Source organism: Roseovarius sp. A46, assembly GCF_004126395.1.
Taxonomy (GTDB): Bacteria; Pseudomonadota; Alphaproteobacteria; order Rhodobacterales; family Rhodobacteraceae; genus Roseovarius; species Roseovarius nitratireducens.
The window spans coordinates 223940-277178 of the sequence record NZ_PVWS01000001.1 but is presented as its reverse complement, the minus strand read 5'-3'; the positions used below and the strand labels follow the sequence as shown (position 1 = coordinate 277178).

Here is a 53239-nt window from a genome sequence, read left to right as displayed (position 1 = left end):
GATCACAAGGACCCTACCGGCGTTGATATACAGACGTCCGTCCGTCGAAACAGACCAAACCGCCCACATATCTCTTCAGATATCAATCATGTCAAAGAGCACGAGACAAAACCAACCAGAGTGCGCCATTTTCTTGGCCCAACCCGCCGATCCTACCTCGGTGTTTTTGCCTCGCTTTCTTCGGAAGCGGCTGCTTCGTCAGTCCGGTCGGCCCACCGACATGCGCCTCAGCGCCGCCGGTGAGGGGCTGTTTACGGATAGCGCCCGAGACCCGCAACCCCCTTTTTCGCCTTTCGTCATTTTTTCTTCATCCGCCCCTATTTCGCGCGAAATGAGTGGGTTACGGGTCTCTTGCGTCGCTTTTGAGTGCTCTTGCGCAACTTTGTTTCTGACGCTCTCGCTTCCCCGAGCCCGGCTCGACGGTTATCCACAGGGTTACCCCCAGAAAGGCCCGCGTTCGGCCGACTCAGACGCGCTGCGGCCCCCGCGAGCGCCGGAGCCGTAGCGCCAGCAGGCCGAGAATCGCCCCGAGATAGATCAGCGGCTCGAACTGAAAACCCTTGGAGAGCCAGATGAAATGCACCGCCCCGAGGATAACCACCGCATAGGTCAACCGATGCAGCCTCCGCCAGCGCGGGCCGAGGCGGCGCAGCGACAGGTCATTCGACGTCAGCGCCAGCGGAATCATCAACAGGAAAGCGGTAAAGCCCACGGTCACGAACGGGCGCTTGACGATATCGGCCCAGATGCGGGCGGCATCCTGCACGTCGAGCAGGAGCCAGACCGCGAGATGCAGGCTCACATAAGTAAACGCCAGAAGCCCGAGCGCCCGGCGAAAGCGTATGAGATTGATGCCGAGGTGCCGCCGCAGCGGCGTAATCGCGAGTGTGGCCACCAGCAACTGAAGCGCCACCAGGCCCAGTTCACGCTCCAGCGCCTTGATCGGCTCGGCACCGAGCCCGCCGGTCAGCCCGAGGTAGAAGAACCAAACCGCCGGCGCGAGACCGATGACCCACAGCGCCCAGACCGGAACGCGGCGCGCCGGGCCGTTGATCCGGTCAGCCCACATCAGAAGTGCTTCTTGAGGTCCATGCCCTTGTAAAGGCTAGCCACCTCGTCGCCATAGCCGTTGAACATGAGCGTCGGGGTGCGCGACGAGAACAGCCCGCCGCCGATTCGCCGCTCTGTGGCCTGGCTCCAGCGTGGGTGGTCCACCTCCGGGTTGACGTTGGAGTAGAAGCCGTATTCGCGCGGGTTGGCCTTGTTCCAGCTTGTCGGCGGCTCACTGTCGGTCAGCGTGATGCGCACCACCGACTTGATCGACTTGAAGCCGTATTTCCATGGCACGACAAGACGCAGCGGCGCGCCGTTCTGCTTTGGGATGTCGCGGCCATATATGCCCGTCGCCATGATGGTGAGCGGATGCATCGCCTCATCGAGCCGCAGCCCCTCGACATAGGGCCAGTCGAGCACCGGGTAGGCCACGCCGGGCATCTCGTCCTCGCGCAGCACCGTCTCGAAGGCCACGTATTTCGCGCCTGACTGCACGCCCGCCATCGCCAGCAGGTCGGCGAGCTCGAACCCGTTCCACGGCACCACCATCGACCATGCCTCGACGCAGCGGAAACGGTAGAGGCGCTCCTCCACCGTCATCTTCGCCATGATGTCCTCGAAGGCATAGTCGCCGGGGCGGTCCACCAACCCGTCGATACGCACGTTCCACGGCTCGATGGTCAGCCGGTGCGCATGGCGCGCCGGGTCGCCCTTGTCGGTGCCGAACTCATAGTAATTGTTGTAGGAGGTGATGTCCTCCCAGTCGTTGGGCTCGAGCGTCTCGGCCCGCGCGGCATCGCTGGCTCCGAGAAGACCGAGCCCCGCCGCCCCGGCGATCACGGCCCGTCGGTCGAGCCACACCTGCTCCGGCGTCACGTCACACTCGCGCAGGTCATTCTTCCAGCGATAGGCCATTACGTCCTCCTCATCCGTTAAACGGCATATAGGGGCAGACACGCGCCAAACCAGCCGCGGGTTTCACCGTCGGCGATCACAATGGCGCGTCCGGGCTGTAACTCGGGCGGATCTCGTTGAAGCGGATCGAGGTGCCGTTGGCCTGCACCAGCCGCACGTGCCGCCGCCGCATCTGCCGTGGTTCGGCCACGCCGACGGAATGGGCGATGGTCTCGACCTCATTGATGATGGACTTGGCATAGTTTGCAACCTTGGCATACTTGTCCTCGACCACGAGGCCGCGCTGAAGATACGGATCGTGGGTGGTGATGCCTGTGGGACAGGTGTTACGGTTGCACTTGAGCGCCTGGATGCAGCCGAGGCTGAACATGAAGCCGCGCGCCGAGGTCACGAAATCGGCCCCGGCGCAGAGCGCCCAGGCCACGTCGCCGGGATTGACCAGCTTACCGCTGGCAATCATGCGGATCCGGTCCTTGAGACCGTAACGGTCGCGCAGATCCACCATGCGCGGCAGCGCGTCGCGCAGCGGCATGCCCACGAGGTCCATCAGCGGCATCGGGGCGGCCCCGGTTCCCCCCTCGCCGCCGTCTATGGTGATGAAATCCGGCGCGCACTCTGCCCCGCGCGCAGCCACCAGCTCGAAGAATGGCTCCCATGCCTGCGACGTGCCGATCACCGTCTTGAAGCCGACGGGCCGGCCGGTAACGCGGCGGATGTGGCAAATCATGTCCAGAAGGTCGCCGAAATCGTCGATCTCTGCGTGCCGGTTGGGCGAAATGCTGTCCTGCCCCTCGGCAATGCCGCGGATGCGCGCGATCTCGCCATTGACCTTGGCACCGGGCAGGATGCCACCCTTGCCGGGCTTGGCACCCTGCGCCAGCTTGATCTCGAACATCTTGATGCACGGGTTGTCCGAAACCTCGCGCAACCTGTCATCGGAGAGTTGCCCCCCGGCGTCGCGCACGCCGTATTTCGCGGTGCCGATCTGGTAGACAAGGTCGCACCCTCCGGTCAGGTGATAGGGGCTGACCCCGCCCTCACCGGTATTGAGCCAGATGCCCGCCCGTGCCGCCCCCCGGCTCAGCGCCTCGACAGCGGGGCGCGAGATCGCGCCATAGCTCATGCCGGAAATGTTGAAGATCGACTTCGCCTTGTAGGGAATCGCCGCGCCCGGCCCGATCTCCATCGGTTCGGTGGTGGCAAACTGGTCGTCGAGCGGCGGGAACACCGCCGGCACGAATATGGGCGTGCCGGGCACGTGGAGATTGCGGGTCGAGCCAAAGGCGATGGTATTGCCCTTGTGCTTGGTCGCATGCGCCACCCAATCCCGTTGCGCACGGTTGAAGGGCATTTCCTCGCGGTCCATCGCAAAGAAATACTGACGAAAGAATTCGCCCAGTTTTGTGAACAGCCCCCGGAACCGCCCGATCACCGGGTAGTTCCGGCGAATCGCGTCGCCGGTCTGCGTACGGTCTATGACGTAAAAGAGCAGCACCACCAGCGCCGCCGTCCCCAGAAGGAACACGAAGACGAGCGAGAGGACCTCGAGAATCTGTGTCACATACCCCATAACGGTCTCCCCGGTCCGCCCCGACTGGCTCGCCACGGTCCCCGGATGGCGGCCACGCGCCGGGGCTGACGGAATGCCTCACCGTTTAGTCCGGATCGGGCACGCTTGTCCACGTCGCCGCGCCGGTCAGCCTGCGGGACGGGGGGCGCACGGCGATACCGTCCGCAGCGCGATCCTCGGTGGTCAGGGCTTGGGGTGTTCGTCCCAGTCATCCGTCAGGATGCGCCGGGCATCGCCCTCGGGGTCGTCATACTGGTTGGACCGCACCGTGTAGATGAAGAACACCAGCCCCAGACCGCCAAGGATCAGCGAAATCGGGATGAGATAGGCCAGCACGTTCATCGCTCACCTCAATCGCAGCGCGTTCAGCGACACGGTAATCGAACTCGCCGACATGGCCAAGGCCGCGATCAGTGGCGTGGCGAGTCCGGCCACCGCCAGCGGCACGGCGACGATGTTGTAAACCGTCGCAATCCTGAAGTTTTCGCGAATGCGCCGCGTCGCCGAGCGCGCCGTCACACAGGCCGCACCGATGGGCGACAGGTCATTGCCCAGCAGCACGATATCCGACGCGACCCGCGCGGCATCGAGCGCCGATGCGGGCGAGATCGAGACATGCGCGGCGGCGAGCGCAGCGGTGTCGTTGAGCCCGTCACCCACCATCAGCACATGCCCGCCCTCGGCGCCCAGCGCGTCGACGCGCGCCGCCTTGTCTGCGGGCAGCGCCTCGGCGGTCCATTCCTTGATCCCGAGCCGATCCGCGAGAGCGGCGACCGCCGGTTCGGTATCGCCCGACATCAGGATCACCCGCTTGCCATCGGCCACCAGCGCCGCGACCGCCTCTTGCGCACCGGGGCGCAGCGCATCGGTGAATGGAAACGCCACCGGCCCGCCCCCGCCCATATCGAGGAAACTCGCGGTTTGCGCCCGCGGCGCGGCGCCCGTCCAGCTTGCCCGCCCGAGCCGCACCTCGCGGCCCTCGTAACGGCCCTTGGTGCCGTAGCCCGGCACCTCTGTCACGTCGCTCACCTTCGCTGCCGCGACACCTGCCTCGCGCGCGGCCTCGGCGATCGCGCGGGCCAGCGGGTGCGACGAGCCCTCGGCCAGCGCGCGCGCCACCGCCATCGCCTCCGGCGGGACCGCCCCCGGTGCCTCGAGTCGCGGGGTGCCGGCGGTCAGCGTGCCGGTCTTGTCGAACACCACCGTGTCCACCTGCGCCAACCGCTCCAGCGCGGTTTCGTGCTTGATGAGCATGCCGCGCCGGAAAAGCCGCCCCGACGCCGCCGTCGTCACCGCCGGAACGGCAAGGCCCAGCGCGCAGGGACATGTGATGATGAGCACGGCTGCGGCAATGTTGAGCGCGGTGCGCAAATCCCACGTATAGAGATACCAGCCGAGGAAACTCAGGCCCGCCAGGATATGCACCCCGGGCGCATAGAGCTTGGCCGCGCGATCAGCGAGCGAGGTGTAGCGCGAGCGCCCCGATTCCGCGATCGCCACCAGGTCGGCCATGCGGTGCAGCGATGTCTCGGCACCAACGGCGGTGGCACGGATGGTGAGCGGCCCGGTAAGGTTCACCTCTCCGGCGCTCACCGCCTGCCCCTCTCCCGCAAAAACGGGCCGCGTCTCTCCGGTCAGGAGAGAGCGGTCGATCTCCGACGTGCCGCCGACGATCTCGCCATCCACCGGCATCCGCCCGCCGGGGCGCACGAGGACCAGATCGCCCGCCGCAAGCTCCGAGACGCTGACAACCTCTTCCTCGCCATCGTGCAACCGCGTCGCGCGTGGTACTTCGAGCGCGGTCAGCTCCTCGGCGGCAGAGCGCGCGATGGCACGGGTGCGATGATCGAGATAACGCCCGGCAAGCAGGAAGAAGGTGAGCGCGATGGCCGCGTCGAAATAGGCGTGCTCGCCCGAGAGCGAGGTTTCCCACAGCGAGGTGATCACCGCCAGAACGATCGCCAGCGTGATCGGCACGTCCATGTTGAGCCGCCCCTGCCGCAGCGCAGCCCATGCATTGCGAAAGAATGGCATGCCCGAAAACGCGATGGCAGGCAGGGTGATCGCGGCGGATATCCAGTGAAACAGGTCGCGCGTCGCGGCATCGGCCCCGGACCAGACCGAGATCGACAAAAGCATGACGTTCATCGCGGCAAATCCCGCCACCGCCAGCCGCATCAAGAGATCACGACCCGCCTTGTCGGTTGCGGTGGCGTTGAGCGTGCCGGCGTCAAGCTCGTGCGCCTCGTAGCCCAGCCGCTCGACAAGCGCGCGCATCTCATCCGCCGTAACGCCGGGGGCGGCGTCGATGCTGGCCCGTTTGAGGGTGAGGTTGACCCGCGCCGAGCGCACCTGCGGGTGCGCGTCCAGTGCGCTCTCGATCTTCGAGATGCAGGCCGCGCAATGGATCGTCGGCAGCGACAGGGCGATCCGGGCGTCGGGCAGGTCGCGCGCGGCCAGCGCCTCGGCCGCCGGGGCGGCGGCGCAGGCCGGACAGGCCGAAGGTGCAGGGCGCATCGTGGCGGTCATCCCCTAGCCTCGATCCATCAGGATCTCGCGGCGCTGCTGGAACAGGGTTCCGTCGGCGGAATAGGCTCTCAGCCGAAGGATCCACTTTCCTGCTCCCAGCGCAACGGGTGCTTCGAAGGCCTGCCCGGTATAGGTGAGCCGGGCCGAGATATCCTCGTGATCCTCGGTTGCCCGGCCCACCGTCGCCTCGACGCTCGCGGGTCTTACGGGCCGCCCGCTCTCGTCGGTGAAGCGCAGCGACAAAAGCCCGTCCTGCGCCTCGGCGGCCAGGATCCAGCCCAGCGCCTCCTGCGCGGTCTTGCGCTCGTTGAAGGTCTGGCTGGCGATATAGCCGTTTCTCACCTCCAGCCCGGGAAAGGTGCGCACCGCCGAATAGGCCAGCACGAGATTGACCCCGATGATGACGCTGAAGGCCGCCACGAAGCCTATCAGCACGTGCCGCCCGGTGATCTGTCGTTCCGCCATCATTGCCCCCGTCCGTTGAAGACCGTGTCCTTGTAATCGCGCGTGCCGCTGCCGGTATCCTCGACCCAGATGCGGATATCGGTACTCTCGGCCTGTGCCGGGGCCGAATTCGGCGGTGCGGTGACGTAGACACGCTGAAGCTTCATCTCGTCGGGGGCCACCTCGACCGAAGTGTAGGGCGTTCCCTCCAACGTGATGAACAGCGTCGGATCGCCCTTCACGCTGAATTTAAAGCGCGTCGGCTCGTGCTTCATGTTGCGCAGGCGCACCTCGTAGATATTGCGGATTTCGCCATCCGACAGGGTGACATAGGTCGGGTTGCGCACCGGCGCCACCGTCAGGTCGATGTCGGAGCGGATGAACAGCGCAAAGACAAGACCCAGCCCCACCAGCGACCAAAGCGCCGTATAGAGAATGGTGCGCGGGCGGAAAACGTGCTTCCAGATCGGTTTGGGCGGCTGGCCCGCGCGCTCGCGCTCCTCGTCGGTGAACGCCATGTAGTCGATTAACCCGCGCGGCTTGCCAATCCTGGCCATCACGTCGTCGCAGGCGTCGATGCACAGCGCACAGGTGATGCATTCAAGCTGCTGGCCATCGCGGATGTCGATGCCCACGGGGCAGACGTTGACGCAGGCCATGCAGTCGATGCAGTCACCCTGCGTGGCCCCGGCTTTCACGGCTTCGGAGTTCTTGCGCGGCTCGCCACGCCATTCGCGGTAGCCCACGGTCAGCGTGTCCTCGTCCATCATCGCGGCCTGAATGCGCGGCCAGGGGCAGGCATAGATGCAGATCTGTTCGCGCGCGAAACCGCCGAAGAAAAAGGTCGTGCCGGTCAGAACGGCGATGGTGGTATAGGCGATGGGATGCGCGTCGAGCGTGAACAGGTCGACCAGAAGCGTTGGTGCATCCGTGAAATAAAACACCCACGCGCCCCCCGTCGCCACCGCGATCAAGGCCCAGGTGATCCATTTGGTCACTCGCAGCCGCGCCTTGCGGACATCCCATTTCTTCTGCCTGTGCAGGCGCAGCCGGGCATTGCGATCACCCTCGATCCAGCGTTCCACCAGGATAAACAGATCGGTCCAGACGGTCTGCGGGCAGGCATAGCCGCACCACACCCGGCCAAGCGCCGAGGTGAACAGGAACAGCCCCAGGCCAGCCATCACCAGCAGGCCGGCAACGAAGTAGAATTCATGCGGCCAGATCTCGATCCAGAAGAAGAAGAACCGCCGCTCAGCCAGATCGAGCAGAACTGCCTGATCCGGAAGACTCGGCCCCCGGTCCCAGCGAATCCACGGGGTGAGGTAATAGATGCCGAGGGTGACGGCCATGATCACCCATTTCAGGTTGCGGAACTTGCCGTACACCTTCCTGGGAAAGACCGGCTCACGCGCGGCATAGAGGGATTGGGGGGCATTAGGCTGGGAATCGGCCACGGAGACACTCCGATATCTTGCATCTGTTGATCGTCTTTTGACAGGATGCGGGGCCCGAAACTTTGACCTGCATCAATCCTGACTCCTGAATCGATCTATTTCGCTTGCGTCTTGCTCACGGACAACTCTTTGAGCGGCACCGTCTTTCGCGCCTGCCGCCGTAGCCACGTAACGAAAGCCTTTGCAGGCGGACGCAGCACGCCGGGGCGCGTAACAACATGATAGCCCGCCTCCTCTTGATCCTCGAACAAAAGCCGCAATCGACCGGATGTGATATCCTGACGCACCCATTCGCGCACCGTCACCGCCACGCCCTGCCCGTTGCGCAACCCGTCGAGCAACAGGTTACCCGGCACCTGCACCAGCCCGGCGGCACGTTCCTTGACCACGCCCCGCCGACGCAGCCAGTCGCTCGCCTCGTTGGTGCCGAATTCCTGCAACCAAGGCAGGTCGGCAAGGTCCGCGGGGCATTCGATCCGCTTGTCTTCGACCAGGTGCGGCGCAGCCACGGCGACGATGGGCGAGCGAAACAGCAACTCCGCCTCCAGCCCCGGCCAGTGCCCCGTGCCATACCGCACGGCGATGTCGATGCCACCCGGCTCCAACTCGACGATTCTTGGAGTCGGGTCGATCATCAGGTCGATTTGCGGATGCGCCTGCCGGAACTCGCTGAGGCAGGGCATGAGCCAGTGCGCGGCAAAACTCGGCGTCGTCGATATCTGCAGCGGGCGCTCGGCATCAGCACCGGTCAGCGCCTCGACCGCACGGGCAATAGCCCCGAACCCGAGGCTCAGCGCATCAGCAAGGTCACGTCCCTCCGCCGTCAACCGTGACTGCCGCCCCGACCGGTCGACAAGCGCCACGCCCAGATGCGCCTCAAGCTGCCTGACCTGTTGGCTGACGGCGGCGTGGCTCACGTTTAGCCGCGCGCCGGCGGCGGCGGTGCTGCCGGTCTCGGCCAAGGCCGCGAAAGCGCGCAGCGCGGTCAGAGAAGGAAGGGTATGCCAATCCATGATGTAAGCCTACCTTACGGGTCGAAAATTTTCCAGAGTCGCGTGAGGAGCCACATTTCCCCATATTAAATGGCAGAACAGCAGCAGATGAAAGGACACGATCATGCTTGGAATTCTGGCAAATACTTTCAATATCGCCACTCGCACCGACACCGCGAACGGTGCGCGTCACCGCCATCAAAACCGGCCCCACCGGCCCTTGGCGGAACGCTCGGACCAGCGCGACAGTGCAGAGCTGGAGGCCCACCTCATCGCCCGTCGCAGGGTCTGACCCGCACATGACAAGGGCCCCGAAACGGGGCCCGAGGTTGACATGGCGTCTCTTCAGCCGACGTTATCGGTGCCGGCCCTCCCTGGAAACGCGCGAACAGGACGGAAGGACCGGCACCTTACCCCGGGCCCAGGAACGGGCCCGGGGTATCTCTTTGCGCTTACTGACCGCCGCCCAGTTGGTGGACATAGACGGCAACGGCGCGCGTCTCGGCCTCGCTGAGGTCGGCCCCACCCATCGGCGGCATGATGCCAAAGCGCGAATTGGTCACGGTCTCGCGGATCGTGTCGTAATCCCCACCATAGAGCCAGATGGCGTCGGCGAGGTTCGGGGCACCCTGGTAGATGTCGCCCCCACCCGCGTCGCCATGGCAGGCCGCGCAATTGTCGAGGAATATCTCCTCGCCTGCCGCAGCGGCCGTGGCGTCCTGCGGCGCGCCCGAGAGCGACATCACGTAATTCACCACCTGGTCGATCGATTCGCTGTCGAGGATGTCACCGAAGGCGGGCATCTGCGACCAGCGCGCATCCGGGTCCTCGTCGTTGCGGATACCGTGAGCGATGGTGTAGTGAATATCGTCCAGCGTGCCACCCCAGAGCCAGGCATTGTCCAGCAGGTTGGGATAGCCGCCCGCCTTCACGCCCGCCGCGCCCGAGCCGTGGCATTGCGCGCACCAAGTGCGAAAAACCGCGGCCCCGGCAGAGACGGCATAGCTGTTGAGCTCCTCGTCCGTCGGGATTTCTTCGAGTTCAACCGACGCCAGCCGGGTATTGATCTCGGCATTGGCCTCTTTTGCGGCCTCGATCTCGGCGGCCACGTTGGCGCGGGTGGACCAGCCCTTGTAGCCCGCCGTCGCCTCGTTGATGAGCGGCCATGCGGGATAGGCGATCACGTACCAGATCCCCCAGATGATGGTGGCGTAGAACACCCATACCCACCAGCGCGGAAGGGGATTGTTGTATTCCTTGATCCCGTCCCACTCGTGGCCGGTGGTATCCGGTTCCTGTTTATCGGTCGGTTTCTTGGCCATGTCTTACGCCTCCTTGGCGTCGGCATCGCGATCGGATGCCGGTTTGTCTTCGTGCCGGAAGGGGATGTTCGCCGGGTTCTCGTATTTCTTCGTGGCGCCGGGGCGGAACACCCAGATGACTACCCCGATGAAGAAGGCAAAGAGCACCAGCAACATCCAGCTATCGGCGAATTGGCGCAGCAGGGAATAGGTTTCCATCTTCTGTCCTCCTCAGCGGCTTGCAACGGGGGTGAAGGTCGAGAAATCGACCAGCGTGCCCAGCATCTGCAGGTAGGCGATCAGCGCGTCGCTCTCCGAGATGCCGGGGCGGCTGTCGAAATTGCGCACCTGCGCCTTGGGGTAACGCGCGAGCAGCCCCTCGGTATCGGCGTCCGGATCGGCCTGCGCCCGGAAGTCTGCCACCGCGTTCTCGATCATCTCGTCGGTATAGGGCACGCCCACGAGGCTGTGTGTCTCGAGCAGGTCGGCGACGTGTTCGCCGTCGATCAGCCGATCCTCGAGGAAGCCGTATTTCGGCATCACCGATTCGGGCACCACCGCTTGTGGATCGCGCAGGTGATCGACGTGCCATGCGTCCGAGTAGCGCCCGCCGACGCGCGCGAGGTCAGGCCCCGTGCGCTTGGAACCCCACTGGAACGGGTGGTCGTATTTCGACTCCGCAGCGAGGCTGTAATGGCCGTAGCGTTCGACCTCGTCGCGCATCGGGCGCACCATCTGGCTGTGGCAGACGTAACAGCCCTCGCGGACGTAGATGTCGCGCCCGGCCAGCTCCAGCGGCGAGTAGGGGCGCATGCCCTCCACGTCCTCGATGGTGTTCTCGAGCCAGAACAGCGGGGCGATCTGCACGATCCCCCCGATGGTGACCACGAGGAAGGCAAAGATCGCCAGAAGCGTGACGTTCTTTTCCAGGATTGCGTGTTTGTCCAGAATTGCCATCTCTCCGGCCCTCCTTATTCAGCCGGGACTGTGCTGTTCGTGGCCTCAACGGCCGGCGAACGCTTCACAGTCATCCAGAGGTTGTAGCACATGATCACGGCACCGGTGACGTAGAGCACCCCGCCCAGACCGCGCACGATATACATCGGCAGTTTCGCGGCCACGGTGTCGGCGAAAGAGTTCACAAGGAAGCCGTTCGCATCCACCTCGCGCCACATCAGGCCCTCCATGATCCCCGTCACCCACATGGCGGCGGCGTAGAGAATGATGCCGATCGTGGCGAGCCAGAAGTGCCAGCTCACGAGGCTCAGGCTGTAAAGCCGCTCGCGGTTCCACAGTTTTGGCACCAGGAAGTAGAGCGCACCGAAGGTGATCATGCCGTTCCAGCCAAGCGCACCCGAGTGCACGTGCCCGATCGTCCAGTCGGTATAGTGCGACAGCGAGTTGACCGCGCGGATGGACATCATCGGCCCCTCGAAGGTGGACATGCCGTAAAAACCGATGGAGATCACCATCATCCGGATAATCGGATCGGTGCGCAGCTTGTCCCATGCGCCCGAGAGCGTCATCAGGCCGTTGATCATCCCGCCCCAGGACGGCATCCACAGCACGATCGAGAACACCATGCCCAGCGTCGAGGCCCAGTCGGGCAGCGCCGTGTAGTGCAGGTGGTGCGGACCAGCCCAGATATAGATGAAGATAAGTGCCCAGAAGTGGATGATCGACAGCTTGTAGCTGAACACCGGGCGTTCTGCCTGTTTCGGGACGAAGTAGTACATCATCCCAAGGAACCCGGCGGTGAGGAAGAAGCCCACGGCGTTGTGGCCGTACCACCACTGCACCATCGCGTCCTGCACACCCGCAAACACCTGGACCGATTTGGAGCCCCAGATCGAGACCGGAATCGACAGGTTGTTGACGACGTGCAGCATCGCCACCGTTATGATGAATGACAGATAAAACCAGTTGGCCACATAGATATGCGGCTCTTTCCTCTTGACGATCGTGCCGAGGAACACCGCGAGATAGGCAAGCCAGACGATGGTCAGCCACCAGTCAACGTACCATTCCGGCTCGGCGTATTCCTTGGATTGGGTGGCACCCAGCAGGTAACCGGTGGCGGCCAGAACGATGACAATCTGATAGCCCCAGAACACGAACCACGCGAGGTTGCCGCCCCACAGCCGCGCCGCCGAGGTGCGCTGCACCACGTAGAAAGACGTGGCAATGAGCGCGTTGCCGCCAAAGGCGAAGATCACCGCGGATGTGTGCAGCGGACGCAGCCGCCCAAAATTGGCATAGCCCTGCGCCCACTCGAAATTGAGCTCGGGAAAGGCGAGCTGAAAGGCGATGAACGTGCCCGCGAGAAAGCCGACGACGCCCCAAAGGGCGGTCGCAACGACCCCGGCGCGCACCACGCCGTCCATGTATTCGCCGGACAGATCGACCCGCGCCTGCGGCTCGTCGGTGTGCTTGAGCACCCACAGAAACAGCCCGCCGGAGATCAGCGCCACGGTAAGCGCATTTACCAGATAGGCCAGATCGCGCGCGTAGTTGGCAGCGATCAACGCGAAGAGCGTTATCAGGCCAAGCGCAATCAGCTTGATGTAATTCGTCATGTTGCGTCCCTTCGTCTTCGACCGCGCGACTCGCCATGACCGGCGCACGCACGTTTGACTTTGCACTTAATGGGAGCACCCGAGTCAACAAACCTTGATCTGTGTCAAAACGGCACGCACCGGCGCTTGATCCGCGTCAATGCGTCCCGCCCCTCATGCCCCTAATGTGGTCATATCGAAGCGGATTCAGGGAAATGCACGATGACCTATAACAGCCTATTCACGGTACTGACCGACCCGGCGCTGGTCGATGAGACCCTCACCCATGCCATCGCCGTGGCCGAAGCCAATGACGCGCATCTCGATGCGCTCTGCCTGGGCGTCGACCGAAGCCAGACAGGCTATTACTACGCCGGCGCAAGCGCGGTTGTGCTCCAGGAGACAATCAGCCGTGCCCAGGAAGACGCCGAAGAGATCGACCGGCTGGTGCGCGCGCGTCTCGACAAGAGCACGATTCGCTGGGCCGCCGAGATGGGCGTGGCACAGCTTGCCGATATCGGACGCCATGTCGCGGCGCGGGCGCGATTTTCGGATCTGGTCACTTTGCCGCAGCCCTATGGCGAGGGGCGCGGTGCCGAACTCGAGGCGGTAACCGAATCGGCACTCTTCGAGGGGCGCACGCCGGTTCTCGTCGCGCCCGCCAAGGGCGCCCCGACACCGAACCCACGGCGCATACTTCTGGGCTGGAACGAGAGCCCCGAGGCGCTCGCCGCCACGCGGGCCGCGATACCACTCCTGCGCATGGCAGAGACGGTGCATGTGGTGGTGATCGACCCGCCCATGCACGGGCCGAACCGCTCCGATCCCGGCGGGCTTCTGGCGCAGTATCTCGCGCGCCACGGGGTCAAGACCGAGATCGACGTGCTGTCGCGCTCGTTGCCGCGGGTCTCGGATGTGCTCTTGCGCCACATGACGGACATGGACGCCGACATGGTGGTGATGGGGGCTTATGGCCATTCGCGCTTTCGCGAGGCAATCTTCGGCGGGGCCACGCGCTACATGCTGGAACAGGCCACGGTGCCGGTGTTCATGGCGCATTGACCCAGCGGGCTTCTGGTCGGGAAAGGCGGGGCCGGTCCCGTCGCGCCTTTCCGACCATCCCCCGCCTGTGAAACCACCCCTGCCCGTCTCCTGAGACTTTCCACCGGGATCGCCATCGGTGTCATCGGGGCGCAGACCGGTCTGAGCAGGCGGCTGCTTCGACCGATCTGTTAACCTCGACGGCATCGACAGAAATACCGACGCGATACAGCCGGTTTACCGACGCGATGCAGACAGGCATTTTGGGTTGTTAACCAATCTCTTGGCCCTGATTCGGCCCCGGCTGAACCAATGACCTCAGACCAGCAGCCCGCCATCGCTGTCGTCGCCCGCCTCTTCCAGCAGGCGGCCCATGTCGGGGATGGTCACCCGGCGCTTGCCCTCAAGCGAGATCACCCCGTCCTTCTTGAGCGCCGAGACCTGGCGGCTGACGGTTTCCAGCGTGAGGCCGAGGTAATCGGCCATCGCCTCGCGCGTGAGCGGCAGGTCAAAGACCAGCGGGCCGCGCATCCCCTGCATCGAGAGCGCGGCGTCGCGCCGCGCGATGATCGCGATGAGCGAGGCGATCTTTTCCCGTGCGGTCTTGCGGCCCAGCACCAGCATCCATTCGCGCGCCGCGTCCAGCTCGTCGAGCGTCATTTCGAGCAGACGCTGCGCGATGTGGGGCGTGCGAACCATCATCTGTTCGAACGGTTTGCGGCGAAAACAGCACATCACCATGTCCGTGGTTGCGACCACGTCATAGGTGGCGCACTCGCGCCCCGGGCGACCCACGAAATCGCTGGGCAGAAGCAGGCCCACCATCTGCGTGCGCCCGTCCTCCATCGTCTGCGTGAGCGTGGCGATCCCCGAAACGACGGAGGCAACGAAATCCATCTGGTCCCCGGACCAGATAACCGTCTGCCCGGCCTCGAAGTTGCGATAATACTTGATCTGCTCGAGCAACTCGAGCTCGTCAGACTCGCACCGTGCACAGACGGCGCGGTGTCGGATCGGGCAGTCGCCGCAATCCACTGGCGCGCAATGCGCGATTTTTTCGCTGATCGCCAACTTTGCCATCCAAGGGTTGATCTGGGTCAAGGAGTTTACGTTTTCGGACTGTAAACGTCGGCACATGGATACGCAAACCGAACTCGCCCGCCTGGGTCTTTTTGATGCCAAGGTGCCTCGCTACACCAGCTACCCCACCGCGCCGCATTTCAGCCGGTCGGTGGCGTCTGGTGACTTCACCGACTGGATAGCCGCCATCCCGGCTGGCTCCGAGGTATCGCTCTACGTGCACGTGCCCTTCTGCCGCAGGCTGTGCTGGTTCTGCGCTTGTCGCACGCAAGGCACCCAGAGCGATGCGCCGGTGATCGCCTATCTCGAGACGCTCAAGACCGAGATCGCCATGCTGGGGCGCCTGCTGCCCGATGGTGTGCGGCTCTCGCGGCTGCACTGGGGCGGTGGCACGCCCACGCTTTTGCAGCCGTCGATGATGACCGAGCTGGCGGGGGCGATTCGCGAGATTGCGCCGTTCACCGAGGCCACAGAGTTCTCGGTCGAGATCGACCCCAACGAGATCGACGGGCCGCGCCTCGACGCGCTCGCCGCGGCAGGCATGAACCGAGCCTCCATCGGAGTGCAGGATTTCGACGAGGACATCCAGAAAAGCATCGGTCGCCTGCAAAGCTACGACATCACTCGTTGGGCTACCGAGGAAATCCGTGCAAGGGGCGTGGCGAGCCTCAATGCCGACATTCTCTACGGTCTGCCGCACCAGACCAAGGCGCGAATCACCGAGAGCGTGCAGAAGCTCCTGTCGCTCAACCCTGACCGTGTGGCGCTCTACGGCTATGCGCATGTGCCGTGGATGGCCAAGCGCCAGCAGATGATCCCTTCGGACGCTCTGCCCACCCCGCAGGAACGCCTTGCCCTCTTCGACACCGCCAGGCGGCTGTTTCTCTGGGACGGGTACGACGAGATCGGCATCGACCATTTCGCCACCAAGGACGACGGGCTGAGCATTGCACAAAAGACCGGACGCCTGCGCCGCAATTTCCAAGGCTATACCGATGACACGGCGGATGTGCTGATCGGTCTCGGCGCATCCTCGATCTCGCGCTTTCCGCAAGGATACGCACAGAACGCACCCGCCACCGGGGCCCATACCGGCGCGATTCGCGAGGGGCGGTTTTCCACCACGCGCGGTCATGTCTTCTCGCCCGAGGATCGGATGCGCGGCCGGATGATCGAGATGCTGATGTGCGATTTCCACGTCGATGCGGAGGAGATCACGCGCGATTTCGCCATCGCCCCAGCCGCGCTGCACGACCTGTTGTCAGAGATTGATCGGGCCTTTGCCGGTCATCTGAAGCTGGACGAGACCGGCCTGTTCATCCCGCCGGAGGCACGCCCGCTCACCCGGATGATCGCACGGCAGCTCGACGCGTACGAGGTCAATGCCGAAGGTCACAGCTCGGCGATCTAGAGAATACCGCTCAAAAGCCGGTTCCGGTGTTGAGCAGCATTCCTTGTAGACTGTTGCGACGGCAGGCCCGTTAGCGGCCAGCCGCGCTTTACACCCCGGCCCTGCGCGCCTAGCGTCTGCGCGACACCTGCAAGAGGGCCGAACCATGCAACTCATCGCCTCCCCACTCTCTCCTTTCGTGCGCAAGGTGCGCGTGCTGTTGCATGAGACCGGGCTCGCCCAGCAGGTCGAGGTGGTGAACCTCGCGACAACCCCGATCGAGACCGATCCGCGCGCCGCCTCGGCCAATCCGCTGGGCAAGATCCCCGCGCTGGTGCGCGAGGACGGCGCCACACTCTATGACAGCCGGGTCATCACCCGATATCTCGATGACCTCGCGGGGGCCGGGCTCTACCCCGAGGCGCGGCTGTGGGAAGTCCTGACGCTCGAAGCCACCGCCGAGGGCATCATGGAAGCTGCCGTTCTGATGACCTATGAGGGCCGCTTTCGCCCCGAAGACATGCAATACGCCCCCTGGGTCGAGGCGCAATGGGCCAAGATCGCGCGCGCGCTCGATGCGCTCGAAGCGCGGTGGATGAGCCACCTCTCTGGTCGGCTGGACATGGGCCATATCGCCACGGGCTGCGCGCTGGGATATCTCGATTTCCGCCATGACGGGCGCGGCTGGCGGCAGGGGCACCCGGCGCTGGCCGACTGGTTCACCGCGTTTGCGCAGCGTGAAAGCATGACAGCGACGGCCCCCGCCTGACCGGTGCCGTCGCAAGGCCCGCTGGCGATACCTCAGAAGCTGTAGCTGATTCCCACGTTCACCGCATGGGTCACGAGCTCTGTCTTGAGCTTGCCCGCGCTCTGCCCGGCAACGGTCGGGTCCGGGTCGATGGTGGCATCGTTGTCGGACCACGTGATCTGGTACTCGCCAAAAAGCGCCCACTTGTCGGTAATCGCGTATTTCAGCCCGGCGATGCCACGCAGGGCGGGGCCTGTGGCCTCGAAATCAAAGGTGCGCCCCGTGGCGCCGGTCACCTTGATGTCCACGTGCGGGATGGCCACGCCGACCCCGGCCCCGACATAAGGCGTGAATCGCGGCGTCTTGGCGAAGGCACCGGGAAAACGCTTCATCACGTTGGCCGTGATGATGTTGTGCCCATCGGTGAATTCGAGCTTGTCGACGCCCAGTGCGGCACGGTCAGAGGCCGAGGCGATGGCCTTGGCATGGGTGCCCTCGATGCCGAAGCCGAAATCGCTCTGCATCCACCACGTGGCGCGACCGCCGTAATAGAGCGGGTTGTCGAACGGCTTCACCCGCCAGTCGATGTCGCGGCTCACCGGCGTGGCCGCCCCCGGCAGGCGCACCGAGTCGCTATCGCTGTGGGCGCTCTGCGTGCCAAGATAGAGGCTCAACTCAAGTTCGGCGGCGGCAGGTGTAGCCATCAGCGTGAGCGCTGCGGCGGCGACTTTGATAGAATCGAGCATGTCCGGGACCTTGCACTACGAGGGAATACGCGTCTAATGCGTCCTTATACCCGGAAATGCCCACCGACAAGCGCGACACAAGCGCGCTTCGATCACATCTTGGGGCGCAGCAGGCTGGACGCCTTGCCAAAGCCTCGCTAAATAGCCGCAGAGTGAAGGTCGGGGAGAGTCCCCGGACAAAACCTCATGAGGCCGTGACCGCCACTGACAGAATGGAGTAACCTCGTGTCCCACGCAGAAGATCACGAAGGCACCCGGAGGGATTTCCTCTACTACGCCACAGCAGGGGCGGGTGCCGTCACCACAGGAGCGGCGATCTGGCCGCTGGTCAACCAGATGAACCCGTCGGCGGATGTGCAGGCCTTGTCCTCGATCCGCGTCGATGTGGGCGGGGTCGACCCGGGCACGCAGATCAGCGTCAAGTTCCTCGGCAAGCCGGTCTTTATCCGCCGCCGCAGCGAGAAAGAGATCGAGGCGGCGCGCGCGGTCGAATTGTCGCAACTGCCCGACCAGAACGCGCAGAACCGCAACGACATGTCGCTCGACGCCTCCGACCAGAACCGCACCCTCGACGAGGCGGGCGAATGGCTGGTGATGATCGGCGTCTGCACGCATCTGGGCTGCGTGCCGATCGGCGATGGTGCCGGTGACTTTGGCGGCTGGTTCTGCCCCTGCCACGGCTCTCACTACGACACCGCGGGACGTATCCGCAAAGGCCCCGCGCCCGAGAACCTCTGGATTCCCGTGGCCGAATTCGTCGACGATACGACGATCCAACTGGGATAAGGAAACGCGCACATGTCCGGAATTCCACACGATCATTACGAGCCCAAGACGAACGGCGAGAAGTGGCTGCACAATCGTCTGCCCATCGTCGGGCTGCTCTATGACACCATCATGATTCCCACCCCCAAGAACCTCAACTGGATGTGGATCTGGGGGATCGTCCTGACCTTCTGCCTCGTGTTGCAGATCGTCACGGGCATCATCCTCGCGATGCATTACACGCCGCATGTCGACATGGCCTTTGCCTCGGTCGAGCATATCATGCGCAACGTGAATGGCGGGCATTTCATCCGCTACCTGCACATGAACGGTGCCTCGCTGTTCTTTGTCGCGGTCTACCTGCACATCTTCCGCGGGCTCTACTACGGCTCTTACAAGGCCCCGCGCGAGGTCACCTGGATCATCGGCATGCTGATCTACCTCGCGATGATGGGCACCGCCTTCATGGGCTACGTTCTGCCCTGGGGCCAGATGTCGTTTTGGGGGGCCACGGTGATCACCGGTCTCTTCGGCGCGATTCCCTTCATCGGCGATGCGATCCAGACTTGGCTTCTGGGCGGACCGGCGGTGGACAATGCCACGCTCAACCGCTTCTTTTCGCTGCACTACCTGCTGCCCTTCGTGATCGCGGCGCTGGTGGCGCTGCATATCTGGGCGTTCCACACCACCGGCAACAACAACCCCACCGGGGTGGACGTACGCCGCGGCTCCAAGGCCGAGGCCCAGAAAGACACCGTGTCGTTCTGGCCCTATTTCGTGATCAAGGACCTTTTCGCCCTCGCGGTGATCATGGTGATCTTCTTCGCTATCGTCGGGTTCATGCCCAATTACCTCGGACATCCCGACAACTATATCGAGGCCAACCCGCTGCTCACGCCCGCGCATATCGTGCCGGAATGGTATTTCCTGCCCTTCTACGCGATCCTGCGCGCCTTTACCGGCGATGTCTGGGTGGTGATGTTCGCAAGCTGGATCACCGGCGGGATCATCAACGCCAAGTTCTTCGGTGTGCTGGCGATGTTCGGCTCGATCATCGTGATGGCGCTGGCGCCGTGGCTCGATACCTCCTCGGTGCGCTCGGGACGGTACCGGCCGATGTTCAAATGGTGGTTCGCGCTGCTCTGCGTCGATTTCGTGGTGCTGATGTGGGCCGGTGCGATGCCCGCAGAGCCGCCGTATTCCATCATCTCGCTCATCGGTGCGGCCTACTGGTTCGCCTACTTCCTGGTGATACTGCCGCTTCTGGGCGTAATCGAGAAACCCGAGGCACAGCCTGCCACCATCGAAGACGATTTCGATGCACATTATGGCAAGGCCCAAACGCCCGCCGAATGAGAAAGGACGGATGACAATGTTCAGAAAAACAGGCATTGCGGCCCTCGCGGCCCTGTCCCTCTCGACCGGCGGCGCATTCGCCGCCGGAGGTGAGGGGCATATCGAGGATGTGGCCTTCTCCTTCGAGGGGCCCTTCGGCAAGTTCGACCAGTTGCAGTTGCAGCGTGGCCTCAAGGTCTACACGCAGGTCTGCTCGGCCTGCCACGGGCTGCAATACGTGCCGCTGCGTACGCTCGCAGACGAGGGCGGGCCGCACCTGCCCGCCGACCAGATGCGCGCTTATGCCGAGCAATTCGAGGTCTATGACGACGAGCTCGACGATTTCCGGACCGCGAAGCCGACGGATCATTTCCCGATGTCGCAGCTGGAAAGCGCACCCGATCTGTCGCTCATGGCGAAAAAGCGCGCCGGGTTCCACGGCCCCTACGGTACCGGGCTCTCGCAGCTCTTCAACGGCATGGGCGGACCGGAGTACATCTACTCGCTGATGACCGGCTATCACGAGTCGCCGGAATGTGCTCCCGAGGACTTCCCTGGCTCCTACAACTCTGCCTTTACCGCCGGCGGGTACCCCGATGAGTGCAAGGACGAGCACGGCCACCCGACCGTGCCCGGAAGCTGGATTTCCATGGCACAGCCACTCTGGGGCGACGATGTCGAATTCGACGACGGCACCGCGGCGACGCTGGAGCAGGAGGCCGAGGATGTTGCCGCCTTCCTGATGTGGACGGCAGAGCCCAAGATGATGGCGCGCAAGGACGCGGGCCTGACGGGCGTGATCTTCCTCACCGTGCTGTCGGTGCTGCTCTACCTCACCAACAAGCGGATATGGAAACCGATCAAGCAGCGCAAAGGGTGACACCGGCTCCGCAGCTCTGACACAGCAAGGCCCCCGCCCGATCGGCGGGGGCCTTCTTTCTGGGACGCCTCCATTTCTTCTTGGGGCAAATACTCCACCCCGACGCTGCTGACCGCCGATCCCGCCGGACAGTTCAGCGCGGCATCGGATTGGCCGCCTTGTTATAGGCGCGCCAGTCGGTGATCTCGGGGTAGTATATCTGCCGCCAGCGCCGCACGCGCGGGTTCATGATCCGTCGCCACAGCCGCGGCACCATCGCCGCCATCGTCATGATCGGGTAGCCGTGGGGAAGCTGAGGCGCCTCATCCGCTCCGTAATTCTGCAACAGCGGGAACCGGCGGTCAGGCTTGTAGTGGTGGTCGGAATGGCGTTGCAAGTTGATGAGCAGCCAGTTCGATGCCTTGTGCGCCGCGTTCCAGCTGTGGCGCGGCTGAACATGCTCGTACTTGCCATCGCCCAGATGCTTGCGTGTGAGCCCGTAATGCTCGATGTAATTCACCAGTTCCAGTTGCCAGACGGCAATGAAGGCCTGCCATAGAAACAGTAGCAACCCCACACCGCCACCAATCAGAACCGCCAGCAACAGCATGAATCCCTGCATGGCCCAGTAGCGCCAGAACGGATTGCGCGCATCGGTCCATCCGCGCCCCTTGCGCGCCAGCTTCTCGCGCTCGGCACGGAACGCCGATTGCCAGCATTGCCGCAGCACCCGCGGAAAGAACCGGTGGAACCCCTCGTTATAGCGCGCCGTCACCGGGTCGCGCGGCGTGCCGACATAGCGGTGATGCACCAGGAGATGCTCGGACCGGAAATGCGAATAGAGCACCATCGCCAGCAGCACGTCGCCGAGGAACCGCTCGCCACGATCCTTCTGGTGCATCAATTCGTGGCTGTAATTGATCCCCACTGTGCCGGTGACCACGCCGACCCCGAAGAACAGCACGATCGTCTCCAGCGCCCCGAGATGTGCATCCCCCGGCCCGGTGACATACCAGATCATCCAGTAGAGCAGCGCGAACTGCACCGGCACCCAAGCGAGCGTGATCGCGCGATACCAGGTCAGTCGGTCCTCGGGCGTCGCCGGATCCGCATTCTCGGTGTAGAGCCCGAGAAACGCGTCGAGCAGCGTAAAGAAATACCACGTAACCACTGGCAGCAGGATCACCGTCCAGCCACCGTGGAGCGCCCCAAGGAGCGCGACGGGAACAAGCAGGAACGACATCCAGAATGGCAACGCACGCTGGAGACGGGCGACCTGATCGGCGGGTATCATGGGATTGTCCTCGCGATTGCGCGTGTCACTGCTCCCCAGTGTCGAATGCCGCCCGCGCAAGGTCAAATACCTTTCGCATCACGGTGGGCAGCTCTGAGGGGCGAAACGCCGCAGGCGGCAGGAAATCTCCGCGCTCAGGCGCAGCCTCGTGCCCCACTTCGGCGACATGCACACGCAGCCGCAGATGGAAGTGGGTAAAGGTGTGCCGCGCCTCGACACCAATGTCGCGCCAATGCGCAGCGACCGGCGGGGCGGGGACGGGATCCATACCCCAGTCGCTGCCCGGCCAACCCAGCATCCCGCCCAGCAGACCACTTTCCGCCCGCCGCTCCAGCAACCACGCGCCATCGCTGCGCCGCGCGACATAGGCATGGCCCAACCGCAGCGGCTTGGCCTTCTTCGGGGCCTTCGCGGGCAGATCGGCGGCCACGCCGGTCGCGCGGCCCGCGCATGCCGCCATCCACGGGCAGACCCCGCAGGCGGGCGCGCGCGGCGTGCAGACCGTCGCGCCCAGATCCATCACCGCCTGCGCGTAGTCACCGGACCGGTCCGCTGGTGTGAGCCGCGCGGCCGCGGCGCGAATCACCGGCTTGGCGGCGGGCAGCGGCGTGCGGATATCCCACAGCCGCGCCATCACCCGCTCGACATTGCCATCCACCACCACCTCTGGCCGGTCAAAGGCAATGGCCGCGATCGCGGCGGCGGTGTAGGGGCCGATGCCGGGCAACGCCAGCAGGCCCTCACGATTGTCGGGAAAGCGCCCGGCGTGATCGGCCACCACCACGCGCGCGCATTTCAACAGGTTGCGTGCCCGGGCGTAATATCCCAGCCCCGCCCATTCCCCCATCACCTGCGCATCGTCTGCCGCTGCAAGATCGGCGACGGTGGGCCACAACGCGGTGAACCGCTCGAAATAGCCGCGCACGGCGGCCACCGTGGTCTGTTGCAGCATCACCTCCGACAGCCACACACGGTAAGGGTCGGGCCAAAGCCCGGCTGCCCGGTCGCGCGGCCCCACACGCCACGGCAGGTCACGGGCATGAGTGTCATACCACGCTAGCAGGGCGTCCGGATCGGCATATTCACGCACGGTTTATCCCCTCGCCTGCAATCGGGTCTGGTATCCCCTGCCACATGACATAGATTAGCGCCACGAGGGAGGGTGCCAAGCATGGCCGCAGCCGCGCGCGGATCACGAGGCTTCAAACGCACCTCGGCGCTGTTGCAGCCGAGCATCCGTCGCGTCTCGGAACAGCGCGGCTTTGCGCAGTCACGCCTGCTCACCCACTGGCCCGAGATCGCCGGCGAGGCGATCGCCGCCATCGCCCGCCCCGTCGAGGTTTCCTATGCCCGGCAGGGGATGGGGGCAACGCTCACCATCCTCACCACAGGCGCACAGGCCCCCATGCTCGAGATGCAGAAGGAAGCGCTGCGCGAACGGATCAACGCGGTCTATGGCTACAACGCCATCTCGCGCATACGCCTGACGCAGACATCGCCCACCGGCTTTGCCGAGGGACAGGCGGATTTCACGCATCGCGAGCCGACCCGCGCGCCCGCCGACCCTCCGCCCGAGGTGGCGGCCCGGGCGCACGACATGACCGCCCCGGTGGCCGACAAGGATCTGCGCGCAGCGCTGGAACGGCTCGCGCGCAACGTATTGACCAGACCGACACGAACAAAAGGATCATCCGGATGAAACATCTCTTCGCTGCGGGCGTGCTCGCGCTTGCCACCCTGATCTCGCCCGCACAGGCACAGGAGGAAAGCACCGCGACCACCGCGCCCGAGATCACCGAAATGGCCCTCGGCCCCGAGGACGCCAGCGTGACGGTTATGGAATACGCCTCCTTCACCTGCCCGCATTGCGCCAATTTCCACAAGGGGCCGTTCAAACAGCTCAAGGCCGACTATATCGACACCGGAAAGGTGCGTTTCGTCTATCGCGACGTGTATTTCGACCGATTCGGTCTCTGGGCGTCGATGGTCGCGCGCTGCGGCGGCGAGGAGAAATTCTTCGGCATCGCCGACGTGCTCTACGAGCAGCAGCGCGAATGGACGCAAGGCGACCCGGCCACCATCGCCGACAACCTGCGCCGCATCGGCAAGGTGGCGGGGATCGCACCCGACGCGGTCGAGACCTGCCTCAACGACCGCGACAAGGCGCAGGCGCTGGTCGGCTGGTACCAGGAAAACGCCGAGGCGCACGAGGTGAATTCCACCCCGACGCTCATCATCGACGGGCAGAAATACTCCAACATGCCCTATGACGAGCTCAAGGCCATCATCGACGAGAAGCTGGCGGCCGGGTAAGCGCTGGCATGGGCGGCGCGGCGCCTCAGCGTGCCGCGCCGCCGATTCCGCAGCGATCCAGCGCCGCGTCGAACGGCCCCCAATCCGCCACATCGAGCCGCACCGGCACCACCATCACCTGCCGCCGCAGATCGGCAGGCAGACGGACCGCGTCCTTTTCCGTGGTCACGGGCTGCGCGCCGCTCTGCGCCGCCTCGCGCAGCAACCGCGCCATCAGCGCCCGCGTCAGCGGCTGATGATCGGACAGCGCCACCTCGCGCACCGTCTCGGCCCCAAGCGCGCGCAGCGTCGCAAAGAACTTGGCCGGATGACCGATCCCCGCAAAGGCCAATACCCGCGCACCGGTCCAGTCCATACCAGTCTGCAACGGCGCCAGCCGCGCGCGGATATGCGGCACGGTGACGGCGCCTCCCCATCGGTTGGCAAACACCTCCTGCGCCGCCGCATCCCCGACCGACAGGACCAGGTCGGCCCGCGCCATGCCCGCCGCCACCGGCTCGCGCAACGGCCCGGCGGGCAGGCAGCGCCCATTGCCGAACCCGCGCGCGGCATCCACTACGAGGATCGAGATATCCTTGGCAAGCGCTGGATCCTGGAACCCATCATCCATCACGATGCAATCCGCCTGCCCCCCCGCACAGATCGCACGGGCGCCGGCCACGCGATCTCGCGCCACCCACGTAGGCGCGAAGTCCGCCGCCAGCAGCGGCTCGTCGCCCACGTCCCCGGCGTTGTGCGTTTTCGGATCGACACGCACCGGCCCGGCCAGCCGCCCGCCATGCCCGCGCGACAGGATCGCCGGGGCGAGGCCCCGGTCACGCAGCCGCATCACCACCGCCTGCACCGTCGGCGTCTTGCCGGTGCCGCCCGCGTTGATGTTGCCCACGCAGATCACCGGCACCGGCGCCTGCCAGCCGCCCCGCGCCAGCCGTCGCGCCGTCGCCCGGGCATAAAGAGCGCCCAGCGGTGCCAGCAGCCGCGCGCGCAGGCCGGGCCGGTCGGGCGGCGCGTCCCAGAACGCGGGGGGCTTCATGTTTCCGCCGCCGCGCGCCGGTCGAGCGTGTCGAGCACCATCTCCACCACCCGGTCCGTCACCTCGGCCCCGCGAGAGGCCACCTCCCACGCCGCATGCGCCATGGTCGCCGCACGATCCGGTGGCAGCAGTGCCTGCACCGCTACGGCAAGCGTGTCGGTGTCCCGAACGATCCGTGCGGCCCCGGCCTCGGCATAGCGCGAATAGCGGTGCAGATAGCGCGCCACATTCGGCCCGTAGAGAATAGCCGAGCCATGCGCGGCGGGTTCGTCGGGATCGCGCCCGTGATGACCGGAGACAAGCGACGAGCCCATGAAACAGATCGGCGCCAGCCGGTACCACAGCCCCATCTCGCCGCTTGTGTCGGCGAGGATCACCTGTGTCGTCTCGTCGGGCAGCGCACCTTCGGACCAGGTGATGTATCGCCACCCCTGCGCCGCGATTCGTTCCGCGATCCCGGCGCTCTGCTCGGGGTCGTCGGGCACCACGATCAGCACACAGCGATGCGCCGCGCGACTCGCCTCGCGATGTGCGCCCAGCACGGTTTCGATCTCGTCTGGCTGCACCATTGCCGCGAGCCACACGGGCCGCGTGCGCATGAGCCGCGCGAGGGTCTCGTGATCGTCCTCGCGATAGGGCAGCGCCAGCGCTTCCTCCTGAAGCACGCCGGTCACGTGTACGCGGGCCGGGTCCGCACCCATCCGCCGCGCCTGACGCGCCGCCGCCTCGTCGCGCGCGTGTATCTCGGTGAATTCGGCCAGCACCGCGCGCGGCAGGTCGCGCAGCCAGGGCCAGCGCGACCGCTCCAGCAGCGCCTCCTCGGCATCCACGAGGCACAGCGGCACGCCCTCGCGCGCAGCGCAGATCAGCAGCGCCGGTCGCAAGTCGCCGCCGCTCCACAGGCACAGGTCGGGCCGCCAATGGTTGAGGAAGACCTCCGCCGCCGGGATGGTATCGGGCGGAAGCGGCTGGCGGATGGCCGGGCCGCGCAGCCCGCGCCCCTCCGGATCCGTCCCCGCCCCGTCGACGGGCACAGTCATCACCATCGAGATGTCCGGCCGGTGCTGCGCCAGTTGCCGCGCCAGCCCCGCAAGCGCGCGCGCGCGCCCGACGTCCACCGCATGGGCCCAGACCACACGACCACCGGGCCGGGGACTGTCGGGCACGGCACCTGCCTGTCCACCGCGCCGTGCGAGCGCGAGATAGGCCGCAAGGCCCAGCGAACGCTTCATGGCCGCCTAGCCAAGCTCTTCGGTGGACGAGGCTTCGCGCTCTTCGTCGCGCAGCCGGTGAAGATGGGCAATGAAATAGCGCGTGTGCGCGTTGTCCACCGTGCGCTGCGCCTCGGCCTTCCAGGCGTCGTGGGCGCTCGCGTAATCGGGGAAAATTCCCACGATGTGCAGGTCGTTCACGTCGCGGAATTCGGTGCGCGACGGATCGACCAGCTCGCCGCCGAAGACAAGGTGAAGACGTTGGGGCATGGTCGGATCCTCGCTGTTGCAGGCACGCGCGCACCCTATCCCTTTCACCCGCGGAATCAAGCCGCGCCCGCGCGCGCTTGACGGGACCGTCCGCCCGGGGCAAGCCTGTCGCAGCAGCCGGAGCCGCCGATGACCAAGCCCTTTCTCGTCCTGCAATTGCGCCCCGAGACCGAAGCCGCTGACGATGAGTTCGCCGCGATCCTGCGAAAGGGCGGGTTGGCAAACGACCGCGTGCGCCGCATCCGCCTCGATCAGCAATCGCTGCCCGCCGACCTGCGGCTTGCCGACCATGCCGGGGTGATCGTCGGCGGCGGCCCCGGCTGCGTGAGCGACGCGCCCGACGAGAAATCCCCCGTCGAGGCGCGCATCGAGGATCAGGTACTGTCGCTCATGCCCGCGATCACCGGTGGCGACCTGCCGTTTCTCGGCTGCTGCTACGGCATCGGCATCCTCGGCAAGCACCTGCGCGCCGACGTGAGCAAACGCGCCCATGGCGAGCCGGTGGGCACCGCCGAATGCGCCCTCACAGGTGACGGTGCCGACGACCCGCTGCTTGCCGGGCTGCCCGACCGCTTCAGCGCCTTTGTCGGCCACAAGGAGGCATTGCAGGAATTGCCAGCGGGCTGCACTCATCTCGTCGCCTCGCCGACCTGCCCATTCCAGATGGTGCGCTACGGGCGCAACGTCTATGCCACACAGTTTCACCCCGAGGCTGACGCCGCCGGGTTCGAGACGCGAATCCGCATCTACCGGCACAAGGGGTATTTCGCCCCCGAGACGGCCGATGACCTCATCGCCATGTGCCGTGCCGCGGATGTCCACGCGCCCGAGCGCATCCTGCGCCGCTTCGTCGCCCGCTACGGGGACTGATCCCCGCGTCGGTACACCGCCATCTGACTCGCACCGCCCAAGTCGGGATGCGCGCCGCAGATGTCATGAAACGTCACCGTATAGCCATTGCGTGCCGCTACCCCCCGCCCCCAGCGGGCAAAGCGCGCCCGGTCCCATTCGAAATGGTGATCGGGGTGGCGAAAGCGGTGCGGTGGCACACCGAGGACGGGGTTGTACTCGGCATTGGGCGTGGTCACGATCACGTGGCCAGGCCGCATCCCGCCAAACAGCGCACGCTCTAGCCGGTTGATATCGGCTAGCGGCAGGTGCTCGATCACCTCCACCAGGCAGGCACAATCATAGCCAGCCAGATTGGAATGTGCCTGCGTGAGCGAGGCACACGCCAGCTGTACCCGCGCGCCCCCCGCAGGCAACCCGGCCAGCCGCGTCTGCGCGCGCCGGAGCCGTTCGGCGTCGATCTCGATCCCGGTGACCCGCCCGATCCCCGCCACGCCCGCCAGCCGAAGCACCAGATCGCCATCGCCACAGCCCAGGTCGAGCACGGTGCGCGCACCGGTCTCCGCCACCGCCGCGACAACCGTCGACAGCCGTTCCTCGTGCAGGATCGTGGTCATGGGCCCGGCACCCGCAGGAGCGCCACGTCCTTGCACGGCACCTCGCACAACCAGCCACGCGCGGCGGCGAGGGTGGCAAAGGTTTCGGCACGATAGAACACGACATGGGTGGGGTCCTTGCGGTAATGCCAGCCGCCGAACCGCGCGTCGTCGGTCTGGAAGCAGGTCATCATCGCCAGCCAGCCACCCGGACGCAGAATCGCGCCCAGCCGGTCGAATTCCTCCGCAGGACGGTGGAAATGCTCGGCCACCTCGGTGCAGGTGATGAAATCATGGGAATCGGCCAGCGGCGCGGGATCGGGGGCATAGAAGGGATCAAAGAGCGCCACCGCGTGCCCGGCCTCGCGCAGCATAGCGGCCAGCGCGGGGCCCGGGCCGCAGCCGTAATCGAGCCCCCGCGCGCCGGGCGCGAGCCGCGCAAGAAGCGGCGCCGCAAGCCGGTCGAGGAACCGGCGGTAGCCCGGATCGTCCACCACGTTCTCGTGCCGGTCATACTCGGCGCGCTCGGCCGCCGCGCCCGGGTAATGGCCGGGGTTCATCCCGCGCGCACCGCAGGCGTCGCAGCGCCAGTATCCCTTGCCGTCGAACAGCCCGAAATCCGCGAGCCTCTCGGCGCGGCAGACTGGGCATCGGGCGGGCAAGAGGGATTGCATAACCCCGCTTAGCGGCGCGGCGGCACGCGATCAAGCGGGGCACGGCATGGACAGCCGCACCGCGATTGCCTAAGCCTCCATAGAACCACGCACGGCAAAGAGGCGGCACATGGCGCGGCGCACCCATTTCGAGATCGGCGGCCAGCGGGTCGCACCGGGCACCCGCGCCCGCGTCGACATCCCCGTGAGCCAGCTTTCCAATCACACGCCGGTGCATCTCTCGGTCGAGGTGATCCACGGGCGGCGCAAGGGGCCGGTTCTGTTCGTCTCGGCGGCAATCCACGGCGACGAGGTGATCGGGGTCGAGATCGTGCGCCGCCTGCTGCGCGCCACGCCGCTGCGGTCGATGGCGGGCACGCTGCTGGCGGTGCCGATCGTCAACACCTTCGGATTTCTCAACCATTCGCGCTACCTGCCCGACCGGCGCGACCTCAACCGCGTCTTTCCGGGCCTCTCGGCGGGGTCGATGGCCTCGCAACTGGCGCATATCTTCATGGAAGAGGTGGTACGCCGCTCCGACGTCGGGATCGACCTGCACTCGGCGGCGATCCACCGCTCCAACCTGCCGCAGATCCGCCTCACGCCCGATAACGAGCGGCTGGCCGATCTCGGTGCCGCCTTCGGTGCGCCGGTGATGATGGAATCCAGCCTGCGCGACGGCTCGTTGCGCATGGCCGCAGAGGAGGCGGGCGTCGACGTCCTGCTCTACGAGGGCGGCGAGGGGTTGCGCTTCGACGAGGCGGCGGCGCGCGCCGGGGTGGCGGGCACGCTGCGGGTGATGCGCCGGCTGGGCATGATCGCGGCCAAGGGCGTGCCGCGGGCCAAGGCACGACCGGTCCGCGCACGTACCTCGTCGTGGTATCGCGCGCCGCGCGGCGGGCTGTTTCGCGGCTTCGTGGGGCTCGGGGATGCGGTCGCACCGGGCACCGTGCTGGGGGCGGTCGCAAATGCCTTCGGCGATATCGAGAGCGAGATCGTCAGCGACCAGACCGGCATCCTGATCGGACGCACAAACATGCCGGTGGTCTACGAGGGCGACGCGCTCTTTCACGTCGCCGAAACAGCCCGCGCCGCGGCCGCCGCCGAGGGCATCAGCGCCCATCTCGACGTAGGCGCGCTCTTCGACGAGGACGAAATCATCTGATGATCGACGGACGCCGCACCACCGACCTCAACGATGTGGCCTTTGCCGTGATCCGCGCGCGGATGCGGCTGCATTTCCTCTTCACGCCCAAGGGCGACCGGCAAGCGGTCAAGTATTTCGTGATCGGCCACCCGCGCTGCGGCACCACCTCGCTGCACAAGCTGTTCGAGGCCAACGGGTTGCGCAGCTTTCACGATTCCAGGGATTGGCAGACCGGTCGTTTCGACGCGTTCTCTGATTTCGGGCAGGTACGACCGGTGGCGGCCTACGACCGGACCTATCCCAACGCCCGCTTCATCCTCAATTTCCGGCCCCTGCGCCCCTATCTCGTCAGCATCGCCGCACATCACCAGAAGGTGTTCAGCGTGCAGAATTTCATCAACGAGGCGCACCGCCGCGCCGACTGGTTCGCCTGGGTGCTCACGCATTTCGAAGGGCGGCGTGATTTCATGGCCGTGAATATAGAGGCCGAGGGCGCGCTGCCTGCCGTGGCCGACCACTTCGGCCTTACCCGCCCCGAGCCCGAGGGCGGCAGCCGTCACAACATGGGCCAGCGCCCCCGCTTGGCCGAGAACGCCGCCAATATCGAAGCCGCGCTCGACGCTCTGGGCTTGGCCGACGAGGCCGCGCAGGGCGTGCTCGTCTCACGTTTGCACGGGCCGCGGCAGGCCGCGCTCGCCCGCGCGCGCGACAGCGTGCGCGTGGTGGAGTGAACGCCCTGCCCGCTTACGTGACCTTTTCAGCGTTGCGTGGCCGCAGGAAGATCGACACCGTCAGCAGGCTGAACACGAACTCGTAGCTCTCCCACTTGGTCATCATCTGCACCGCCACGATCACCACCGTCGCCGCCAACGCGAGGATCATGTGTCGCGTATCCGCCACCGGGATCGCAAGCCGGTCCGCAAGACGCGCCAGCGCACCCACGCGCGCATAGACCAGTGGCAACACCAGCAGGTAGAGCAGGATCACCAGCGACAAACCGCCGCCGAACAGCGTTTTGACGAGCTTGACGTCACCAACCACGAGGTTGTGGATATTGGTCTCACCCTGCGCGTTGTTCTCGCGAAAGAATTCCGTCGCCTCCCAGTCGAACAGCCGGTAGCCCCAGGATATCTCTTCTCCCGCGGCAAAGAAGAACGCGAGCGCGTAAAGAGCCGTCATCGCCACCGCCAGCCTGCCACGCCCGCGCAGGACACACGCGTTGCGCAGCAGCACCAGCGACGACAGCAGCAGGCACACCGCCGTGCCCCATTCCACCGGGCCGTCCTCGATGGCAAACCCCGTGCGAAACGCATCGTGCAGACCGGTGACGTAATAACCGACGGTAAAGATCAGCGTGGCATAGCCGAGACCGAAGAGCACGACATCGGCATGGCTCAGGTTCGAGCGGTCAGTCAGACGAAACATGGCCGGGGCCTTCCATCAGGGATACGATGACAGGCGGGTATCCCAAGCCGCGCCGCGCATCAAGCGTCGCGCGGCCCGCTTGATGCGTCCGCCGACACCGGGTCCGACTTGCGGGCAAAGACATGGCCGTTCTGCGGGTAGAGAAAGATCGACAGCGCCACGAGGCTGAAGATGAACTCGTAGATTTCCCACTTGCGTTGCAGGTCCACGACCGCGATCACCACCGACGCGGCCAGCACCAGCACCGCATGGCGATGGCCCGCCACCGGAACGGCCCAGCGATCCGCCCACGCCGCGATCCGCGCCGAGCGGGCATAGAGCAACGTCAGCCCCACCAGCCAGCCCAACAGCACCACCGTCAGCACGTTGCCGAACAACACTTTGACAAGCTTGACCTCCCCCACCTTGAGGTTGTGCAGGTTGGTCTCGGCACGGTGGCTGTTGTTGGTGATGATCTCCGGCGCCTGCCAGCCGAAAATCCGCTGCCCCCAGGAAATCTCCTCGCCCGCGGCAAAGAAGAACAATGCCGCACCCACCGCCATCGTCACCACCGCCCGCCGCTCGCCCGCCCCGGCAAAGCGCAGCGCCTGCCGCGCCAGCACGGTGAAAGAGAGAAACAGCAGTACCGCCGTGGCCCATTCCGCCGGCCCATCCTCGACAGCATAGACGGTGTGAAAGACATCCGTCTGAACGAGGTGAAAGACGATCAGTGCAAGGATATTGGCGACGACAAGCGCCAGCAACGCTTGGTCGAGAACGGGCAGTCTGGTCATGTCATGTCTCTTTTCAAGGGGATGTCAGCCACGGTCAACGAAACGTCTCGGGGTTCTGCGGGCGCAGAAAGATCGACGCGGCAATGAGCGCAAAGACCAACTCGTACACCTCCCAGTTGCGCGGCAGGTCGATCACGTACCACATCACCAGCGATCCGATGAGCGCGAGCGCGGCATGATGGAGGCGCGGCACCGGGACGACCAAGCGCTCGACCAGTCCTCGGATGAGCGGCCAACGCGAGTAAAGCGGGGGCAACACCAGCAGGTAGAGCAGCAGAATCGCCGTCAGCGTGCTGCCGAAGATCACCTTGTTGAGGTTGTACGCGCCGATCTTCATGTTGTGGATGTTGGTCTCGGCCCGCTCGCTGCGATCGGTAAAGAACTCGCCCGCTTCCCAGCCGAAAACCCGCTGGCCCCAGGAGATTTCCTCGCCCGCCGCGAAGAGGAAGAGAAACGCGTAGAGCCCCATCAGCAGCGCCGCGCTGGTCCCCCGCCGCGCCCAGAGGCGGCCCGCCTTGCGCAAGAGCAGCGCGCAGCCGAGGGAAAGAAAGGCAAAGGTTCCCCATTCCACCGGCCCGTCCTCAGCGGCGAACCAGTACTTGAAGGTCTCGTGATCGGTGGCGTGATAGTAGATCGTTATCAGCAGGACCAGAACGACAAGCCCCATAAGGACACGTTCGACCGCGACGGCAAAGCCCGGCTGAGACCGATCGGAGACAGGGGAGACAGACATGGGCATGCCGGATTTCGTGAAACTGTTACGCGCTGTTTATGTATACGACATAAAAGCGTCACGTTCCAGCGACCCGAGCATCCACCTGACCGCGAATGGGCGCGCCCCGGGGGACGCGCCCGCCAGTCCTTGCCTCGCCCTTAGGTCAGCCCTTCTTCAGCACCCGCTGTCCCAGCGTCTCGGCGATCTGCACGGCGTTGAGCGCGGCGCCCTTGCGCAGGTTGTCGCTGACGCACCACAGGTTGATGCCGTTGTCGATGGTGGGGTCCTGCCGGATGCGGCTGATGAAGGTGGCGAAATCACCAACGCATTCGATCGGCGTGACATAGCCGCCATCCTCGCGCTTGTCGACCACCATGATCCCCGGTGCCTCGCGCAGGATATCGCGCGCCTCGGCCTCGTCGAGATGGTCCTCGAACTCGATATTGATCGCCTCGGCGTGGCCGACGAACACCGGCACCCGCACGCAGGTTGCGGTGACCTTGATCTTCGGGTCGACGATCTTCTTGGTCTCGGCGACCATCTTCCACTCTTCCTTGGTCTGCCCGTCCTCGAGGAACACGTCGATATGGGGAATGACGTTAAAGGCGATCTGCTTGGGATAGACCTTGGCCTCGTAATCATCCGTCGGGTTGTAGACCGCCTTGGTCTGATCCCACAGCTCGTCGATGCCGTCCTTGCCCGAGCCGGAAACCGACTGGTACGTCGAGACAACGACGCGCTTGATCCGCGCACGGTCGTGCAGCGGCTTCAGCGCCACCACCATCTGCGCGGTCGAGCAGTTGGGGTTGGCGATAATGTTCTTCTTGGCATAACCCTCGACCGCCTCGGGGTTCACTTCCGGAACCACCAGCGGCACGTCCGGATCGTAGCGGTAGAGCGACGAGTTGTCGATCACGATGCAGCCAGACTTGGCCGCCTTGGGCGCGTAGACCTTTGTTGCGTCCGAGCCGATGGCGAACAGCGCGATATCCCAGCCGGTGAAATCGAACGCGTCGAGGTCCTGCGTCTTCAGAGTTCGGTCGCCAAAGCTCACCTCGGTGCCGAGCGACCGGCGCGAGGCGAGCGCGGCGATCTCGTCCACCGGAAACTCGCGTTCGGCGAGGATGTTGAGCATTTCGCGGCCCACGTTGCCCGTGGCGCCGACGACGACGATTCTGTAACCCATGTTTATCAAGCCTCCTGAGCGGGGTTGCGGAGCGGGTCATACAGGCAATGGCGGGGGGATAAAAGCGGTTTGCTCAGCCCATGCTGTCGCGGCTGAAGAGATAGCTCACCAGCCCCAGCGCCAGCGCCCCGGCAAACAGCCCAAAGATCGCCACGTGACCGGCCAGCGCCCCTTGTGCCGCCATGCTAGCATGGAGCGGCCCGGTTGCGAACTGCGCCACACCGACCCCGCCGATGCCAAAGAGATTGAGCAGCGTCACCCCCCGCCCCGCCAGGTGCGCCGGGATGAATGCCCGCCCGTGCGCCACGATCACCGGAAAGGACGCCCCGGCAAAGCCGATCACCGCCAATAACGCCACCGACAGCCCAAGGCTCCGGTCGGGCCACAGGAACAGCGCCACCAGCGCCAGCGCCGCCAGCAGGTTGCCGCCGAAGATCACCCATTTTCGGCTGCCCACCAGCCGGTCGAGCGGGCCATAGGTCAGCGTCCCGGCGATCATCGCCACGCCCATCACCAGCGTCGCCTGCCCCACCGCGCCGGTATCGAGCGCGAACACGTCGCGCAGGTAGGGCCCCGCCCACAGCCCGCGCAGCGCCGCCGAGGGGGCGTAGGCCACGAACATCAGCGGCAGGATCGCCCAGAGCGCGGGCATCCGCAAAAGGTCGAGCACCGAGCCGCGCGCCTCGCCCGTGACCGCCTCGGGATCGCGCACCAGCGCCGCGATTCCCATCGCCGCCACCGCCGAGATCACCGCCACCCCCCACAGCGCCGCGCGCCAGCCCATCGTTTCGGCGGCCCACGCCATCGGGTACGACGCCACGAGGTTGCCCACCGAGCCCACGCCCAGCATGAGCGCCGCAAGCGTGGCGAACTTGGCAGGCGGAAACTGCCGCGCAAAGATGTAGTAGGACGCCATCAGAACCGGCGCGCAGCCCACCCCGATCAGCGCCATCGCGATACTCACATGCACCGGCTCCGTGGCCACGGCAAAGAGGGCCGCGCCCCCGCCCCCGCCGACCAGCAACAGCACCGCGGCGGTGCGCCGCGGTCCCACGCGGTCCAGCGCCCAGCCGACAGGCAGCTGCATGGCGGCAAAGACGATGAACCAAAGCCCCGAGGCGAATGCCAGGTCGTCGGGTGTCGCGCCCAGATCACGCTCCAGCGGGCCGCTCAGAACGGCGAGAAAGGCGCGAAAGAACTGGCTCAGCACATAGGCGAGGCACAGCAGGACTAGCCCGGCGCGCATCCCCCTCAGCCCAGCCCGCGCACGATGAGCCGATCGACATGCGCCGCGGCACTCTCTGCCAGCGCGTCGAGGTCATAGCCGCCCTCCAGGCAGCTCACCAGCCGCCCGCCGCACAACGTGTCGGCGAGATCGCACAGCCGGTCGGTGATCCAGGCGAAATCCTCGGTCTCCAGCCGCAAATCGGCCAGCGGGTCGTCGGCGTGCGCGTCGAACCCGGCCGAGACGAGGATCAGCTCCGGCGCGAACGCCTCGATCCGGGGAAAAACCTTGTCCTCGTAGAGCCGCCGGAATTCCTCCGAGCCGGTGCCCGGCGCGATGGGCAGGTTCATCACCGTGTCATGCGGCCCGGTCTCGTCCGCCGTGCCAGTGCCGGGCCAGAGCGGGAACTGGTGCGACGAGATGAACAGCGCCCGTGCCTCGTCCTCCAGCAGGTCCTGCGTGCCGTTGCCGTGATGCACGTCGAAATCCACCACCGCCACCCGCGCCAGCCCGTGATGGTCGAGCGCGTGTTTCGCCGCCACCGCCACGTTGCCAAAGAGGCAGAACCCCATCGGCGTCTCGCGCTCGGCATGGTGGCCGGGCGGGCGCGTGGCGACAAAGGCGTTGCCGGCCTCGCCCGCAAGCACCAGATCGACCGCTCTCACCGCGCCCCCGGCGGCGCGATGTGCGGCGGCGAGGCTGCCGGGCGACATCCAGGTATCGGCGTCGAGCTGCGCGATCCCCTCGGCTGGAGCGGCGGAGCGGATGCTGTCCACATAACTCTTGGGATGCACCCGCAGCAGGTCATCCTCGGCCACCAGCGGCGCGGTCACGCGGACCGCCGCCTTGCCTTCCAGCGCCGCCAGCACCCGTACCAGCCGCGCCACCTGCTCGGGATGACCCTGCGGCGTCTCGTGTTGCAGGCAATCGGGATGGGTGATCAGGGCTGTGGTCATGGCGCTCCTCCGTATCCGGCAGGAAAAGACCCGGATTCCTGGCTCTTGTCCAGTGCTGGCTTGTGGCGATGCGGGCCGCGTGCCACTCTCTGCGGATGGAAGGCGACGCCGTCACCCTCACTCAGGACATCGCGCTCGGGCTCTGGGCGCAGGCAGAACTGTTCCTGCGCGGGCTTCTACGTCCGTGGAACGCCTACCAGGTCGGTATCGCCGTGGCCCTCTTCGCCGCCGCGCATCTTGCCAACCGCCTGCTCGGCCCGGTTTGTCACGACTGGATGCGGCGGCGCGAGGGCTGGCCAAAATGGCGGATGCGGCTGCTGGTGATGCTGCACCGGCGGCTGCGGCTCATCTTCTTCGTCATGCTCATGTGGCCCACGGTATGGATCCTGCGCGCCACCACCTGGCCCAGCCGATCCTACATGCTCTCTATCTTCGCCGAACTTGCGCTGGCCTGGCTCACGATCACCATCCTGACCCGGCTCATCGCCAACGGCTTCCTGCGGGCTCTGGTGCGCTATGCCGGGTGGACATGGGCAACGCTCATCATCCTGAACCTCACCGACGAGGCACAGACGCTGCTCGACGGCTTGGCCTTCGAGCTTGGCGAGACGCGGCTCTCGGTGTGGCTCCTCGTGCAGGCAGTGATCGTCATCGGCGTGCTGTTCGCGCTGGCGCGCTTCATCTCGACGGCGAGCGCCGCGCAGGTGCGCAAGAACCAGGACATCTCGCCCTCGATGCAGGTGCTTGTGGTCAAGTTCCTGCAAGTGCTGCTTTACGGCGCGGCGTTCTTCATCGGGCTACGCACGGTCGGGGTCGACCTGACGGGGCTGGCGGTGCTGTCGGGCGCGATCGGCGTGGGGCTCGGCTTCGGCCTGCAAAAGGTGGTGTCCAACCTCGTATCGGGCGTCATCATCCTGCTCGACAAGTCGATCAAGCCCGGCGATGTCATCAGCCTCGGCGAGACCTTCGGCTGGATCAATAGCTTGGGCGCGCGCTACGTCTCGATCACCACGCGCGACGGGCGCGAATACCTCATCCCCAACGAGGACCTGATTACCGGACAGGTGGTCAACTGGTCGCATTCCAACGATTTCGTGCGGCTCGACATCTATTTCGGCACCGCCTACGGCGACGATCCGCACAAGGTACGCAAGGTCGCGAGAGAGGCCGCCAGCGGCGTGACCCGCGTGCTGGCCAGCCCGGAACCGGTCTGCCACATCACTGGTTTCGGCGACAGCAGCGTGGATTACATCCTGCGCTTCTGGATCCGCGATCCCACGCAGGGCCTCACCAACATTCGCGGCAATGTCTATCTGGCCCTGTGGGACGCATTCCAGGAGCACGGAATCTCCATCCCCTTCCCCCAGCGCGAGGTTCGGATGCTCGAGGACGGGCCGCGGGGTGGGTAAATTTCACGCACGTTCCCGCGCGATCGCCCCGCACGCCTGCGCGGTTCATTGAAAAGTCACACTTCTCTTGCTACCTTGATCCCATGTCCGGCACCGGGGCGTAGCGGTGCGTAGCCAAGGAGGACGATGTCCTGTCTCTCATGTCTCACGCGGCCCCTGCCGCTGATTCCCCGGCGGCCCATATGACCCGGCCGCATCAGGCCGATAGCGAAACGCAGCTGGCCGCCATTCTCAAGTCCCTCGACGATGACAAGGCCGAAGACGTCGTGCAGATTGATCTGCGCGGCAAGACGGCAATCGGCGATTACATGGTGATTGCCTCGGGCCGCTCCTCGCGCCAGGTCTCGGCGATCTCGGAAAAGCTGGTCGACCGGCTCAAGCGCGAGCACGGCGTGCCAGCCCGCACCGAGGGGCGCGAAACCGGCGACTGGGTGCTGATCGACACCGGCGACGTGATCGTGCACGTGTTTCGCCCCGAGGTACGCGAGTTCTACCAGCTCGAAAAGATGTGGCTGCCCGCCGGGCAGGCGACGGCCAAGAGCTGAATGCGCGTGCATGTCTGCGCGGTGGGCCGGTTGCGCACCGGCCCGGAACGCGCACTGATCGACGATTACACCACCCGCTTCGACCGGACGGGGCGCGGCCTCGGGCTCGGGCCGCTCACGATCACCGAGGTCGAGGACCGCAGGGGCGGCGGCATGGAAGCCGAGGCCACCCTGCTGGACCGGGCGATCCCCCGCGGCGCCGTGGTGGTGGCCCTTGACGAGCGGGGGCAGGTCATGGGCTCTCCAGAGTTTGCCGACAGGCTCGCCGGGTGGCGCGACAGCGGGCGCGCCGACGTGGCCTTTCTCATTGGCGGGGCCGACGGGCTCGCCCCCGATCTGCGCGCGCGGACCGATCTTGCGCTCTCATTCGGCCGCATGGTCTGGCCGCATATGCTCGCCCGCGTGATGCTCACCGAACAGCTCTACCGCGCCGCCTCGATCCTCGCGGGCAGCCCGTATCACCGGGCCTGACGACTTGAGAGTTTCCGGGCTTCCGATCCCCGGCGCATCTGACGGGAACAAGCCGGATTGCGCCGCCGCGCGCCGCACCGCATACTGCGCGCAAAGCGGGCGGGAGATCGGGCAATGGAGAACTGGGACGAGGTGCGCACCGCCTTTCACGTGGCGCGGATCGGCACGGTAAGCGGCGCGGCAGAGGTGCTCGGCGTGCACCATGCAACAGTCATCCGCCATATCGACGCGCTCGAAGAGCGGCTCGGCGTGCGACTGTTTCAGCGGCATGCGCGCGGCTATACTCCAACCGAGGCAGGCGACGACCTGCTGCGCGTGGCGCAGGCGACCGACGATCAGTTTCACCAGCTGGCGGGCCGGATCAAGGGGCGCGGCAACGAGGTGTCGGGCGAGTTGGTCGTGACCTCGATCGGCGGGCTGAGCCACCTGCTCGCGCCGGTACTGGCAGAGTTCCAGCAGGGCTACCCTGATCTCGTGGTGCGATACCTGACCGGCGACCGCCTCTTTCGGCTGGAATACGGCGAGGCGCATGTCGCGGTTCGCGCGGGCAGCGCACCGGATCAACCCGACAACGTGGTACAGCCGTTCTTCCGACAGGATTTCGCGCTCTTTGCCAGCGAGGGCTACGTGGCGCGGCACGGGATGCCGGAGGGCTGCGACGATTTCGTGCGGCACCGTTTCGTCGGACCCGACGATCCCGAGGCGCGAGCGCCGTTTCATCGCTGGCTCAGGCAAACCGTACCCGCTGCCAATATCGTGTTCCGCTCGGGTGACGTGCACGCGCAACGCAACGCGATCCTCGCCGGGGCGGGGATCGGGTTTGTCTCGGTATTGCAGGCGGCAGAGGTACCGGAGCTGGTGCGGGTAACGCCACCGCGGCCCGAATGGGCGGCACCGCTGTGGCTCGTGACGCACATGGATCTGCACCGCACCACCAAGGTGCAGACGTTCCTCGCCTTCCTCAAGGAGCGCGCGCGCGGCTGGTAAGCAACGCAAATGCCCGCTCAGAGAAAGCCCGCCGCCTGCAATTCGCGGCGCAGTTGGTAAAGCTCGGGCGGCAGGGCGGAGGTGTCCGCCGTGGGCGCCGACAGCCGGGCGAGCGCAGCGGTAGTCCATGGCGTGATCCCGGCGAAGCCGGCGACCTGCCGTACGATGGCATCGAACGACGTTTGCCTTGTACGGCGCTGGATGAGGCCCACGCGCGCCTCCGTGTCCATCACGAACGGCGCGAGGTGAAAGGCCGAACCGTCGGGACCGACGATCACCCGCGCGGCGCGGTAGCACGCGATCTGCTCAACGATGCTGTGGCGCTCGGGATGCACGATGCCGTAGCCCCCCCGTGACATCCATTTCTCGATCCGCCGCTCGTGGGGCACCTGCTGTGCAGGATTCTTGAGGCGGCGGCGCGAAACATAGAGCCGCTCGGGACCGTCGGGGGCGACGGCGGCACACAAATGGCGGCGCATGTAGGCGCGGGCCTCCGGCGTGCCGTGGCTCCATTCGCGGTGGCCAAAGCCCTGCGAGGGCACGAGCGCCACGTCCACACGGGTGGGCCGCTGGACCAAATGCACCGGCAGCCCCTGCCCAAGGATATCGAGCAACGGGCCGAGGCGACGGGCGAGCACGGCGGCGATATCGCGCCCCGCCATCGGGACGAGCGCGATGCCGTCGGGGCGCGGCGCGCCGGGATGGTCGAGCGCCCAAAGACGCGGCAGCGCCTCGAGCAGGAAGTGCCCGAAATGGTGCCGCCCCACCCCGGCATAGAGCCAGCACCCCGGCAAGACATCCGGCGCGTCCGCAGGCGCAAGGGGATCGGCGGTGAAACGGCGCGGGCCGATGCGCGTGCGCGCGGCCGGGACCGCGCGGCCTTCGGCGTCGAGCACGCCGCAGGCATGGCCGCGTCCCGGCGCCATCGGCATGAGGATGGCACCGCTCACCGTTTCGATACGCGCCGGGGGCAGTCGGCGGGGATCAGGGATCATCGCACAACTCGTCGCGGAGAAACCGCTCGAACGCGTCGAGATGGACCGCCTCGAACTGGCCGAAGCCCTGCATCCAGATCGAGGCGTCGCGCAGTGCATCCGGTTCCAGCTTGCACCACTTGACGCGCCCGCGCCGCTCCTGGCTGATAAGCCCGGCGCGGGTGAGGATCGCGAGATGCTTGGAAATCGCCGCGAGGCTCATCTCGAAAGGCTCGGCCACGTCGGTCACGGCCATGTCGTCCTCGAGCAACATGGCGAGGATCGCGCGGCGCGTGGGATCGGCGAGCGCGGCAAAGACCATGTCGAGGGCGTGGGCCTTGTCCATGCCGGTCTTAAGCCCGAGGGGGCGGCTCGCGTCAACGCTCATCACCGCCCGTTCGGGGCAAAACATGCCGTTTTTCGCAGCATTTTGGCCGGAAAGGGGGTTTGATCTGAGACAAGGCAATGTCAGGCTGAGGCAGTTACGGTCCGCAGACCAAACAGGAAACGCGAAAGGAAAGTACATGTTCTCAAAAATCATGGTTCCCGTCGATCTGGTTCATAAGGACACGCTTGCCAAGGCGCTCGACGTCGCCGGGGAGATGGCCAAGCTCTATGGCGCAAGCATCGACGTGGTCAGCGTTGGTGGCGAGCTGCCTAGCGAGCTGGGGCACAATCCGCACGAATTCGGCGACCGGCTCCAGGGCTTTGCCGACGAACTGCGCGAGAAGTACGACGTGACCGTGAAGGCCGACCCGCTGATGGCACATGACCCGGCGGTGGAGACTACGGCAGAGCTGATGAAGGCGATCGACAAGGTCGGCGCGGACCTCGTCATCATGGCCAGCCACGAGCCGGGTTTTTTCGAGCATATTTTCAGCTCGCATGGCGGCTATATCGCTCAGCACGCCAGGTGCTCGGTCTTCGTGGTGCGCTGAAACTCAACCGTTCGGTTGAACATGGCGCGGCCGCCCGTCACGGGCGGTTGACGGCCGCGCCGGGAAATGGCGCCATATTCACATTTCAAAAATACTCAATATATCAATAGGTTGAATATACTTCGCCTGCGCGGATCGCGCGCTTGACTCCGGCTCTCTCTGACCGTAGCACCTACATCAGATTCCGAGAGGGGGCGCAGGTGTCCGATCCAGACGACAGCGAGCGGCTCAGGCAGCTCGACGCACGGATCGCCAAGCTGCGAGGCGACAAGACGAAGCGCCCTCATCAGGAAGAGCACTACAGCCAGGCGCAGCATGGCTGGCGGATGGTGATCGAGCTTGTTGCCGGTTTGTTGATCGGCTTCGGCATGGGATACGGGCTGGACAGCCTGTTCGGCACGCTGCCGGTATTCCTTGTCGTGTTCACATTGCTGGGCCTCGCGGCGGGCATCAAGACGATGATGCGCAGCGCGGCGGAGCTCGCCAAGGACATGAATGCGCCCGGCTCGGGCGAGGACGAAGGGGCGAAGGATGGCGACTGAAGCGCAAGGGGCCGACAGCGGCGGTCTGGTGTTCCACCCGATGGATCAGTTCATCGTGCGGCCGCTGTTCGGCGACGGGGCCGTGGGCCTGTTCACGCTGACCAACGTGACGCTGTGGATGGCGATCGCCGTGGCGGCGGTGTTTGCGCTGCTGGTGCTGGGCACGTCAAAGCGCGCGATCGTGCCGGGGCGCACCCAATCCATCGCCGAGCTGGCCTATGACTTCGTCCGCAAGATGGTAGAGGACGTGGCAGGCAAGGACGCGCTGCCGTTTTTCCCCTACATCATGACGCTGTTCATGTTCATCGTTTTCGCCAATTTCCTCGGCCTTCTGCCGATGGCCTTCACCACCACGAGCCACCTCGCGGTGACCGTCGTGCTGGCGCTTCTGGTGTTTTTCACGGTGACAATCCTCGGCTTCGTCAAGCATGGCGTGGGGTTCCTGGGCCTGTTCTGGATCACCGCCGCGCCGCTGCCGCTGCGACCGATCCTCGCGCTGATCGAGGTGATTTCCTACTTCGTGCGCCCGGTCAGCCACTCCATTCGTCTCATGGGCAACATGATGGCCGGCCACGCCGTCATAAAGGTGTTCGCGGCCTTCGCGCCGATGATCGCGCTGTCGGTCGGGGTGGGCATCCTTGTCACGCCGCTGTCGATCCTCGCGATCTCAGCCATATACGCGCTCGAGGTGCTGGTGGCCTTCATCCAGGCCTACGTGTTCACGATCCTGACCTGCGTGTATCTGCGCGACGCGCTGCATCCGCATCACTAAGCCGGGCCACGCGCCCCTGACATAGACAAGCGGCGGGTTCGCCCGCCTGACGACCAACAGACCAATGCCAATTCCAGCGTAAGGAGAGATCACTATGGAAGGCGATATCGTTCAAATGGGTGCTTACATCGGTGCAGGCCTGGCATGTACCGGCATGGGCGGCGCCGCCGTCGGTGTGGGCCACGTCGTCGGCAACTACCTGTCGGGCGCGCTGCGCAACCCGTCGGCAGCCGGCGGCCAGATCGCGACCATGTTCATCGGCATCGCGTTCTCGGAAGCGCTCGGGATCTTCTCGTTCCTCGTCGCGCTTCTGCTGATGTTCGCCGTCTGATCGCTCAGGGCCCGAACCTTGCGGCCGGGTGGCGGCCATGCTTGCCTGCCACCCGGAATTCGCGGAAAGTTCCTGAGGGAGGACGTCTGTCATGGCAACCGAAACGCATGATGCCCTGAGCGCCACTGCAAGTGCCTGTCTCAGTAGCGGAGGTAGCCCATCCGATATGCCGCAACTTTGCGGTGCTTGGTTCGGCAACCAGATCTTCTGGCTCGCCATCGCGCTGATCGTGCTCTACTTCATCCTGTCGCGTATCGCGCTTCCGCGCATCGCGGCGGTGCTGGCAGAGCGGCAAGGCACCATCACCAACGATCTCGCCGCCGCCGAGGATCTCAAGGCCAAGGCCACCGAAGCGGAAGAGGCCTACAAACAGGCGCTCGCCGACGCCAAGGCCGAGGCACAAAAGATCATCGCCGAGACCAAGGCGTCGATCAAGAAAGACCTCGACCGTGCCAACGAGGAGGCCGACGCCGAGATCAAGGCCAAGACCGCCGAGGGTGAGAAGAAGATCGCCGAGATCCGCGAAGGCGCGCTCGACGCCGTCAAGGAGGTGGCCAAGGACGTCACCACCGAGCTTGTGGCCTCGATGGGCCAGAAGGCCGACGGTCGCAGCGTGAGCGCAGCGGTCAACGCCCGGATGAAAGGATGAGTGCGATGCGCAAGCTGACCCTGACCGTGGCCGCCACGCTCGCCGCCAGCCCGGCCTTCGCGGCGTCCGGCCCGTTCTTCTCGCTGTTCAACACCAATTTCGTGGTGCTGATCGCGTTCCTGATCTTCATAGGGGTGCTGATCTACCTCAAGGTGCCGGGCTTGCTGGGCGCAAAGCTTGACGAGCGCGCGGCGTCTATCAGGTCCGACCTCGACGAGGCCCGCCAGCTGCGCGAAGAGGCGCAGAAGGTGCTGGCCAGCTACGAGCGCAAGCAGAAAGAGGCGCAGGACCATGCCGACCGCATCGTCGTGCAGGCCCGCGAGGAGGCCGAGCAGGCCGCCATCGACGCCAAGGAAGAGATCAAGCGCTCGATCGCGCGTCGGCTTCAGGCCGCCGAGGACCAGATCGCCAGCGCCGAGGCGCGCGCCGTGCGCGACGTGCGCGATCAGGCAATCGCCGTGGCCACCGCCGCCGCGCGCGACGTGATCGCCAAGCAGATGAGCGCCGCCGACGGCGATGCGCTCATCGACGCGGCGATCGGCGAGGTCGAATCCAAGCTGCACTGACGCCCCAAAGCGAAAGCCATCGCAACGGGGCCGCGTTCCGAAAGGATCGCGGCCCCGTTGTTTTTCGCGTCACGATTGGGGGTTTCACATTGCCGCGTTGCTGAGATATGTCGGCGGAGCAAGGTAGGGAGCCGATTGGCATGTCATTCGACTACGACCTTTTCGTGATTGGCGGCGGTTCGGGCGGGGTGCGCGCGGCGCGCGTCGCGGCCCAGGGCGGCGCGCGCGTGGCGCTCGCCGAGGAAAGCCGCTATGGCGGCACCTGCGTGATCCGCGGCTGCGTACCCAAGAAGCTGATGGTCTTTGCATCGGAATACCCCGAAGCCATCGCCGAGGCGCAGGCCTATGGCTGGACGGTGCACGCGGGCGGCTTTGACTGGGCAACGTTCCGTGCCAAGCTCGATGCCGAGCTCGACCGGCTGGAAGGCGTCTATCGCGGCATCCTGAGCAATAATGGCGTGACAACATTCGACATGCGCGCGCGGCTCGCCGATCCACATACCGTCGAGCTGGCCGATGGCACGCGGGTCAGCGCGCGGCACATCCTGATTGCCGCCGGCGGCCACCCCGTCCGGCCCGATCTGCCCGGCGCCGAGCACGCGCTGGTCAGCGACGACATCTTCCGCCTCGAGCGGCTGCCGAAATCCATCCTTGTCATAGGCGGTGGTTATATCGCCTGCGAGTTCGCCTGTATCCTCAACGGCCTCGGCGTAGAGGTGACGCAGTTCTACCGCGGCGCACAGATCCTCCGCGGATTTGACGGCGAGGCACGCGGCCTTGTGTCGGACGAGATGATCCAATCGGGGGTAAACCTGCATCTCGGCACCAATATCGAGGCGATGGAGCCGTTCGAAGGCGGCTACCGTGTGACCGCCACAAACGGCACCGAGGCCACGTTCGAGGAGGTGATGTTCGCCACCGGGCGCGCCCCCAACACGCGGGACATGGGGTTGAAAGAGGCCGGGGTGAACCTTGGGCGCAAGGGCGAAATCGTGGTCGATGACTACAGCCAGACAAGCGTGCCCTCGGTCTATGCCATCGGCGACGTGACCGACCGGGTCAACCTCACGCCTGTGGCGATCCGCGAGGGCATGGCCTTTGTGGAAACCGTCTTCAACGGCAACCCGACGCCGGTGGACCACGACCTGATCCCCACCGCGATCTTTACCCAACCCGAGATGGGCACCGTGGGCCTGAGCGAGGAGGACGCCCGCGAGCGCGGGCCGGTGGAGATCTACGCCACCTCGTTCAAACCCATGCGCGAGAGCTTTGCCGGGCGCGGCGCCCGGGTGCTGATGAAGCTGGTAGTCTGCGCCGATACGCGCCGCGTGCTGGGCTGTCATATCGTAGCCCCCGGTGCGGGCGAGATGATACAATTGGCCGGGATCGCGGTGAAGATGGGGGCGACCAAGGAAGATTTTGATCGCACCGTAGCGGTGCACCCGACCATGTCGGAAGAGATCGTAACGATGAAAACGCCTGCACGGACCGCTTGATTTTCTGGGGTTCACGCACAGGTAAGAACGAGGTCCGCCAAAGGCGGAAAAGCAAGGGAAGGTTAGCATGGCTGGAAATAATGGCGGCCCGTGGGGCGGTGGCGGCGATCGCGGCGGCGATGACGACCGTCGCCCGCCAAGCGGCGGCAGGCGCCCCCCCGAAGGCGGGCAACTCCCCGAAATCGACGAGCTTGTGCGCAAGGGGCAGGATCAACTCCGTGTCCTGATGGGCGGGCGCGGCGGCGGTGGCCGGGGCGGCGCCGGCGGCGGCGGCGAGGGCCCGCAATTCGGCCGCGGCACCATTGGCCTCGCGGTGCTGGGTGCCGTGGCAGTCTGGCTTTTTGCCAGCGTATACACGGTCAAGCCCGAGGAGCAGTCGGTCGAGCTTTTCCTCGGCGAGTATTACGCGACCGGCAATCCCGGCCTCAATTTCGCGCCGTGGCCGGTGGCGACCTACGACATCGTCAACGTCACCTCGGAGCGGACCGAGAATATCGGCCAGCGCAGCAATGTCGGCAACGAGGGGCTGATGCTGACCACCGATGCCAATATCGTGGACATCAATTTCCAGGTGGTCTGGAACATCTCTGACCCGTCCAAGCTCCTGTTCAACATTCGCGATCCGCAACTGACGGTGCAGGCGGTGTCGGAATCGGTGATGCGCGAGATCATCGCCGCATCAAATCTCGGGCCGATCCTCAACCGCGATCGCGGGATCATCGCGGACAGCGCGATGGAGAACATCCAGGCGACGCTGGACGAGTACGAGAGCGGCATCCGTATCGTGCGCGTCAACCTCGACAAGGCCGACCCGCCGCGCGAGGTGATCGACGCGTTCCGCGAGGTGCAAGCCGCCGAGCAGGAGCGCGACCGTCTGCAACGGCAGGCCGACGCCTATGCCAATCGCGTGCTGGCGGAGTCGCGCGGTGAAGCCGCGCAGATCCTCGCCGAGGCCGAGGGCTACCGGGCCCGCGTGGTCAACGAGGCCCGCGGTGACGCGAGCCGTTTCACCTCGGTCCTGACGGAATATACCAAGGCCCCCGAGGTCACGCGCAAGCGGCTCTATCTCGAGCGGATGGAACAGGTGCTGGGCGATATCGACAAGACGATCCTCGACCAGTCAATCGTCGGAAGCGAGGGGGGCAGCAGTGTCGTGCCCTACCTGCCGCTGAACGAGTTGCGCCGCAACACCACGACAAGCGAAGGAAACTGAGATCATGGGCAAGATCAAATTTCTCATCCCGTTCCTCGTGGTGGTTGGCTTCCTCGGGCTCTCGTCCGTCTTCGTAGTGGACGAGCGCGAAAATGTGCTGGTGCTGCAATTCGGCCAGATCAAGGCTGTTCACGCCGATCCGGGACTCAACTTCAAGATCCCCTTCATCCAGGAGGTGGTGCGCTATGACGACCGCATCCTGTCTCTCGATACCGACACGATCGAGGTAACGCCCTCGGACGACCGCCGGCTCATCGTCGATGCCTTTGCCCGCTACCGCATCCGCGACGTGGTGCAGTTCCGGCAAGCGGTCGGCATCGGTGGCATGGCCTTGGCCGAGGACCGGCTTGTGTCGGTACTCAACGCGCAGATCCGCGAGGTGCTGGGTGCCGATCAGGTGACATCCGATTCGATCCTGTCGCCGGAACGCAGCGAGCTCGCCAAGCGCATCCGTGCGCAGGCGCGCACCAGTGCTGAGGGCCTCGGGCTGGAAATCGTCGACGTGCGGCTCAAGCAGACCAACCTGCCGGATCAGAACCTCGACGCCACGTTCGCCCGGATGCGCGCCGAGCGTGAACGCGAAGCCGCCGACGAGATCGCCCGTGGTAACGAGGCGGCGCAGCGCGTGCGCGCGCAGGCCGACCGGACGGTGACCGAAACGGTGTCGGATGCCGAGCGCGAGGCACAGGTGATCCGCGGCGAGGCAGATGCCACGCGCAACGCGGTCTATGCCGAGGCATACGGGGCGGACACCGAGTTCTTTGCCTTCTACCGCTCGCTCGAAGCCTATGAAAATGCGCTTCAGGGCAGCAATTCCTCGATGGTGATGACGCCCGACAGCGAGTTCTTCGACTACCTGCGCTCGGGCAACGTGCAGGAATGATCGAAACCGCGCTTCTGGCCCTCGGGCTGGTGCTGATCGTGGAGGGGCTGGTCTATGCGCTGGCCCCTTCGCTCATTGACCGGATGCTGGTTGCGCTGGCGGCGTTCCCGCCCGAGGCGCGTCGCCTGATGGGGCTGCTGGCCCTGATAATCGGGCTCGCGCTGGTATGGGCGGCCAAGGCGCTGGGCGCTTGAATTCACGGCGCAGGTACGGTCACATCTCTGTGATCGAATGTTACAGCCTTGGCGAAAGGGGCGGCGGCACTTACATCTGATCCATCCACCGGGAGCGGCGCGGCCATCGCGCGCGATCCCGACGACATGAACCAGAGGAGATTTTGGCGTGACCAACCCGAACATTGCCGCTACGCGATCCACAACCGGGGCCGTGCGGGCCGTGTGGCTCATGGCGCTGACCGTGGCGCTGCTGCTGGCGCAGGGGGTCGCCGCGCGCGCCCTGCCCGAGAGTTTCGCCGACCTGGCCGACGAGATCAGCCCCGCCGTGGTCAACATCACGACCTCGACCACGGTCGAGCAAGGCACCGGGCCCCTGCCGATGGTGCCCGAGGGTTCGCCGTTCGAGGATTTCTTCGAGCGGTTCCGCGACCAGATGCCAGAGGAGGACCGCCCGCGCCGGTCCTCGGCGCTGGGCTCGGGCTTCGTGATTTCCGAAGATGGCTACGTGGTCACCAACAACCACGTCATCGACAAGGCCGACGAGATCGACATCGAGTTTTTCTCGGGCGAGAAACTTTCGGCCACGGTGGTCGGCACCGATCCCAAGACCGACATCGCGCTCCTGAAGGTAGAGCCTCAAAAGCCGCTCCCGTTCGTCAAGTTCGGCGATAGCGACACCGCCCGCGTGGGCGATTGGGTGCTGGCGATGGGCAACCCGCTCGGACAGGGCTTCTCGCTCTCTGCCGGGATCGTCTCGGCGCGCAACCGGGCGCTGTCGGGCACCTATGACGACTACATCCAGACCGACGCGGCGATCAACCGCGGCAATTCGGGCGGTCCGCTCTTCAACATGGCGGGCGACGTGGTCGGCGTGAACACCGCGATTCTCAGCCCCACCGGCGGCTCCATCGGGATCGGCTTCTCGATGGCATCGAACGTGGTCAAGCGCGTGGTCGATCAGCTCAAGGAATACGGCGAGACGCGGCGCGGCTGGCTGGGCGTGCGTATCCAGGACGTGACCGAGGATGTGGCCGAGGCGATGGGCCTCGAAAAGGTCGCCGGCGCCCTGGTCACCGACGTGCCCGAAGGCCCCGCCGCCGAAGCCGGGATGCAGGCGGGCGACGTGATCCTCAGCTTCGATGGTCGTGACGTCGAGGACACCCGCGGCCTCGTGCGGCAGGTGGGCAACACTGCCGTGGGCAAGACCGTGCGCGTCGTCGTCTTTCGAGACGGCAAGACCAAGACGCTCAAGGTAACACTCGGTCGCCGCGAAGTGGCCGAAGGGTCGATCCCCGTTGCGCAACCCGGCAAGCCCGAGGCCCCGCAGGAGAAATCCATGATGGGCCTGACGCTCAAGCCGCTCGACGACGAACTTCGCGCGCAACTCGAGCTGGACGCGACTGCCACCGGGCTCGTGGTCACCGAGGTGGACGAGATGTCCGAAGCCTACGAAAAGGGCCTGCGCGCGGGCGATGTCATCACCGAGGCGGGTCAGCAGAAGGTCGCGAGCATCTCCGATCTCGACGCGCGCATTGCCGAGGCGCGCGAAGCGGGGCGCAAGTCGCTGCTGCTCTTGGTGCGCCGCGCGGGCGAGCCGCGCTTCGTCGCACTCAACATCGCGGAATAGCCGGGGATTTCCCCGCGCCGGTGAAGGGCCCCGCGTCGCGGGGCCCTTTGTCGTTTGGCGGTGCGGTTCATCAGGGGCGGTTCGGGCCTGATGCGGACCCTCACAGCTTGGTGCCAATGCGCGGAATAAAGGCGCGTTTACGCGCCGCCGCGCAGCGCCCGACCGCCCCCCGGGCGGGCGCTTTTGCAACGTTTAAGCCCGCACAATCGTTGAAGTATTTTACACCATAAAGTAAGGACCACACCCGTTTGAGCGCCCACCCGCAGTCGGGCGCTGCGCGGCTCCTCGACCGTTGTATGTAATGGCAGCTCAAGGCCAACACCCTCCCTCCATCCCGCCAGATCGGGCCGTGGTCCTGCGCGCCCTCAACCCGGCAGCGGAAACTCCGCAAGGGCTGCGTCCTTGCGCAGGTAGAGCGGGTGCTTGGCCGAGCCGTCCTTGTTGAGGCCAAAGCATTTGAGCGGTCGCCCGGTGCCGGCAAGCGCGGCGATGGCGGCGCGCACGGTGCCCGCGTAGCGGGGGTGCAGGCGGCCATAGGCCATGACCACCAGTTCGGCCTCTTGCGCCATTGCCACCAGTGCGGGGATGTTGGCCGGGCTGCACGCCTCGTCCGGGTCGGCGGGCAGGTCTCGCGGCGAGGTAGCGCGCCAGTCGAGCACGTTGCCCTTGAGATAGCGGGTATATCCCCAGTCACGGGCAAAGGTCAGCTCGCGGTGACAGGTGGGATCCGAGGCAGAGGCGCTCGCCACCGAGGGGTTCATGCCCACGAAGAGAACGGCGCGCGGCGCCTCTCCGGGCGCGGTCCAGTCGCGGGAGAGCGATTGGCGATAGCGTCCGCACGGGGAAAAACCGGCCTCGCCGCGCACGCCTTCGGGCAGGCGCAGGCGCACCTTGCCGCCCGGGTCGTGCCGATCCTCGGGCGCGGTCATCGGTTGAACACGCGCGAGGGGTGCAACTCGCCCGCCTTGTAGCGGCCCACGGCGATGGCGCGCCCGTCCTCGGCGGCCCAGCACTCTTCGCCATACTCGACGCCCGAGGCGATCACCATGCCGGGATTGCCGTTCTTGAGCCGTGCCACGCCCTCTGGCGTGGCGGCGACCATGGGCAGATCGGCGAGCCCCTCCTCGAGCGGGCGAAGATGCACATCGAGATCTGGGCCGCGCGCCAGCGCCTCTATGGTCTCCATGCTGACACCGTCCTCGGCATCGAACGGGCCGGACCATGTGCGGCGCAGCGTCACCACGTGGCCGAAACAGCCCAGCGCGCGGCCCAGGTCGCGGGCAACGGACCGCACGTAACCGCCCTTGCCGCAGGTCATCTCGATCACGGCGTGATCGGGATCGGGGCGGTCGGCGAGCACGATCTCCTCGACCCAGAGCGGTCGGGCCGCGACCTCGAAATCCTCGCCGTCGCGGGCGCGCTTGTAGGCGCGCTCACCGTCGATCTTGACCGCCGAGAAGCGCGGCGGCACCTGCATGATCTCTCCGAGGAAGGCACCGAGCGCGTCCTTGATCTGCGCGTCCGTGGGGCGCGCGTCGCTCTCGTCGGTCACCTCGCCCTCGGCGTCGTCGGTATTGGTGGCCTGCCCCAGCCGCACGGTAAAGCGATAGGCCTTGAGTGCGTCGGTGATATAAGGGACGGTCTTGGTCGCCTCGCCCAGCGCGATGGCGAGCACGCCGGTCGCCTCCGGGTCGAGCGTGCCGGCATGGCCCGCCTTCTTCGCATCAAGCGCCCATTTCACCTTGTTCACCACGGCGGTGGAGGTCAGCCCCGCGGGCTTGTCCACCACCAGCCATCCGGAAATGTCGCGGCCCTTGGGCTTTCGTGCCATCCTTCGGTCCTGTCCCTGTCCCTCGATCAGGCGCAAGGGCCTAGTCGAGCGGAACCCCCTCGTCAACCACGACACCGAGGATGGGGCCGAGCGGCAGAAGGCCCTGATCCGAGCGGTTCAGCCCCGGCGCGTGGAGCCGCGACACCTTGCCATCGAGATAGAGCGCTTGGCGCGCGCCGATATGGTCGCGGAAGACGCGGGCGAAGCGGTGGAAATTCACCGGCGCGTCGGAGATGAGAAACCACGCGCGCCGCCCGTCGGCGGAGGTGCCGACGCCGTTGCGAATGAAGCGGCTGTCGCTGTCCTCGATAAAGCGCGGGTGCAGCGCTCCGTCGATCACCAGCATCGGCCCCGATTGGGTGGCAAAGCGGCAGGCGGGGGCCTCGCGGGCGAATTCGCGCGATTCGATCACGTCGGCGCGGTCCTCGCGCAGGCAGAACACACCGTTGGGCAGCATCCCGAAATTACCGGGTCCGGCGCGCGTGACGAGCGGGGCGATCTTGCGCCCCGCCTCGACATGGAGCCCGACGGGGCGGCGGTCGGGATGATACATGCCGCCATTCATCGCGAAGGCGAGGCGCTGGCCCTGTTTCTCCAGCAGCCGCTCGACATTGGCAAAGCTGCCGAGAAGCGTATCGCTGCCGGGATCGTTGAGAAACAGGCGGATATCGTCGCGCGCGGCGTCGGCCTCGCACAGCGTGTAATCCGCACCCTCGACGGTGATCGCGCGACACGAGGCAGCGGATGCAGGAGCGACAAGAGACAGGACGAGGGGAGCGAGGAGGAGAAAGACGGCGGCGATTGGGCGGCGGCACAAGAAGGCGCACATAACCCGGTACAAGCTCAATGGACCGAGCCTACCCCTCCACATCCCGGCGCACCTTTTCATCCTCGAAGAGCCGGCGCGTCTCGTCCATCTGGTCAAAGGTCTCGTCGAGGCGAAAGCGCAGGTCGGGCGTAAACTTGAGCCCCGCTTTGCGGCCGATGATGCGGCGCAGCTCGGCCTTGTTGCGTGCGAGGAACTCGATTGCCTCGCCCTGCGCCTCGCCGCCCAGCGGCATCACGAAGGCGGTGGCGATCTTGAGATCGGGCGAGCAGCGCACCTCTCCCACCGTGATCGACAGGCGGTTCAGTTCGGGGTCGTGGATGTCGCCGCGCATCAGCACCTCCGAGAGCGTGCGGCGAACGAGTTCACCGACGCGGAGTTGCCGCTGCGAGGGGCCGGGGCCGTCATGTGTGCGGTTCTTTGCCATTGCGCCGATCTAATCCTTCGCGCGGGCCGTGCCAACCGGCGGCAGGGCTCAATCGTCGAGATCGGCGAAGAGATTCTCGCTCTCGACGAAATCTATCCGTTCCTTGGCCACGGTGCCGTCGTTGATGTCGCGCGTTTCCACCCGGCCATC

The 53239-nt window shown here is 65.7% G+C and carries 61 protein-coding genes (1 of these 61 only partly in view); 27 read left to right on the top strand and 34 right to left on the bottom strand.

What is annotated here, in order from left to right; genetic code table 11:
• Window positions 1-466: 466 nt before the first annotated feature.
• The 8 genes from msrQ to C6W92_RS01365 form a co-directional block, all read right to left on the bottom strand.
• Window positions 467-1069 (bottom strand): protein-methionine-sulfoxide reductase heme-binding subunit MsrQ, encoded by a 603-nt coding sequence (gene msrQ, locus C6W92_RS01400; protein ID WP_129431284.1) that lies wholly within the window; start codon window positions 1067-1069, stop codon window positions 467-469.
• Window positions 1069-1968 carry a protein-methionine-sulfoxide reductase catalytic subunit MsrP gene (msrP, locus tag C6W92_RS01395; protein ID WP_129431283.1) on the bottom strand — a complete coding sequence of 300 codons (900 nt, stop codon included), beginning with the start codon at window positions 1966-1968 and terminating at the stop codon, window positions 1069-1071. Before msrP ends, msrQ begins: the two co-directional genes overlap by 1 nt.
• Window positions 1969-2044: 76 nt before the next feature.
• Window positions 2045-3538, bottom strand: a complete 1494-nt coding sequence (locus C6W92_RS01390; protein WP_129431282.1) for an FMN-binding glutamate synthase family protein — start codon at window positions 3536-3538, stop codon at window positions 2045-2047.
• 183 nt (window positions 3539-3721) lie between these two features.
• Entirely contained in the window at window positions 3722-3880 is a 159-nt protein-coding gene (ccoS, locus tag C6W92_RS01385; protein WP_104020167.1) for a cbb3-type cytochrome oxidase assembly protein CcoS, read from the bottom strand.
• A gap of 3 nt (window positions 3881-3883) precedes the next feature.
• Window positions 3884-6067 carry a heavy metal translocating P-type ATPase gene (locus C6W92_RS01380; RefSeq protein WP_129431281.1) on the bottom strand — a complete coding sequence of 728 codons (2184 nt, stop codon included), beginning with the start codon at window positions 6065-6067 and terminating at the stop codon, window positions 3884-3886.
• 3 nt (window positions 6068-6070) lie between these two features.
• Window positions 6071-6532: a FixH family protein gene (locus tag C6W92_RS01375; RefSeq protein ID WP_347232773.1), complete on the bottom strand. Its 462-nt coding sequence runs from the start codon at window positions 6530-6532 to the stop codon at window positions 6071-6073.
• A complete protein-coding gene (ccoG, locus tag C6W92_RS01370; RefSeq protein WP_129431279.1) occupies window positions 6532-7968 on the bottom strand; it encodes a cytochrome c oxidase accessory protein CcoG in 1437 nt (478 codons plus the stop codon). The genes C6W92_RS01375 and ccoG overlap by 1 nt, the downstream gene beginning before the upstream one ends.
• Window positions 7969-8063: 95 nt before the next feature.
• Window positions 8064-8981 carry a LysR family transcriptional regulator gene (locus tag C6W92_RS01365; protein WP_129431278.1) on the bottom strand — a complete coding sequence of 306 codons (918 nt, stop codon included), beginning with the start codon at window positions 8979-8981 and terminating at the stop codon, window positions 8064-8066.
• Between the two features lie 103 nt (window positions 8982-9084).
• Between C6W92_RS01365 and C6W92_RS17600 the strand changes: the two genes are divergently transcribed.
• Window positions 9085-9252, top strand: coding sequence for a hypothetical protein (locus C6W92_RS17600; protein WP_164989151.1), 168 nt, complete (start codon window positions 9085-9087; stop codon window positions 9250-9252).
• 160 nt (window positions 9253-9412) lie between these two features.
• On the opposite strand, the gene ccoP is transcribed toward C6W92_RS17600, so the two are convergent.
• The 4 genes from ccoP to ccoN are packed head-to-tail and all read right to left on the bottom strand — an operon-like array spanning window position 9413 to window position 12837.
• Entirely contained in the window at window positions 9413-10282 is an 870-nt protein-coding gene (gene ccoP, locus C6W92_RS01360; RefSeq protein WP_129431277.1) for a cytochrome-c oxidase, cbb3-type subunit III, read from the bottom strand.
• A gap of 3 nt (window positions 10283-10285) precedes the next feature.
• Window positions 10286-10480: a cbb3-type cytochrome c oxidase subunit 3 gene (locus C6W92_RS01355; RefSeq protein ID WP_104020161.1), complete on the bottom strand. Its 195-nt coding sequence runs from the start codon at window positions 10478-10480 to the stop codon at window positions 10286-10288.
• A 12-nt stretch (window positions 10481-10492) separates the two neighbouring features.
• A complete protein-coding gene (ccoO, locus tag C6W92_RS01350; RefSeq protein WP_129431276.1) occupies window positions 10493-11218 on the bottom strand; it encodes a cytochrome-c oxidase, cbb3-type subunit II in 726 nt (241 codons plus the stop codon).
• A 14-nt stretch (window positions 11219-11232) separates the two neighbouring features.
• Window positions 11233-12837, bottom strand: coding sequence for a cytochrome-c oxidase, cbb3-type subunit I (gene ccoN / locus C6W92_RS01345; RefSeq protein ID WP_129431275.1), 1605 nt, complete (start codon window positions 12835-12837; stop codon window positions 11233-11235).
• 201 nt (window positions 12838-13038) lie between these two features.
• Here ccoN and C6W92_RS01340 point away from each other — a divergent pair, with 201 nt between their 5' ends.
• Complete coding sequence (locus tag C6W92_RS01340) at window positions 13039-13878, top strand: universal stress protein (protein WP_129431274.1); 840 nt, start codon at window positions 13039-13041, stop codon at window positions 13876-13878.
• Window positions 13879-14175: 297 nt separating this feature from the next.
• On the opposite strand, the gene C6W92_RS01335 is transcribed toward C6W92_RS01340, so the two are convergent.
• Window positions 14176-14937: a Crp/Fnr family transcriptional regulator gene (locus tag C6W92_RS01335; RefSeq protein WP_129431273.1), complete on the bottom strand. Its 762-nt coding sequence runs from the start codon at window positions 14935-14937 to the stop codon at window positions 14176-14178.
• 55 nt (window positions 14938-14992) lie between these two features.
• On the opposite strand from C6W92_RS01335, the gene hemN reads away from it, so the two are divergent.
• Entirely contained in the window at window positions 14993-16348 is a 1356-nt protein-coding gene (gene hemN / locus C6W92_RS01330; protein WP_129431272.1) for an oxygen-independent coproporphyrinogen III oxidase, read from the top strand.
• A 145-nt stretch (window positions 16349-16493) separates the two neighbouring features.
• Complete coding sequence (locus C6W92_RS01325) at window positions 16494-17096, top strand: glutathione S-transferase (protein WP_129431271.1); 603 nt, start codon at window positions 16494-16496, stop codon at window positions 17094-17096.
• 32 nt (window positions 17097-17128) lie between these two features.
• Here the strand turns inward: C6W92_RS01325 and C6W92_RS01320 are convergent, their stop codons facing one another.
• Window positions 17129-17821 (bottom strand): outer membrane beta-barrel protein, encoded by a 693-nt coding sequence (locus tag C6W92_RS01320; protein WP_129431270.1) that lies wholly within the window; start codon window positions 17819-17821, stop codon window positions 17129-17131.
• Between the two features lie 225 nt (window positions 17822-18046).
• On the opposite strand from C6W92_RS01320, the gene petA reads away from it, so the two are divergent.
• From petA to C6W92_RS01305, 3 genes are read left to right on the top strand one after another with little or no spacing between them, the layout of a single operon-like run.
• Window positions 18047-18607 carry a ubiquinol-cytochrome c reductase iron-sulfur subunit gene (gene petA, locus C6W92_RS01315; RefSeq protein WP_129431269.1) on the top strand — a complete coding sequence of 187 codons (561 nt, stop codon included), beginning with the start codon at window positions 18047-18049 and terminating at the stop codon, window positions 18605-18607.
• Window positions 18608-18619: 12 nt separating this feature from the next.
• The gene (petB, locus tag C6W92_RS01310; protein ID WP_129431268.1) at window positions 18620-19942 is read left to right on the top strand and encodes a cytochrome b; all 1323 of its coding nucleotides are present in this window, start codon (window positions 18620-18622) and stop codon (window positions 19940-19942) included.
• 10 nt (window positions 19943-19952) lie between these two features.
• Window positions 19953-20801, top strand: coding sequence for a cytochrome c1 (locus tag C6W92_RS01305; protein WP_129431267.1), 849 nt, complete (start codon window positions 19953-19955; stop codon window positions 20799-20801).
• A 133-nt stretch (window positions 20802-20934) separates the two neighbouring features.
• Here C6W92_RS01305 and C6W92_RS01300 read toward each other — a convergent pair whose 3' ends face one another.
• Both C6W92_RS01300 and C6W92_RS01295 read right to left on the bottom strand, forming a co-directional pair.
• Window positions 20935-22074, bottom strand: coding sequence for an alkane 1-monooxygenase (locus tag C6W92_RS01300; RefSeq protein ID WP_129431266.1), 1140 nt, complete (start codon window positions 22072-22074; stop codon window positions 20935-20937).
• A gap of 25 nt (window positions 22075-22099) precedes the next feature.
• Window positions 22100-23164 carry an A/G-specific adenine glycosylase gene (locus C6W92_RS01295; protein WP_129431265.1) on the bottom strand — a complete coding sequence of 355 codons (1065 nt, stop codon included), beginning with the start codon at window positions 23162-23164 and terminating at the stop codon, window positions 22100-22102.
• Between the two features lie 81 nt (window positions 23165-23245).
• On the opposite strand from C6W92_RS01295, the gene C6W92_RS01290 reads away from it, so the two are divergent.
• Window positions 23246-23773 (top strand): DciA family protein, encoded by a 528-nt coding sequence (locus C6W92_RS01290; RefSeq protein ID WP_129431264.1) that lies wholly within the window; start codon window positions 23246-23248, stop codon window positions 23771-23773.
• Window positions 23770-24387 carry a DsbA family protein gene (locus C6W92_RS01285; RefSeq protein ID WP_129431263.1) on the top strand — a complete coding sequence of 206 codons (618 nt, stop codon included), beginning with the start codon at window positions 23770-23772 and terminating at the stop codon, window positions 24385-24387. Before C6W92_RS01290 ends, C6W92_RS01285 begins: the two co-directional genes overlap by 4 nt.
• A gap of 25 nt (window positions 24388-24412) precedes the next feature.
• Here C6W92_RS01285 and lpxK read toward each other — a convergent pair whose 3' ends face one another.
• The 3 genes from lpxK to C6W92_RS01270 are packed head-to-tail and all read right to left on the bottom strand — an operon-like array spanning window position 24413 to window position 26901.
• Entirely contained in the window at window positions 24413-25420 is a 1008-nt protein-coding gene (gene lpxK, locus C6W92_RS01280) for a tetraacyldisaccharide 4'-kinase (protein ID WP_129431262.1), read from the bottom strand.
• Complete coding sequence (locus tag C6W92_RS01275) at window positions 25417-26652, bottom strand: glycosyltransferase N-terminal domain-containing protein (RefSeq protein ID WP_129431261.1); 1236 nt, start codon at window positions 26650-26652, stop codon at window positions 25417-25419. The genes lpxK and C6W92_RS01275 overlap by 4 nt, the downstream gene beginning before the upstream one ends.
• 6 nt (window positions 26653-26658) lie before the next feature.
• Complete coding sequence (locus C6W92_RS01270; RefSeq protein WP_104020144.1) at window positions 26659-26901, bottom strand: DUF4170 domain-containing protein; 243 nt, start codon at window positions 26899-26901, stop codon at window positions 26659-26661.
• A 129-nt stretch (window positions 26902-27030) separates the two neighbouring features.
• Between C6W92_RS01270 and C6W92_RS01265 the strand changes: the two genes are divergently transcribed.
• On the top strand, window positions 27031-27771 hold the full coding sequence (locus C6W92_RS01265; RefSeq protein ID WP_129431260.1) for a glutamine amidotransferase: 741 nt from the start codon (window positions 27031-27033) through the stop codon (window positions 27769-27771).
• On the opposite strand, the gene C6W92_RS01260 is transcribed toward C6W92_RS01265, so the two are convergent.
• Together C6W92_RS01260 and C6W92_RS01255 are read right to left on the bottom strand one after the other, a co-directional pair.
• Window positions 27759-28367 carry a methyltransferase domain-containing protein gene (locus C6W92_RS01260; protein WP_129431259.1) on the bottom strand — a complete coding sequence of 203 codons (609 nt, stop codon included), beginning with the start codon at window positions 28365-28367 and terminating at the stop codon, window positions 27759-27761. The two genes, C6W92_RS01265 and C6W92_RS01260, sit on opposite strands and share 13 nt — an antisense overlap.
• Window positions 28364-29020 carry a class I SAM-dependent methyltransferase gene (locus C6W92_RS01255; RefSeq protein ID WP_129431258.1) on the bottom strand — a complete coding sequence of 219 codons (657 nt, stop codon included), beginning with the start codon at window positions 29018-29020 and terminating at the stop codon, window positions 28364-28366. The genes C6W92_RS01260 and C6W92_RS01255 overlap by 4 nt, the downstream gene beginning before the upstream one ends.
• 109 nt (window positions 29021-29129) lie before the next feature.
• On the opposite strand from C6W92_RS01255, the gene C6W92_RS01250 reads away from it, so the two are divergent.
• Both C6W92_RS01250 and C6W92_RS01245 read left to right on the top strand, forming a co-directional pair.
• On the top strand, window positions 29130-30164 hold the full coding sequence (locus C6W92_RS01250; RefSeq protein WP_129431257.1) for a succinylglutamate desuccinylase/aspartoacylase family protein: 1035 nt from the start codon (window positions 29130-29132) through the stop codon (window positions 30162-30164).
• Window positions 30164-30877, top strand: a complete 714-nt coding sequence (locus C6W92_RS01245; RefSeq protein ID WP_129431256.1) for a hypothetical protein — start codon at window positions 30164-30166, stop codon at window positions 30875-30877. Before C6W92_RS01250 ends, C6W92_RS01245 begins: the two co-directional genes overlap by 1 nt.
• A 13-nt stretch (window positions 30878-30890) precedes the next feature.
• Here C6W92_RS01245 and C6W92_RS01240 read toward each other — a convergent pair whose 3' ends face one another.
• From C6W92_RS01240 to C6W92_RS01215, 6 genes are all read right to left on the bottom strand, one after another.
• Window positions 30891-31571 (bottom strand): hypothetical protein, encoded by a 681-nt coding sequence (locus C6W92_RS01240; protein ID WP_129431255.1) that lies wholly within the window; start codon window positions 31569-31571, stop codon window positions 30891-30893.
• Window positions 31572-31630: 59 nt separating this feature from the next.
• Window positions 31631-32344: a hypothetical protein gene (locus C6W92_RS01235; RefSeq protein ID WP_129431254.1), complete on the bottom strand. Its 714-nt coding sequence runs from the start codon at window positions 32342-32344 to the stop codon at window positions 31631-31633.
• A 34-nt stretch (window positions 32345-32378) separates the two neighbouring features.
• Window positions 32379-33077, bottom strand: coding sequence for a hypothetical protein (locus tag C6W92_RS01230; RefSeq protein WP_129431253.1), 699 nt, complete (start codon window positions 33075-33077; stop codon window positions 32379-32381).
• Window positions 33078-33222: 145 nt separating this feature from the next.
• A complete protein-coding gene (locus C6W92_RS01225; protein ID WP_129431252.1) occupies window positions 33223-34245 on the bottom strand; it encodes an aspartate-semialdehyde dehydrogenase in 1023 nt (340 codons plus the stop codon).
• A gap of 73 nt (window positions 34246-34318) precedes the next feature.
• Window positions 34319-35491: an MFS transporter gene (locus C6W92_RS01220; RefSeq protein WP_129431251.1), complete on the bottom strand. Its 1173-nt coding sequence runs from the start codon at window positions 35489-35491 to the stop codon at window positions 34319-34321.
• A gap of 5 nt (window positions 35492-35496) precedes the next feature.
• Complete coding sequence (locus C6W92_RS01215; RefSeq protein ID WP_129431250.1) at window positions 35497-36426, bottom strand: histone deacetylase family protein; 930 nt, start codon at window positions 36424-36426, stop codon at window positions 35497-35499.
• Window positions 36427-36521: 95 nt separating this feature from the next.
• Here C6W92_RS01215 and C6W92_RS01210 point away from each other — a divergent pair, with 95 nt between their 5' ends.
• From C6W92_RS01210 to C6W92_RS01195, 4 genes are all read left to right on the top strand, one after another.
• A complete protein-coding gene (locus tag C6W92_RS01210) occupies window positions 36522-37835 on the top strand; it encodes a mechanosensitive ion channel domain-containing protein (protein WP_206735484.1) in 1314 nt (437 codons plus the stop codon).
• Window positions 37836-38017: 182 nt separating this feature from the next.
• The gene (rsfS, locus tag C6W92_RS01205) at window positions 38018-38380 is read left to right on the top strand and encodes a ribosome silencing factor (RefSeq protein ID WP_129431249.1); all 363 of its coding nucleotides are present in this window, start codon (window positions 38018-38020) and stop codon (window positions 38378-38380) included.
• Complete coding sequence (gene rlmH / locus C6W92_RS01200) at window positions 38381-38851, top strand: 23S rRNA (pseudouridine(1915)-N(3))-methyltransferase RlmH (RefSeq protein ID WP_129431248.1); 471 nt, start codon at window positions 38381-38383, stop codon at window positions 38849-38851.
• Between the two features lie 114 nt (window positions 38852-38965).
• Window positions 38966-39838: a LysR family transcriptional regulator gene (locus C6W92_RS01195; protein ID WP_129431247.1), complete on the top strand. Its 873-nt coding sequence runs from the start codon at window positions 38966-38968 to the stop codon at window positions 39836-39838.
• A 17-nt stretch (window positions 39839-39855) separates the two neighbouring features.
• Here C6W92_RS01195 and C6W92_RS01190 read toward each other — a convergent pair whose 3' ends face one another.
• Together C6W92_RS01190 and C6W92_RS01185 are read right to left on the bottom strand one after the other, a co-directional pair.
• Window positions 39856-40833 (bottom strand): glycosyltransferase 61 family protein, encoded by a 978-nt coding sequence (locus tag C6W92_RS01190; protein WP_164989150.1) that lies wholly within the window; start codon window positions 40831-40833, stop codon window positions 39856-39858.
• Window positions 40823-41200, bottom strand: coding sequence for a metalloregulator ArsR/SmtB family transcription factor (locus C6W92_RS01185; protein WP_241691036.1), 378 nt, complete (start codon window positions 41198-41200; stop codon window positions 40823-40825). The genes C6W92_RS01190 and C6W92_RS01185 overlap by 11 nt, the downstream gene beginning before the upstream one ends.
• Window positions 41201-41336: 136 nt before the next feature.
• Between C6W92_RS01185 and C6W92_RS01180 the strand changes: the two genes are divergently transcribed.
• The 11 genes from C6W92_RS01180 to C6W92_RS01130 all read left to right on the top strand — a co-directional run bounded on the left by C6W92_RS01180 (window position 41337) and on the right by C6W92_RS01130 (window position 50005).
• Window positions 41337-41750 carry a universal stress protein gene (locus tag C6W92_RS01180; protein WP_129431245.1) on the top strand — a complete coding sequence of 138 codons (414 nt, stop codon included), beginning with the start codon at window positions 41337-41339 and terminating at the stop codon, window positions 41748-41750.
• Between the two features lie 200 nt (window positions 41751-41950).
• Window positions 41951-42292 (top strand): AtpZ/AtpI family protein, encoded by a 342-nt coding sequence (locus tag C6W92_RS01175; RefSeq protein ID WP_129431244.1) that lies wholly within the window; start codon window positions 41951-41953, stop codon window positions 42290-42292.
• Entirely contained in the window at window positions 42282-43064 is a 783-nt protein-coding gene (locus C6W92_RS01170) for a F0F1 ATP synthase subunit A (protein WP_129431243.1), read from the top strand. Before C6W92_RS01175 ends, C6W92_RS01170 begins: the two co-directional genes overlap by 11 nt.
• A 94-nt stretch (window positions 43065-43158) precedes the next feature.
• Window positions 43159-43395, top strand: a complete 237-nt coding sequence (locus tag C6W92_RS01165) for a F0F1 ATP synthase subunit C (protein ID WP_104020126.1) — start codon at window positions 43159-43161, stop codon at window positions 43393-43395.
• Window positions 43396-43486: 91 nt separating this feature from the next.
• On the top strand, window positions 43487-44044 hold the full coding sequence (locus C6W92_RS01160; RefSeq protein ID WP_129431242.1) for a F0F1 ATP synthase subunit B': 558 nt from the start codon (window positions 43487-43489) through the stop codon (window positions 44042-44044).
• Between the two features lie 5 nt (window positions 44045-44049).
• On the top strand, window positions 44050-44610 hold the full coding sequence (locus C6W92_RS01155) for a F0F1 ATP synthase subunit B (protein WP_129431241.1): 561 nt from the start codon (window positions 44050-44052) through the stop codon (window positions 44608-44610).
• 140 nt (window positions 44611-44750) lie between these two features.
• On the top strand, window positions 44751-46106 hold the full coding sequence (gene gor / locus C6W92_RS01150) for a glutathione-disulfide reductase (RefSeq protein ID WP_129431240.1): 1356 nt from the start codon (window positions 44751-44753) through the stop codon (window positions 46104-46106).
• A 67-nt stretch (window positions 46107-46173) separates the two neighbouring features.
• Window positions 46174-47319 (top strand): FtsH protease activity modulator HflK, encoded by a 1146-nt coding sequence (gene hflK / locus C6W92_RS01145; protein ID WP_129431239.1) that lies wholly within the window; start codon window positions 46174-46176, stop codon window positions 47317-47319.
• A 4-nt stretch (window positions 47320-47323) separates the two neighbouring features.
• Entirely contained in the window at window positions 47324-48202 is an 879-nt protein-coding gene (locus C6W92_RS01140) for a protease modulator HflC (protein WP_129431238.1), read from the top strand.
• Entirely contained in the window at window positions 48199-48396 is a 198-nt protein-coding gene (locus C6W92_RS01135; RefSeq protein ID WP_206735482.1) for a DUF2065 domain-containing protein, read from the top strand. The genes C6W92_RS01140 and C6W92_RS01135 overlap by 4 nt, the downstream gene beginning before the upstream one ends.
• 211 nt (window positions 48397-48607) lie before the next feature.
• Complete coding sequence (locus C6W92_RS01130; RefSeq protein ID WP_129431295.1) at window positions 48608-50005, top strand: DegQ family serine endoprotease; 1398 nt, start codon at window positions 48608-48610, stop codon at window positions 50003-50005.
• 365 nt (window positions 50006-50370) lie between these two features.
• On the opposite strand, the gene C6W92_RS01125 is transcribed toward C6W92_RS01130, so the two are convergent.
• From C6W92_RS01125 to rpiA, 5 genes are all read right to left on the bottom strand, one after another.
• The gene (locus C6W92_RS01125) at window positions 50371-50934 is read right to left on the bottom strand and encodes a DUF1643 domain-containing protein (protein WP_129431237.1); all 564 of its coding nucleotides are present in this window, start codon (window positions 50932-50934) and stop codon (window positions 50371-50373) included.
• On the bottom strand, window positions 50931-51836 hold the full coding sequence (truB, locus tag C6W92_RS01120) for a tRNA pseudouridine(55) synthase TruB (protein WP_129431236.1): 906 nt from the start codon (window positions 51834-51836) through the stop codon (window positions 50931-50933). The genes C6W92_RS01125 and truB overlap by 4 nt, the downstream gene beginning before the upstream one ends.
• 40 nt (window positions 51837-51876) lie before the next feature.
• The gene (locus tag C6W92_RS01115; protein ID WP_241691037.1) at window positions 51877-52602 is read right to left on the bottom strand and encodes a phosphodiester glycosidase family protein; all 726 of its coding nucleotides are present in this window, start codon (window positions 52600-52602) and stop codon (window positions 51877-51879) included.
• Between the two features lie 91 nt (window positions 52603-52693).
• Window positions 52694-53089, bottom strand: coding sequence for a 30S ribosome-binding factor RbfA (gene rbfA, locus C6W92_RS01110; protein WP_129431234.1), 396 nt, complete (start codon window positions 53087-53089; stop codon window positions 52694-52696).
• 48 nt (window positions 53090-53137) lie between these two features.
• Window positions 53138-53239: the 3' portion of a ribose-5-phosphate isomerase RpiA gene (rpiA, locus tag C6W92_RS01105; protein WP_129431233.1), read on the bottom strand. It continues 687 nt past the right edge of the window; only the last 102 of its 789 coding nucleotides appear in the window; its start codon lies off the right edge, out of view; it ends in the stop codon at window positions 53138-53140.

What these genes read in the sequence shown, in the direction of transcription:
- C6W92_RS01365 (WP_129431278.1), bottom strand. Translation starts at nt 8,981, where the DNA reads ATGGATTGGCATACCCTTCCTTCTCTGACCGCGCTGCGCGCTTTCGCG.
- C6W92_RS01135 (WP_206735482.1), top strand. Translation starts at nt 48,199, where the DNA reads ATGATCGAAACCGCGCTTCTGGCCCTCGGGCTGGTGCTGATCGTGGAG.
- C6W92_RS01320 (WP_129431270.1), bottom strand. Translation starts at nt 17,821, where the DNA reads ATGCTCGATTCTATCAAAGTCGCCGCCGCAGCGCTCACGCTGATGGCT.
- C6W92_RS01185 (WP_241691036.1), bottom strand. Translation starts at nt 41,200, where the DNA reads ATGAGCGTTGACGCGAGCCGCCCCCTCGGGCTTAAGACCGGCATGGAC.
- C6W92_RS01245 (WP_129431256.1), top strand. Translation starts at nt 30,164, where the DNA reads ATGATCGACGGACGCCGCACCACCGACCTCAACGATGTGGCCTTTGCC.
- C6W92_RS01190 (WP_164989150.1), bottom strand. Translation starts at nt 40,833, where the DNA reads ATGATCCCTGATCCCCGCCGACTGCCCCCGGCGCGTATCGAAACGGTG.
- C6W92_RS01220 (WP_129431251.1), bottom strand. Translation starts at nt 35,491, where the DNA reads ATGCGCGCCGGGCTAGTCCTGCTGTGCCTCGCCTATGTGCTGAGCCAG.
- C6W92_RS17600 (WP_164989151.1), top strand. Translation starts at nt 9,085, where the DNA reads ATGCTTGGAATTCTGGCAAATACTTTCAATATCGCCACTCGCACCGAC.
- rbfA (WP_129431234.1), bottom strand. Translation starts at nt 53,089, where the DNA reads ATGGCAAAGAACCGCACACATGACGGCCCCGGCCCCTCGCAGCGGCAA.
- hflK (WP_129431239.1), top strand. Translation starts at nt 46,174, where the DNA reads ATGGCTGGAAATAATGGCGGCCCGTGGGGCGGTGGCGGCGATCGCGGC.
- C6W92_RS01355 (WP_104020161.1), bottom strand. Translation starts at nt 10,480, where the DNA reads ATGGAAACCTATTCCCTGCTGCGCCAATTCGCCGATAGCTGGATGTTG.
- msrQ (WP_129431284.1), bottom strand. Translation starts at nt 1,069, where the DNA reads ATGTGGGCTGACCGGATCAACGGCCCGGCGCGCCGCGTTCCGGTCTGG.
- C6W92_RS01325 (WP_129431271.1), top strand. Translation starts at nt 16,494, where the DNA reads ATGCAACTCATCGCCTCCCCACTCTCTCCTTTCGTGCGCAAGGTGCGC.
- msrP (WP_129431283.1), bottom strand. Translation starts at nt 1,968, where the DNA reads ATGGCCTATCGCTGGAAGAATGACCTGCGCGAGTGTGACGTGACGCCG.
- C6W92_RS01235 (WP_129431254.1), bottom strand. Translation starts at nt 32,344, where the DNA reads ATGACCAGACTGCCCGTTCTCGACCAAGCGTTGCTGGCGCTTGTCGTC.
- C6W92_RS01165 (WP_104020126.1), top strand. Translation starts at nt 43,159, where the DNA reads ATGGAAGGCGATATCGTTCAAATGGGTGCTTACATCGGTGCAGGCCTG.
- C6W92_RS01240 (WP_129431255.1), bottom strand. Translation starts at nt 31,571, where the DNA reads ATGTTTCGTCTGACTGACCGCTCGAACCTGAGCCATGCCGATGTCGTG.
- C6W92_RS01160 (WP_129431242.1), top strand. Translation starts at nt 43,487, where the DNA reads ATGGCAACCGAAACGCATGATGCCCTGAGCGCCACTGCAAGTGCCTGT.
- ccoS (WP_104020167.1), bottom strand. Translation starts at nt 3,880, where the DNA reads ATGAACGTGCTGGCCTATCTCATCCCGATTTCGCTGATCCTTGGCGGT.
- C6W92_RS01215 (WP_129431250.1), bottom strand. Translation starts at nt 36,426, where the DNA reads ATGACCACAGCCCTGATCACCCATCCCGATTGCCTGCAACACGAGACG.
- C6W92_RS01180 (WP_129431245.1), top strand. Translation starts at nt 41,337, where the DNA reads ATGTTCTCAAAAATCATGGTTCCCGTCGATCTGGTTCATAAGGACACG.
- ccoP (WP_129431277.1), bottom strand. Translation starts at nt 10,282, where the DNA reads ATGGCCAAGAAACCGACCGATAAACAGGAACCGGATACCACCGGCCAC.
- C6W92_RS01225 (WP_129431252.1), bottom strand. Translation starts at nt 34,245, where the DNA reads ATGGGTTACAGAATCGTCGTCGTCGGCGCCACGGGCAACGTGGGCCGC.
- C6W92_RS01300 (WP_129431266.1), bottom strand. Translation starts at nt 22,074, where the DNA reads ATGATACCCGCCGATCAGGTCGCCCGTCTCCAGCGTGCGTTGCCATTC.
- C6W92_RS01335 (WP_129431273.1), bottom strand. Translation starts at nt 14,937, where the DNA reads ATGGCAAAGTTGGCGATCAGCGAAAAAATCGCGCATTGCGCGCCAGTG.
- C6W92_RS01255 (WP_129431258.1), bottom strand. Translation starts at nt 29,020, where the DNA reads ATGCAATCCCTCTTGCCCGCCCGATGCCCAGTCTGCCGCGCCGAGAGG.
- C6W92_RS01265 (WP_129431260.1), top strand. Translation starts at nt 27,031, where the DNA reads ATGACCAAGCCCTTTCTCGTCCTGCAATTGCGCCCCGAGACCGAAGCC.
- C6W92_RS01270 (WP_104020144.1), bottom strand. Translation starts at nt 26,901, where the DNA reads ATGCCCCAACGTCTTCACCTTGTCTTCGGCGGCGAGCTGGTCGATCCG.
- C6W92_RS01285 (WP_129431263.1), top strand. Translation starts at nt 23,770, where the DNA reads ATGAAACATCTCTTCGCTGCGGGCGTGCTCGCGCTTGCCACCCTGATC.
- C6W92_RS01140 (WP_129431238.1), top strand. Translation starts at nt 47,324, where the DNA reads ATGGGCAAGATCAAATTTCTCATCCCGTTCCTCGTGGTGGTTGGCTTC.
- truB (WP_129431236.1), bottom strand. Translation starts at nt 51,836, where the DNA reads ATGGCACGAAAGCCCAAGGGCCGCGACATTTCCGGATGGCTGGTGGTG.
- rsfS (WP_129431249.1), top strand. Translation starts at nt 38,018, where the DNA reads ATGACCCGGCCGCATCAGGCCGATAGCGAAACGCAGCTGGCCGCCATT.
- ccoO (WP_129431276.1), bottom strand. Translation starts at nt 11,218, where the DNA reads ATGGCAATTCTGGACAAACACGCAATCCTGGAAAAGAACGTCACGCTT.
- C6W92_RS01290 (WP_129431264.1), top strand. Translation starts at nt 23,246, where the DNA reads ATGGCCGCAGCCGCGCGCGGATCACGAGGCTTCAAACGCACCTCGGCG.
- C6W92_RS01195 (WP_129431247.1), top strand. Translation starts at nt 38,966, where the DNA reads ATGGAGAACTGGGACGAGGTGCGCACCGCCTTTCACGTGGCGCGGATC.
- C6W92_RS01210 (WP_206735484.1), top strand. Translation starts at nt 36,522, where the DNA reads ATGGAAGGCGACGCCGTCACCCTCACTCAGGACATCGCGCTCGGGCTC.
- C6W92_RS01390 (WP_129431282.1), bottom strand. Translation starts at nt 3,538, where the DNA reads ATGGGGTATGTGACACAGATTCTCGAGGTCCTCTCGCTCGTCTTCGTG.
- C6W92_RS01375 (WP_347232773.1), bottom strand. Translation starts at nt 6,532, where the DNA reads ATGGCGGAACGACAGATCACCGGGCGGCACGTGCTGATAGGCTTCGTG.
- petB (WP_129431268.1), top strand. Translation starts at nt 18,620, where the DNA reads ATGTCCGGAATTCCACACGATCATTACGAGCCCAAGACGAACGGCGAG.
- C6W92_RS01130 (WP_129431295.1), top strand. Translation starts at nt 48,608, where the DNA reads ATGGCGCTGACCGTGGCGCTGCTGCTGGCGCAGGGGGTCGCCGCGCGC.
- C6W92_RS01230 (WP_129431253.1), bottom strand. Translation starts at nt 33,077, where the DNA reads ATGTCTGTCTCCCCTGTCTCCGATCGGTCTCAGCCGGGCTTTGCCGTC.
- gor (WP_129431240.1), top strand. Translation starts at nt 44,751, where the DNA reads ATGTCATTCGACTACGACCTTTTCGTGATTGGCGGCGGTTCGGGCGGG.
- C6W92_RS01340 (WP_129431274.1), top strand. Translation starts at nt 13,039, where the DNA reads ATGACCTATAACAGCCTATTCACGGTACTGACCGACCCGGCGCTGGTC.
- C6W92_RS01380 (WP_129431281.1), bottom strand. Translation starts at nt 6,067, where the DNA reads ATGACCGCCACGATGCGCCCTGCACCTTCGGCCTGTCCGGCCTGCGCC.
- C6W92_RS01250 (WP_129431257.1), top strand. Translation starts at nt 29,130, where the DNA reads ATGGCGCGGCGCACCCATTTCGAGATCGGCGGCCAGCGGGTCGCACCG.
- C6W92_RS01305 (WP_129431267.1), top strand. Translation starts at nt 19,953, where the DNA reads ATGACAATGTTCAGAAAAACAGGCATTGCGGCCCTCGCGGCCCTGTCC.
- lpxK (WP_129431262.1), bottom strand. Translation starts at nt 25,420, where the DNA reads ATGAAGCCCCCCGCGTTCTGGGACGCGCCGCCCGACCGGCCCGGCCTG.
- C6W92_RS01155 (WP_129431241.1), top strand. Translation starts at nt 44,050, where the DNA reads ATGCGCAAGCTGACCCTGACCGTGGCCGCCACGCTCGCCGCCAGCCCG.
- rlmH (WP_129431248.1), top strand. Translation starts at nt 38,381, where the DNA reads ATGCGCGTGCATGTCTGCGCGGTGGGCCGGTTGCGCACCGGCCCGGAA.
- C6W92_RS01170 (WP_129431243.1), top strand. Translation starts at nt 42,282, where the DNA reads ATGGCGACTGAAGCGCAAGGGGCCGACAGCGGCGGTCTGGTGTTCCAC.
- C6W92_RS01275 (WP_129431261.1), bottom strand. Translation starts at nt 26,652, where the DNA reads ATGAAGCGTTCGCTGGGCCTTGCGGCCTATCTCGCGCTCGCACGGCGC.
- C6W92_RS01260 (WP_129431259.1), bottom strand. Translation starts at nt 28,367, where the DNA reads ATGACCACGATCCTGCACGAGGAACGGCTGTCGACGGTTGTCGCGGCG.
- hemN (WP_129431272.1), top strand. Translation starts at nt 14,993, where the DNA reads ATGGATACGCAAACCGAACTCGCCCGCCTGGGTCTTTTTGATGCCAAG.
- C6W92_RS01125 (WP_129431237.1), bottom strand. Translation starts at nt 50,934, where the DNA reads ATGACCGCGCCCGAGGATCGGCACGACCCGGGCGGCAAGGTGCGCCTG.
- ccoN (WP_129431275.1), bottom strand. Translation starts at nt 12,837, where the DNA reads ATGACGAATTACATCAAGCTGATTGCGCTTGGCCTGATAACGCTCTTC.